The 57671-nt window shown below is 47.8% G+C and carries 48 protein-coding genes and 1 riboswitch (2 of these 49 running past the window's edge); of the genes, 29 read left to right on the plus strand and 19 right to left on the minus strand.

What is annotated here, in order from left to right:
• Positions 1-343, minus strand: the 5' portion of a protein-coding gene (locus tag AC5YB1_RS16625) for a copper chaperone PCu(A)C (protein ID WP_494520070.1). 128 nt of this gene lie to the left of the window's left edge; only the first 343 of its 471 coding nucleotides appear in the window; its start codon is at positions 341-343; the stop codon falls past the left edge of the window.
• A gap of 50 nt (positions 344-393) precedes the next feature.
• Between AC5YB1_RS16625 and AC5YB1_RS16630 the strand changes: the two genes are divergently transcribed.
• Entirely contained in the window at positions 394-1131 is a 738-nt protein-coding gene (locus AC5YB1_RS16630) for an enoyl-CoA hydratase (protein WP_494520071.1), read from the plus strand.
• Between the two features lie 373 nt (positions 1132-1504).
• Here the strand turns inward: AC5YB1_RS16630 and AC5YB1_RS16635 are convergent, their stop codons facing one another.
• From AC5YB1_RS16635 to dusA, 3 genes are all read right to left on the minus strand, one after another.
• Positions 1505-1711 carry a PspC domain-containing protein gene (locus tag AC5YB1_RS16635; protein WP_494520072.1) on the minus strand — a complete coding sequence of 69 codons (207 nt, stop codon included), beginning with the start codon at positions 1709-1711 and terminating at the stop codon, positions 1505-1507.
• Between the two features lie 151 nt (positions 1712-1862).
• On the minus strand, positions 1863-2153 hold the full coding sequence (locus tag AC5YB1_RS16640) for a hypothetical protein (protein WP_494520073.1): 291 nt from the start codon (positions 2151-2153) through the stop codon (positions 1863-1865).
• Between the two features lie 324 nt (positions 2154-2477).
• Positions 2478-3467, minus strand: a complete 990-nt coding sequence (gene dusA, locus AC5YB1_RS16645) for a tRNA dihydrouridine(20/20a) synthase DusA (RefSeq protein WP_494520074.1) — start codon at positions 3465-3467, stop codon at positions 2478-2480.
• Positions 3468-3872: 405 nt separating this feature from the next.
• Between dusA and AC5YB1_RS16650 the strand changes: the two genes are divergently transcribed.
• Entirely contained in the window at positions 3873-4337 is a 465-nt protein-coding gene (locus tag AC5YB1_RS16650; RefSeq protein ID WP_494520075.1) for a chemotaxis protein CheX, read from the plus strand.
• A gap of 73 nt (positions 4338-4410) precedes the next feature.
• Here the strand turns inward: AC5YB1_RS16650 and alr are convergent, their stop codons facing one another.
• Positions 4411-5487, minus strand: coding sequence for an alanine racemase (gene alr / locus AC5YB1_RS16655; RefSeq protein WP_494520076.1), 1077 nt, complete (start codon positions 5485-5487; stop codon positions 4411-4413).
• A 101-nt stretch (positions 5488-5588) separates the two neighbouring features.
• A complete protein-coding gene (gene dnaB, locus AC5YB1_RS16660) occupies positions 5589-6995 on the minus strand; it encodes a replicative DNA helicase (protein WP_110457153.1) in 1407 nt (468 codons plus the stop codon).
• Between the two features lie 123 nt (positions 6996-7118).
• On the opposite strand from dnaB, the gene AC5YB1_RS16665 reads away from it, so the two are divergent.
• A complete protein-coding gene (locus AC5YB1_RS16665) occupies positions 7119-9323 on the plus strand; it encodes a S46 family peptidase (RefSeq protein WP_494520077.1) in 2205 nt (734 codons plus the stop codon).
• A gap of 149 nt (positions 9324-9472) precedes the next feature.
• On the opposite strand, the gene rplI is transcribed toward AC5YB1_RS16665, so the two are convergent.
• From rplI to rpsF, 4 genes are read right to left on the minus strand one after another with little or no spacing between them, the layout of a single operon-like run.
• On the minus strand, positions 9473-9925 hold the full coding sequence (rplI, locus tag AC5YB1_RS16670; protein WP_475515829.1) for a 50S ribosomal protein L9: 453 nt from the start codon (positions 9923-9925) through the stop codon (positions 9473-9475).
• 27 nt (positions 9926-9952) lie between these two features.
• Complete coding sequence (rpsR, locus tag AC5YB1_RS16675) at positions 9953-10180, minus strand: 30S ribosomal protein S18 (protein WP_011867078.1); 228 nt, start codon at positions 10178-10180, stop codon at positions 9953-9955.
• An 11-nt stretch (positions 10181-10191) separates the two neighbouring features.
• On the minus strand, positions 10192-10497 hold the full coding sequence (gene priB, locus AC5YB1_RS16680; RefSeq protein WP_110457148.1) for a primosomal replication protein N: 306 nt from the start codon (positions 10495-10497) through the stop codon (positions 10192-10194).
• An 8-nt stretch (positions 10498-10505) separates the two neighbouring features.
• Positions 10506-10916 (minus strand): 30S ribosomal protein S6, encoded by a 411-nt coding sequence (gene rpsF, locus AC5YB1_RS16685; protein WP_110457147.1) that lies wholly within the window; start codon positions 10914-10916, stop codon positions 10506-10508.
• Between the two features lie 240 nt (positions 10917-11156).
• On the opposite strand from rpsF, the gene AC5YB1_RS16690 reads away from it, so the two are divergent.
• Complete coding sequence (locus tag AC5YB1_RS16690; protein WP_494520078.1) at positions 11157-11900, plus strand: DUF481 domain-containing protein; 744 nt, start codon at positions 11157-11159, stop codon at positions 11898-11900.
• Positions 11901-12076: 176 nt separating this feature from the next.
• On the opposite strand, the gene AC5YB1_RS16695 is transcribed toward AC5YB1_RS16690, so the two are convergent.
• Positions 12077-13399, minus strand: coding sequence for an ammonia-forming cytochrome c nitrite reductase subunit c552 (locus AC5YB1_RS16695; RefSeq protein WP_494521668.1), 1323 nt, complete (start codon positions 13397-13399; stop codon positions 12077-12079).
• A 141-nt stretch (positions 13400-13540) separates the two neighbouring features.
• The gene (locus tag AC5YB1_RS16700) at positions 13541-14752 is read right to left on the minus strand and encodes an NnrS family protein (RefSeq protein ID WP_475515827.1); all 1212 of its coding nucleotides are present in this window, start codon (positions 14750-14752) and stop codon (positions 13541-13543) included.
• A gap of 338 nt (positions 14753-15090) precedes the next feature.
• Between AC5YB1_RS16700 and AC5YB1_RS16705 the strand changes: the two genes are divergently transcribed.
• Positions 15091-15426: a thioredoxin family protein gene (locus tag AC5YB1_RS16705; protein WP_475515826.1), complete on the plus strand. Its 336-nt coding sequence runs from the start codon at positions 15091-15093 to the stop codon at positions 15424-15426.
• Here the strand turns inward: AC5YB1_RS16705 and AC5YB1_RS16710 are convergent.
• Entirely contained in the window at positions 15423-15917 is a 495-nt protein-coding gene (locus AC5YB1_RS16710; protein WP_494520079.1) for a peptidylprolyl isomerase, read from the minus strand. The genes AC5YB1_RS16705 and AC5YB1_RS16710 overlap by 4 nt on opposite strands.
• A 172-nt stretch (positions 15918-16089) precedes the next feature.
• On the opposite strand from AC5YB1_RS16710, the gene AC5YB1_RS16715 reads away from it, so the two are divergent.
• Positions 16090-16722, plus strand: a complete 633-nt coding sequence (locus tag AC5YB1_RS16715; RefSeq protein WP_475515824.1) for a flavin reductase family protein — start codon at positions 16090-16092, stop codon at positions 16720-16722.
• A 78-nt stretch (positions 16723-16800) separates the two neighbouring features.
• Here AC5YB1_RS16715 and AC5YB1_RS16720 read toward each other — a convergent pair whose 3' ends face one another.
• Positions 16801-18267, minus strand: coding sequence for a carbon starvation CstA family protein (locus tag AC5YB1_RS16720; protein ID WP_475515823.1), 1467 nt, complete (start codon positions 18265-18267; stop codon positions 16801-16803).
• 331 nt (positions 18268-18598) lie between these two features.
• On the minus strand, positions 18599-20287 hold the full coding sequence (gene dauA, locus AC5YB1_RS16725; protein ID WP_494520080.1) for a C4-dicarboxylic acid transporter DauA: 1689 nt from the start codon (positions 20285-20287) through the stop codon (positions 18599-18601).
• Between the two features lie 585 nt (positions 20288-20872).
• Positions 20873-21006, plus strand: a riboswitch (glycine riboswitch).
• Between the two features lie 154 nt (positions 21007-21160).
• Here dauA and AC5YB1_RS16730 point away from each other — a divergent pair.
• Entirely contained in the window at positions 21161-22531 is a 1371-nt protein-coding gene (locus tag AC5YB1_RS16730) for an alanine/glycine:cation symporter family protein (RefSeq protein WP_494520081.1), read from the plus strand.
• A 96-nt stretch (positions 22532-22627) separates the two neighbouring features.
• On the opposite strand, the gene fliB is transcribed toward AC5YB1_RS16730, so the two are convergent.
• Positions 22628-23806: a flagellin lysine-N-methylase gene (fliB, locus tag AC5YB1_RS16735; protein WP_494520082.1), complete on the minus strand. Its 1179-nt coding sequence runs from the start codon at positions 23804-23806 to the stop codon at positions 22628-22630.
• A 399-nt stretch (positions 23807-24205) separates the two neighbouring features.
• Between fliB and AC5YB1_RS16740 the strand changes: the two genes are divergently transcribed.
• From AC5YB1_RS16740 to AC5YB1_RS16795, 12 genes are all read left to right on the plus strand, one after another.
• Positions 24206-24874 carry an ABC transporter ATP-binding protein gene (locus tag AC5YB1_RS16740; RefSeq protein WP_475515819.1) on the plus strand — a complete coding sequence of 223 codons (669 nt, stop codon included), beginning with the start codon at positions 24206-24208 and terminating at the stop codon, positions 24872-24874.
• Entirely contained in the window at positions 24867-27389 is a 2523-nt protein-coding gene (locus tag AC5YB1_RS16745) for an ABC transporter permease (RefSeq protein WP_494520083.1), read from the plus strand. The genes AC5YB1_RS16740 and AC5YB1_RS16745 overlap by 8 nt, the downstream gene beginning before the upstream one ends.
• Positions 27386-28495 carry a lipocalin-like domain-containing protein gene (locus AC5YB1_RS16750; RefSeq protein ID WP_494520084.1) on the plus strand — a complete coding sequence of 370 codons (1110 nt, stop codon included), beginning with the start codon at positions 27386-27388 and terminating at the stop codon, positions 28493-28495. The genes AC5YB1_RS16745 and AC5YB1_RS16750 overlap by 4 nt, the downstream gene beginning before the upstream one ends.
• Positions 28496-28797: 302 nt before the next feature.
• Positions 28798-29833, plus strand: a protein-coding gene (locus AC5YB1_RS16755; RefSeq protein ID WP_494518896.1) for an IS630 family transposase whose coding sequence is annotated in 2 segments (ribosomal slippage) — positions 28798-29256 and positions 29258-29833 — 1035 coding nt in all. Because the reading frame shifts where the segments join, the coding sequence is not laid out codon by codon here.
• A 137-nt stretch (positions 29834-29970) separates the two neighbouring features.
• Positions 29971-30240, plus strand: coding sequence for a chaperone NapD (locus tag AC5YB1_RS16760; RefSeq protein ID WP_494520085.1), 270 nt, complete (start codon positions 29971-29973; stop codon positions 30238-30240).
• A complete protein-coding gene (gene napA / locus AC5YB1_RS16765) occupies positions 30237-32720 on the plus strand; it encodes a nitrate reductase catalytic subunit NapA (protein ID WP_494520086.1) in 2484 nt (827 codons plus the stop codon). Before AC5YB1_RS16760 ends, napA begins: the two co-directional genes overlap by 4 nt.
• A 55-nt stretch (positions 32721-32775) precedes the next feature.
• Positions 32776-33513: a ferredoxin-type protein NapG gene (gene napG, locus AC5YB1_RS16770; RefSeq protein ID WP_494520087.1), complete on the plus strand. Its 738-nt coding sequence runs from the start codon at positions 32776-32778 to the stop codon at positions 33511-33513.
• Positions 33503-34396: a quinol dehydrogenase ferredoxin subunit NapH gene (gene napH, locus AC5YB1_RS16775; protein WP_494520088.1), complete on the plus strand. Its 894-nt coding sequence runs from the start codon at positions 33503-33505 to the stop codon at positions 34394-34396. Before napG ends, napH begins: the two co-directional genes overlap by 11 nt.
• Positions 34393-34815, plus strand: coding sequence for a nitrate reductase cytochrome c-type subunit (locus AC5YB1_RS16780; protein WP_494520089.1), 423 nt, complete (start codon positions 34393-34395; stop codon positions 34813-34815). The genes napH and AC5YB1_RS16780 overlap by 4 nt, the downstream gene beginning before the upstream one ends.
• A 1097-nt stretch (positions 34816-35912) precedes the next feature.
• Positions 35913-36854, plus strand: a complete 942-nt coding sequence (locus AC5YB1_RS16785) for a DUF2971 domain-containing protein (RefSeq protein ID WP_494520090.1) — start codon at positions 35913-35915, stop codon at positions 36852-36854.
• Between the two features lie 417 nt (positions 36855-37271).
• Positions 37272-38198, plus strand: coding sequence for a hypothetical protein (locus tag AC5YB1_RS16790; RefSeq protein ID WP_494520091.1), 927 nt, complete (start codon positions 37272-37274; stop codon positions 38196-38198).
• Between the two features lie 170 nt (positions 38199-38368).
• On the plus strand, positions 38369-39571 hold the full coding sequence (locus AC5YB1_RS16795; protein ID WP_494520027.1) for an IS4 family transposase: 1203 nt from the start codon (positions 38369-38371) through the stop codon (positions 39569-39571).
• A 604-nt stretch (positions 39572-40175) separates the two neighbouring features.
• Here the strand turns inward: AC5YB1_RS16795 and AC5YB1_RS16800 are convergent.
• Positions 40176-40577: a VOC family protein gene (locus AC5YB1_RS16800; RefSeq protein ID WP_494520092.1), complete on the minus strand. Its 402-nt coding sequence runs from the start codon at positions 40575-40577 to the stop codon at positions 40176-40178.
• A 176-nt stretch (positions 40578-40753) separates the two neighbouring features.
• Here AC5YB1_RS16800 and AC5YB1_RS16805 point away from each other — a divergent pair, with 176 nt between their 5' ends.
• Both AC5YB1_RS16805 and AC5YB1_RS16810 read left to right on the plus strand, forming a co-directional pair.
• Positions 40754-41014, plus strand: a complete 261-nt coding sequence (locus AC5YB1_RS16805; protein WP_110455847.1) for a DUF5062 family protein — start codon at positions 40754-40756, stop codon at positions 41012-41014.
• Between the two features lie 233 nt (positions 41015-41247).
• Positions 41248-43818, plus strand: coding sequence for a cation-translocating P-type ATPase (locus AC5YB1_RS16810; RefSeq protein ID WP_494520093.1), 2571 nt, complete (start codon positions 41248-41250; stop codon positions 43816-43818).
• 3 nt (positions 43819-43821) lie between these two features.
• Here AC5YB1_RS16810 and AC5YB1_RS16815 read toward each other — a convergent pair whose 3' ends face one another.
• The gene (locus AC5YB1_RS16815; protein WP_494520094.1) at positions 43822-44700 is read right to left on the minus strand and encodes a universal stress protein; all 879 of its coding nucleotides are present in this window, start codon (positions 44698-44700) and stop codon (positions 43822-43824) included.
• A 122-nt stretch (positions 44701-44822) separates the two neighbouring features.
• Here AC5YB1_RS16815 and AC5YB1_RS16820 point away from each other — a divergent pair, with 122 nt between their 5' ends.
• Positions 44823-46040 carry a cation:proton antiporter gene (locus tag AC5YB1_RS16820; protein WP_494520095.1) on the plus strand — a complete coding sequence of 406 codons (1218 nt, stop codon included), beginning with the start codon at positions 44823-44825 and terminating at the stop codon, positions 46038-46040.
• Between the two features lie 88 nt (positions 46041-46128).
• Here the strand turns inward: AC5YB1_RS16820 and AC5YB1_RS16825 are convergent, their stop codons facing one another.
• Positions 46129-50682, minus strand: a complete 4554-nt coding sequence (locus AC5YB1_RS16825) for an ATP-binding protein (RefSeq protein WP_494520096.1) — start codon at positions 50680-50682, stop codon at positions 46129-46131.
• 121 nt (positions 50683-50803) lie between these two features.
• On the opposite strand from AC5YB1_RS16825, the gene AC5YB1_RS16830 reads away from it, so the two are divergent.
• The 7 genes from AC5YB1_RS16830 to AC5YB1_RS16860 all read left to right on the plus strand — a co-directional run.
• Complete coding sequence (locus tag AC5YB1_RS16830) at positions 50804-51715, plus strand: LysR family transcriptional regulator (RefSeq protein ID WP_494520097.1); 912 nt, start codon at positions 50804-50806, stop codon at positions 51713-51715.
• A gap of 387 nt (positions 51716-52102) precedes the next feature.
• Positions 52103-53263, plus strand: a complete 1161-nt coding sequence (locus AC5YB1_RS16835) for a PA0049 C-terminal domain-containing protein (RefSeq protein ID WP_494520098.1) — start codon at positions 52103-52105, stop codon at positions 53261-53263.
• A gap of 57 nt (positions 53264-53320) precedes the next feature.
• A complete protein-coding gene (locus AC5YB1_RS16840) occupies positions 53321-53896 on the plus strand; it encodes a SprT family zinc-dependent metalloprotease (protein ID WP_494520099.1) in 576 nt (191 codons plus the stop codon).
• Positions 53897-54116: 220 nt separating this feature from the next.
• Positions 54117-54845 carry an endonuclease gene (locus tag AC5YB1_RS16845; RefSeq protein WP_494521669.1) on the plus strand — a complete coding sequence of 243 codons (729 nt, stop codon included), beginning with the start codon at positions 54117-54119 and terminating at the stop codon, positions 54843-54845.
• Positions 54846-54848: 3 nt separating this feature from the next.
• Positions 54849-55580, plus strand: a complete 732-nt coding sequence (gene rsmE / locus AC5YB1_RS16850) for a 16S rRNA (uracil(1498)-N(3))-methyltransferase (protein ID WP_494520100.1) — start codon at positions 54849-54851, stop codon at positions 55578-55580.
• Between the two features lie 46 nt (positions 55581-55626).
• A complete protein-coding gene (gene gshB / locus AC5YB1_RS16855) occupies positions 55627-56574 on the plus strand; it encodes a glutathione synthase (protein ID WP_494520101.1) in 948 nt (315 codons plus the stop codon).
• Between the two features lie 12 nt (positions 56575-56586).
• Positions 56587-57671, plus strand: partial view of an alkaline phosphatase gene (locus tag AC5YB1_RS16860; protein WP_494521670.1) — the 5' portion only. The gene runs 349 nt beyond the window's last position; the window shows 1085 of its 1434 coding nt (coding positions 1-1085); its start codon is at positions 56587-56589; its stop codon lies beyond the right edge, outside the window.

Consider the following 57671-nt stretch of genomic DNA (forward strand, 5'->3'; position numbering starts at 1 on the left):
GCAATGGCTGTTTTAAGCCTAACAGCATCACATGGTCACCCGATGGCGCCAAGGCCAAATTGCCATGGGTGGCAATGGTAAAATGGGCTTGTTGGCGCATTTTGATCACGCCTCCCTCTTCGACCAGAGTGTGTAATTGTGCCTGCTCGGCAACATCGGTTTCTACAGCCACTAAGTTGATCTCAGGGCCATGATTCATCAGGGTAAAATAGGCTGCCGTATTAGGGACTGTGGTAGGCATGGCTCGCACATAACCATCGACTAGCATCACATTTGCCAAAGCGGAGAATGAAGTGCATGATAGCAACACAAAGTTAAACGCGTGTTTGAAAATCTGTTTCAATGTCTTAAACTCCTTCTTAATCCCATTTGCCACAATAAGGATCTTGACCAATGAGTACCATTCAAATTCTGGATGAGCAGGGCGTTCGCATTATCACCTTAAATCGCCCAGAAAAACGCAATGCGCTTAATCTCGATATGTACAATCAGCTCACAGAATACCTTATCCAAGGGGAATCAGACAACGGAATTAATGCCTTTCTGATTAAAGGGCAAACAGATTGTTTCACCTCAGGTAATGATATCGCTGACTTTTTAAAAAATAGTAACTTAGGTCCAGAGCATCCTGCGTTTAAGTTTCTTTTTACCCTGCTTGATCTCAATAAGCCCATTGTTGCTGCCGTGACGGGAGCTGCCGTCGGGATCGGTACCACACTGCTACTGCATTGCGACTTAGTTTACGCCGACAACAGTGCTAAATTTCAACTCCCCTTTGTCAATTTAGCCTTGGTTCCCGAAGCCGGTGCCAGCCTGTTATTGCCACGTTTAGTGGGACCGCAAAAAGCCGCCGAATTGCTGCTATTAGGTGAAAGCTTTAATGCCGAGTCGGCATTGTCGATGAATATCGTCAATCAGGTGTTACCCAGTGAGCTGCTATTTGACCATGCGCTCAACCAAGCGATTAAGTTAGCGCAGAAACCGCCTCAAGCCTTGCAGGCGAGTCGCCGCTTAATGCGATACGATATCGAGGTGGTGCGCTCGCAAATGCAACAAGAGTTAGCAGCGTTCGCGCAGCGACTGCAAAGTGATGAAGCTAAGGCGCAATTTACCGCTTTCTTGAATAAGTAACACCATAAACGAGTGATAATACAGCGTCGGTTTAGCCAACCTAAGCCGGCGACATCATTATTTACAACCTAAATCCAACCTATATGATGCTGTCATCTCCTCTTGGTACAAAAGTCACCTCACACTTAGCTATTATCGTGAAGCGAGAATCAGTTCTAACTCATTGAATCTATTTATCGTAACCATTACAGCTAAAGTACTAAGGTAAAAATCAGCAAGCTAATTACAACAACCACGCCTAACTCTACGGCAATAGCGGCTGGGCTCTGTGTACTGGTTAATCTAAGTTTCATCATAGTATCCTCTCAATAAATATCACTATCATCTGGTTTAACACTTGCTATGACCTATCAATCAAAGCCTATGTAGCTAACTAATAAGGTGCTCTTCGCTTCGGTAATACCAGTGCTAGCACAAAATAAATCAGTAACCACATAGCCGGATTTATTACCACCGCGAGTGCCCACACCACGCGAGTCCACAGACACGACCAAGCAAACTTATCAGCCATCGTCGCCGCAACCCCACAAATCAAACTATCAGATCGCTTTAGAGCATCAGTTAAATCATCAATCTTCATTGGTGACTCCTATTAAATTATTGCTTTAGCAATACAAGTTTACAGTTAACTGCCAGTCAGACTTCTTACTGTGCACACCAGTGCCGCGCAAATCACAAAACCTAAGACAGGTAACAATAAAATCAATGCCAGCTCCACAAAATACATCTGCCTAGTCCTTTTGGCTCACACTGGCAATCACAGGATGTTGCTCTGGCATTACCGTATCGAGCACCGGGTTAGATGACTCAAAGCCACTATCAAACAGCGACTCCGACAACTGCGCCTGCAGTGACAATGTTAATTCTTGTTGAGCAATAGCGATCGCCTCTTGCATTTGCGCCGCTAACTGACGCTCCAAAGTGGCGCTGATGTCATTGGGTATAAAATCCTCTGCCGTTGCAGAAAAACTAACCCCGATAAATGTGGCAGCGATTAATGACATCTTAGTTAACTTGTTCATGGTCTTACCCTTTGTTGTTGAATGGTGATAAATAAGACAATACAAGCGGTGTGCCAACTCGACAAAAACAAACTAAGCAACTGAATTAAAATAGAAAACACAAGATGGGCATTATCCCAAATAACGAACAAGCATTAACCAAGTCAGTAGGTGTTAGCGAGTTTCGCTAGGCAGTGGTCATTTTTACTACCCTTTACGCCGAACGTCCAGATCAGCGCCGAGCGCAACAAAAAAGCCTTCACCAAAGGTGAAGGCTTACGCTGACATAATAAGGTAAAAATGAATTAAACCCTGATGCTATCCAATAACATGCCTAGTACTTATTTACACACTCTCCATGCTGGCTCTGGCCTGATGGATCACTTCGATGCCCGCGCCAGGTTTGTGGGCATTTTCGCTCACATAACGACGCCACGCCCGAGAGCCCACTTCACCTTGGTACAGCCCAGTAATATGGCGAGTGATATGATTTAAACGCCCGCCCGCTTGTAAGTGTTTTTCGATGTAGGGGATCATCTTTTCTAGCACGGCATCTCGGCTCAACACTGGCTTTTCGCTACCACATAAACGCTGGTCAACTTCAGCCAATATATAAGGATTTTGATAGGCTTCACGCCCCACCATTACACCGTCTAAATGTTTAAGATGCTCAGCACATTCATCTAAGGTTTTTACGCCACCGTTAATAGAAATACTCAGCGCCGCATAATCGCGCTTTAAACGGTAAACGCGCTGATAATCCAGCTCAGGGATCTCACGATTTTCTTTTGGGCTCAAGCCTTGCAACCAAGCTTTTCGGGCATGGATAATAAAAGTGTCACAGCCTGCTGTGCTAACTGTGTCGATAAATTCAGTCAAAAACTCATAACTGTCTAACTCATCGATACCAATACGGGTTTTGACCGTAACGGGGATATCCACCACACTGCGCATTGCATCGACACATTCGGCCACCAACTTAGGTTCGGCCATAAGGCAGGCACCAAAGCGTCCATTTTGCACTCTATCTGACGGGCAACCGACATTAAGATTAATCTCATCATAACCACGTTGCTCAGCCAATTTGGCACAGGTGGCTAAGTCAACCGCATTCGACCCACCAAGTTGCAGTGCAAGCGGGTGCTCCTCTTCGTTATACGCTAAATAATCCCCCTTACCATGGATAATCGCTCCCGTTGTCACCATCTCGGTATACAGCAAAGCTTGAGCAGACATGATGCGAGCAAAGTAGCGATAATGCCTATCCGTCCAATCCAGCATGGGCGCAATACTGAAAGTACGATTGATGACTGATGGCATGATATTTAACGACATAAAAAACGGTATCCCCTAGTTTAGCAAGCCACAGTAAAGGGCGTGACCGCGCATTTTACCTCGACCACTAGAGAATGCACAGGTCTGCGTTCAATTGAGACGTAAAAAGAACGGGCAAACTTACCTGTAATATCCTCTATACATGTCATGCCCCTTCCCCTTGCTACTTGCCCCACTATCAGCGCCTTACTTGACATGTTTACCCAGCAAATAAAATACACAGTAATGACAAGTTTCAAATGCCGCCTATAAAAACGTCAAACGATCACGTAAGCCTAATAAAGCCCTTGCTCGAGATCGGTACGCCTATGCTAAGGTGGTCAAACCACAATGTGTTATAACGCTAAATACACCTAAGCTTATAGCCTTGAATTAATCCCTACTTGAGATAAGGCCTCATCCGTCATGAATGTTAACTTTATTAACCCCTTTTTAGCCTCGCTACTCAATGTGCTGGAGACCATGGCGAACATGCAACTGACGCCGGGTAAGCCAAATTTAAAGCAAGATAATATCGCTAAGGGAGATGTATCAGGACTTATTGGCCTAGTTGGGCCGCAGACAAAGGGATCGCTATCGATCACCTTTGAAGCGCCATTGATACTTGAGATCATGCATAAGATGCTGGGAGAAAAGCCGCAACAGATCAACGAGGAGATCACCGATCTGGTCGGCGAATTAACCAACATGGTGACAGGCGGAGCAAAAAAACTATTAGGGGAAAAGGGCTACGACTTTGAGATGGCGACCCCAGTAGTGGTATCGGGTAAGGCACACACCATAGCCCATAAATCAGATGGGCAAAAAATCGTTATGCCTTTTAGTAGCGAATTCGGTAACGCTTATATCGAAATCTGTTTCGAACGCTAACACAGACCTTAACGACTTGGGTCGTTAAGGTAGTTAATCGTTATAAAAATCAGCGCTAATGGGGTATTTGTCGTTAGTCCATGCAAACGGCTACGCGCGGGGTCAATTTGGTCACTAACTCGTAGGCGATAGTGCCAATATGCTCGGCAACATCCTCAACGGGTAACGCCTTGCCCCACAACATGACAGCATCCCCAACCTTATCAGTGGCGTCTATGCCTAAGTCCACCGTAAGCATATCCATTGATACTCTGCCAACAATAGGTACTAAGCGGCCATTGACCCACACTGGGGTACCCTCTGGGGCATTACGCGGATAACCGTCACCGTAACCAATCGCCACCACCCCTAATTGGGTATCTTGCTTAGCATGCCAATAACTGCCATAGCCCACAGGATCGCCGGCCTTGTGGTCGCGAACAGCAATGAGCTGCGACACCAACTCCATGGCTGGCACTAAACCATGATTACTGCCAAAGTCATTGGCAACGGGTGAGACACCATAAAGGGCAATACCTGGGCGGATCCAATCGGCCTGTGTTTGCTGCCAGTACAATGCTGCAGCCGAGTTAGCTAAGGTGCGAAATCCCGGCAGACCTTGGGTCATCTCATTAAAACGTTCGGCTTGTTTCGCCGTCGCTGGATTATCAGGCTCATCGGCGCAGGCAAAGTGGGTCATCAAATGGATAGGTTTGGCCACTTGCGGGCACGCCATTAAACGGGCATAAATGGCGTTGAACTGGGCCAGATTAAAGCCAAGCCTATGCATACCCGAATCAATTTTTAGCCATACGGTCACAGGCTTAGTCAGAGTTTGCTGCTCGAGCATCTCGATTTGAAACTCGTGGTGCACCACGGTATCTATGTCATGGGTGACGAGCAGTTCCAGATCGCTTTGACGAAAAAAACCTTCTAACAGCAGCAGTTTAGCAGTAACGCCACCAGTCCTGAGTTCGAGCGCCTCTTCTAATCTTGCCAAGCCAAAACCGTCGGCGGTCGATAGACAGTTAGCAACATTCAGTAAACCATGACCATAGCCATTAGCCTTAACCACGGCCATGACCTTACTGTGGGGGGCGAGCTCGCGTAATCGGCGTAAATTCGATTTCAGCGCCGCGGCACTGATCTCTGCACGGGGAAAGGGTTTCAAACAATAACCTTATTTTAGAAGCAAGTAACCTATAACAACATAGCGCAAATTAACGGCTCGCGGGGCAAGATAAATCATCTTTCATCCTGCCCCACTGGCGATTAATCTTCTTCGAATTGAGGACCCGCGTAGTTATCAAAGCGTGAATATTGGCCTTGGAACACCAAACGCACCCGGCCGATAGGGCCGTTACGTTGCTTACCAATAATGATCTCTGCGGTGCCTTTATCTTGTGAGTCGTCGTTATACACCTCATCACGATAAATAAACATGATCAAATCCGCATCTTGCTCAATAGAACCCGATTCACGCAAATCCGAGTTTACAGGGCGTTTATCGGCGCGTTGCTCCAACGAGCGGTTAAGCTGTGACAGTGCGATCACTGGGATCTCTAACTCTTTTGCCAAGGCTTTAAGCGAGCGCGAGATCTCGGCGATCTCCAGCGTTCGGTTGTCTGACAAAGCAGGTACCTGCATCAATTGCAGGTAATCGATCATGATCATCGACAAACCGCCATGCTCTCTGGCAATCCGCCGTGCGCGGCTACGCACCTCGGTTGGCGTTAAACCCGAGCCATCATCGATATACATCTTGCCCTGCTCGAGCATAATGCCCATGGTCGACGATACCCGAGCCCAATCGTCATCGTCGAGCTGACCGGTACGGATCTTGGTTTGGTCGACGCGTCCAAGCGACGCCAGCATACGCATCATGATCTGTTCTGAAGGCATCTCGAGACTAAAAATCAATACCGGTTTGCCTTCATTCAATGCCGCTTGCTCACACAGGTTCATCGCAAACGTGGTCTTACCCATAGAGGGACGCGCCGCCACGATGATCAAGTCACCCGATTGGAAACCGGCGGTCATCTTATCTAAGTCGCCAAAGCCACTCGATACCCCGGTAACACCGTTATGCGGGTTGTTATATAGGGCTTCAATTTTATCGACCGTTTTTTCCAAAATGGTCTTAATGCCTTCTGGTCCCTCATTGGCATTGGTGCGCTGCTCGGCGATTTTAAAGACTTTACTCTCGGCTAAATCCAGTAGCTCGCCCGAGTTTCGTCCTTCAGGATTAAAGCCGGCATCGGCAATCTCGTTGGCGACTTTAATCATTTCGCGTACCACCGCACGCTCACGCACGATAGAGGCGTAGGATAAAATATTACCTGCACTTGGGGTATTTTTAGCAATTTCACCTAAGTAGGCAAAACCACCGGCATCTTCAAGACTATCTTCAAGTTCGAGCTGCTCTGATACGGTGATCAAATCTATCGGTTGGCCGGCAGCCACCAAAGACTCCATCGCCATAAAGATCATCCGGTGAGAACGGGAATAGAAATCTTCTTTTACCACGGCCTCAGCCACTTTATCCCACGCGTCAGAGTCCAACATCAAACCACCCAGCACAGATTGCTCGGCCTCAATCGAATGTGGCGGCATCTTTAATGCATCGAGTTGTAAATCTCTGGGCTTTTTCTTAGCCTGAAAACTACCTTGCTGTGCCATTTACTCTCCAAATTTCCAACAATTAGGCAAAATATGATATAAAACTGGGGTCAAGCAGAGCCATAACTGGCAGCCTACGCCAGTTAATCCAACAAACACACCTATAATAATTAAGGAATAAACATGCGCAAAGCATTGGTTGCAGCCTTAATGCTGTCATCAGGCATCGCCATAGCCGATGAAGGGCAGTGGCAACCTTATCAGATGCCGTCAATCGCCGATAAACTTAGCGAACGCGGTATTCACATTGCAGCAGAGCAACTCGCCGATCTGACCCAATACCCAATGAATGCCGTTGTTGGCCTCGGGTATTGTACCGCCAGTTTCGTATCCCCCCAAGGGTTAGTTGTGACTAATCACCACTGTGCTTATCAGGCTATCCAATACAACAGTAAAAAAGCACATAACTACATCGAAACCGGCTTCTTAGCCAAAAAAATGAGCGATGAACCCTCGGCGGGCCCTAATGAGCGCCTGTATATTACCGAGGCGGTCACCGATGTGAGTGACCAAGTCAAACACCAATTAAGCGACGATCCACTGCAACGGTTTGAGCAAATCCAAACCCATCGCAAAGCCTTAATCAAACAGTGTGAGAGCGATGAAAACTACCGCTGCTCGGTACGCAGTTTTCATAACGGCTTAGAATACTACCTTATCAAGCAGTTAATCATTCGTGATGTGCGTCTGGTCTATGCCCCACCAGAGAGCGTGGGCGCCTTTGGTGGTGATATCGATAACTACGAATATCCGCGCCATTCGGGCGACTTTACCTTCTTGCGCGCTTATGTAGGCAAAGATGGTAAGCCTGCGGCATATTCAGCTGACAACGTGCCCTTTACCCCTAAAAGCTACCTCAAGATTAACCGCGATGGCGTCAAAGCCGGTGACGGCGTATTTGCCGCAGGCTATCCGGGTTCGACCAGCCGTTACCGCCTCACCAGTGAACTTAAGTTTGCCAGCGACTGGCTCTACCCTACCCTCGCTACGCGCTATCAACTGCGTATCGATACCCTCGAAGCCATGGGAGAACATGATACGGATGTAGCCATCAAATATGCAGGCACGCTACTGTCGATGGCTAATCGCATGAAAAAGTACAATGGTCTACTCGATGGTTTTAAGGCTACCGATATTGCGAGCATCAAACAGTCACGCGAAGATAGCTTTAGCCACTGGCTAGCAAACGATAGTGAGTATCAGCACTACCAAGCCAAATTTGACCAACTCGAAGCCTTATTGATTGAGCAACGTGCAGCGCAGCAACGGCGCTACTTCTTCGACAACGCTCAGTCTAGCGCCTTGTTGTCTGCGGCCAATCAGCTTTACCGCTTAGCCAAAGAGCAAACCAAGCCCGATGCTGAGCGTGAAGAGGGTTATCAAACCCGTGACATGAAGATGTTTAAAGCGCGTCTTAAACGTATCGATTCACGTTTTGCCATTTCCGTTGATAAGACGTTATGGCTGCAGGATCTTAACGCGTATCTGGCGCAAGAACATCGAGTGGCTGAGCTCGACGAGATGCTCAACACCGAAGGGAGTAACATCACGCTGTCAGATAAATTAGACGGCCTCTACTCATTAACTTCACTTACAGATCAAGCTAAACGTTTAGCCTGGATGGATGCCGATGTTAATGCCTTTGAAAGCAGTAGCGATCCCTTTATTCGCTTAGCGGTTGCCCTATACGACACCAATATGGCACAAGAGCAAGCGCAAAAGACCTTAGCCGGTAAACTGTCTAAAGCCCGCCCAGATTATATGCAAGCGGTTATCGCCTACTACAAGGCAAACGATTGGCCAGTGTATCCCGATGCTAACGGTACTTTGCGCATCACTTACGGTATGGTCGATGGTTATCAATCAAAAGATGCCCTCTATAAACAGCCCTTTACCCGCTTAGAAGGACTTGCGGCTAAACATACTGGCGTCACGCCATTTAATGCGCCGCAAAAGGTATTAGATGCCATTACCGCTAAGCGTTACGGCAGTCACCAAGTGGAGTCGGTTTATCAAGATCCCGCCTCATGGTTGTGCCGTCTGTTTTCTTGTATAGATAAACCTGAACGCTTCGACTCGGTGCCGGTTAACTTTCTATCCAGTGTCGATACCACGGGAGGTAACTCAGGCTCACCGGTGTTTAACGGCAAAGGTGAACTGGTGGGGCTGAATTTTGACTCGACCTATGAGGCGATCACTAAAGATTGGTTCTTTAACCCAACCATTACACGTGCTGTGCACGTCGACTTTAGGTATATCCTGTGGATGATGGATGAGGTGGATCATGCCGATAATCTGCTTGATGAGCTAACACTCGTCAGTAATTAACCGCCTAGGCTATATCAAAACCACCTGCGGGTGGTTTTTTATTGCCGGTTTAAAATTACCAACTTGCTAGTCGCTTATTTTAGGCATAAAAAAACACCGCTCTAATCACGTTAGTGCGGTGCTCTCTTTAAAGCGATTAAGCTAAGTTATTAAGCTTCTGCAACAACAGAAACTTTAACTACAGCTTTAACTTCAGTGTGAACTTGAACATCAATTTCGTATTCACCAGTAGTGCGGATAGCACCTAGTGGAAGACGAACTTCGCTCTTAGCAAGTTCAACACCAGCAGCAGTAACTGCATCAGCGATATCACGGTTACCAATTGAACCGAATAGCTTGCCTTCGTCACCCGCTTTAGAAGCGATAACAACTGGCTCAAGTGCGTTAATCTTTTCAGCGCGCTCGTTTGCAGCAGCTAGATCAGCAGCTAACTTAGCTTCTAGTTCAGCACGACGTGCTTCAAAAACTTCAGTGTTAGCAGTGTTAGCAACAACAGCTTTACCTTGTGGTAAAAGGTAGTTACGTGCGTAACCCGCTTTTACAGAAACTTGGTCACCCAAGTTGCCTAGGTTAGCGATTTTATCAAGTAAAATAACGTTCATTTTATATTCCTCTAAATTGATGCAGTATTACTGATGTAAATCAGTGTACGGCAGTAGAGAAAGATAACGAGCACGCTTAATGGCGCGAGCTAGTTGACGTTGATATTTAGCGTTTGTACCAGTGATACGGCTAGGAACAATTTTACCACTTTCAGTGATGTAGTTCTTTAGAGTAGCGATATCTTTGTAATCGATCTCTGTAACGCCTTCTGCAGTGAAACGGCAGAACTTGCGACGACGGAAATAACGTGCCATGTGACAGTCTCCTAAGTTTTCAATTCGACATTTTCAGCGTGTAATACCAAACGGTTTTGGCCATTTCGCCCTTGTTGCAGAGCAATAAAACCTTGAACCTCGATATCCACCCCGGATTTCAGTTTGTCTGTAACGCTTTCAAAGCGTTCGCCGCTCAATATGACTTGTATCTGACAGTATACGTTTCTGAGCATTTCAGCTTCATAACACTGTGATTTGTGTTCCAACATAATCACGCAATGCGCGATACCAGCAGGGCTTTTAAAGCTTCTAGAACGGGTTATGGTTCCAGACAACACCAAGTTATTGGTGGACACAGAAAAACTTACTCTGCTGTGTTTTCAGCGGCTTCTTCAGATTCATCAGCTGCATCAGCAACTGGACGATCTTCGCTAGAACGACGTGAATCACGCTCGTCTTTTGCTTTAGCCATTGGAGAAGCTTCAGTGATGGCACCTTTAGTGCGCATAACCATGCTACGAAGAACAGCGTCGTTGAAACGGAAAGCTGTTTCTAGCTCTTCAACCGATTCTGCAGTTGCTTCTACGTTCATAAGAACATAGTGAGCTTTATGCAATTCGATGATTGGGTAAGCCAGTTGACGACGGCCCCAATCTTCTAAACGATGGATTTGACCGCCAGCTTGGGTAAGAATACCCGTGTAACGTTCGATCATACCTGGCACTTGTTCACTCTGATCAGGGTGAACTAAAAATACGATTTCATAATGACGCATTTTTTGCTCCTTACGGTTATCTAGCCTCGTTGTTGGCTCAGTCAGACCAAATAGAGGCAAGGAACTAATTAAAGTGACTGAATTAAGCCGCGGAATATTACCTGCACAAGCAACAAAATTCAAGCGATATCTTAAGCCGTTGCACTTTACCGACAGGGCATGAAAACGCTATCATATTGGGCTGTCGTATTGACGAGCGCCGAAATCTGGGCTCGCTTAAGCAAATTAAGAATAATAATAATGGTAAGAGCTACTCTTTTATTCGTCACACTCTGTTTTTCTTACAGCGCCTGGGCACTTGTTCCGCCCGACTACCAAGAGCCCCCCAGTGATTTTTCTGCCGAAATCGAAGCGGGTTTACAGATCAACACCGGTAACACCGACTCCAGTAGCTTTAACGGCCGAACAAAATTGGTTTACGATACGGCGGTGTACCGTCAAGAAGGGGTGATAAAAGCCTATTACGCCGCCGATGCGGAAAAAACCACCTCGGAAAAGTACGATCTACAGCTACAGTCCAGTTATAAATTTTACAGCGGCTATGTGTTTGCTCGCGGCGACTTTATTGAAGACCGCTTCGGTAGTTATACCCGCAGCTCTACCGTTTCAACTGGCTATGGTTTCGATGTGATCAGCGACAATAACACCCGCCTCAGTTTAGAGGTAGGTCCTGGTTATCGTTATAATTTACCAGCGGTAACCGATGACATTCCCGCCCCCGCCGCCGATCGCGATATCATTTTACGTACCGCAGCCAAATTGGAGCAACGTATCCATGAATACACTAGCTTTAACGCCGATCTGACCGCAGAAGCTGGCGAAGAAAACAACACCTTAACCCTAGATTTAAGTTACAAGAATACCCTGTTCCAAGATTGGGCCTTTAAAATCGGCATGAACGTTAAGTACACCGAAGTGGTGCCCGAAGGCTCGAAACAAACCGATACCGTAACCACTTTCAACCTACTCTATACCTTTCAATAATCGTCATATTAAACAACCGCCTCAACTGCAGCATACATTACGGCCTTACCCTATAAGCCCGATGCAATAAAAAGGCGCAATCATGATGACGATTGCGCCTATCACAGGCGACTCTCTTGGCGAAGCTCACCCATCTTTGATCCCTTGTTATAATTAACAGCCGTTAATCCATCAAGTTAATAACCATGACGACTCACTGCAGACCAATGCTTATCAACCTCTTGTTTAATAAAAGCTCGCTTCTGTGCATTTAACTTGTCTAAATCAATACCAACCGCCTGCTGAGCCGCCTGTTTCGTCGATATATCGGGGTAGCTGACTTGGATGACAGCTAACTCTTTCAGCACACCAGCCAAATGGCCGCGCGCCTCATTAGCCTGATTAATCGCCTTGTCGAGTAACGCATTGCCCTCTTGAGGATTATGAGCGTACAAACCATGTGACGACATGGCAAAATCCCAGCGCCACTGTGCATGCCGAATAGCCATGATGGCATCATTCATCATCGGCCAATTCGCGCCCGCATCCCAGGCGGCGCCCGCTTCATAATGTGCCTTTACCAACAAATCTTCTATCTCACGAGCCTTAGCGTCAATTTGCATCTTGGCCCGTTGCAACCGGCCAACCAAATCGGTCTTATTAGCATGACAGTCTTGGCACACTTGCTCATAATTCGATAACGCGTCACTCACTTGATGATTAGTGAACTCTTTCCCCGTAGCATCTTTTGCCGGTGGCATATGACAACTAATACAGGTGACGCCTGCTTCAGCATGTTGGCTGCGACTCCAGTGTTCAAATTCAGGGTGGCGCGCTTTTAAAATAGGGGTTTTCGAGATGGGATGGATCCACTCGTAAAAACGACGCGCATCATAATATTTCTCGATAAGGTCGGCGGTGCTGCCAAATATCCACGGAATGTTAACCTTATTACTGCGCTCAGGCTGAAAATAATAGGTCACATGACATTGGCCACACACCTGGGCTCCCTGCATATTACTGTCTTGTTTATCAAACGGCAGGTGCACCTTAGCCATGGCATCTTGAGCGTGCGGGCGCGGTAAGTTTAATTCGGCAGAGCCACTGACATGGCAATCAGTACAATACACCACGCTGTTCATTTCGCTGCCGAGATCGGTAAAGTTTTGCGCCGAAAATCCTTCTACACCCAGCTTATCGATTAATCTCGGCACATCCGGTGATTTGCAGGTCCAGCAACTCGCCGATAGGCCTTGCTCCCCAGCAGCTGGCGCCACGCCCGTACGTAAAGTATGACTGACATCGGCCACCGCAAAATGATGACCGCGAGGGCTGTGATATTCTTTGGCGTATGCAGAGCCAGCCCATAAAACAATAGCAGCTGGGTAGCTGGCCAGCATATCGGTCCGCTCCTCCTGCTCTGATGTCGCCGCCCAGCTCGTATATTGATTAGGAAACTTAGCCTGCATCGTTTCAGGACTGGCTGACTCTGCCAGGGCGTAGCCATAATTTATCCACATAGCGCTACCCAATAGCGTTAATAGCAAGCCTTTGTTTCGCCCTAGGGCAGAGCCGAATAACCCTTTATTAAACAACATTATAAATCATCCCTCTTTAACAACGTTTAACACAATATTCATACCGATATCGAGCAGCACCTGCTAGCCAGGGCGTCCGTCTATTCTGGGCTGAGTGAGGATCGGCAGATAAAACCACACAAACAACCCAAAGGAGACGGTCCAACACCCCGCCGCTAACCATAGCCAGGTCTGAGCATATTGCGGCCACAGCAGTGGTAAAACCGCACGCAGTAAGGCCGCGAGGATCAATCCGATAAAGGCGATAGCCATATTGGGCCCCTGATAAATATTGCGACTGGTGTGACCCAGCGATACCCTCGAGATCATCGACAAACAGATCCCGGCGAGCGTGCCGATGGCAAATAGGTGCAGTAGTTGACGGTAAGCATTCTCATCATCAATATTCCACGCCAGTGCAGCCAAGGTAATGGGCAAAAATAAGTAAGCACTGTGCAGCGACCACAACAAAGGTTCACCCAAGGTTTTATGAGGATACCAACGAGACCAGCGCACGAAATGCAGCAGGGCGGCAACGACCAGCAAGCCTTGCTCGATATTAGCTGGTATGACCTTCACCATTGCCTGCAGCACAAGCGTCAGCATTAACAGGATGAGGCAACGGTCTAAGATGACGATGGGATTGGGCTTAGACTGCTTAATGCGCATAGCCGTAAAGAAGGGGATAACGCGCCCACCCACTATGGTGATCAACAGTCCCAGCCACCATAACATCGCCTGCCAAATCTGCTGACTAAGGGTGAAATTACGCTCACTGAGCGCGTAGTAACTGAGTAAATTAATCACTAAGGCAAGCAGTAACATGATGGGAAAACCAATGTTATTCCACTGCTTAACTTTATAAATACAGCGCCATAAGGTTATAGCCGTGATGGCTAAAAACAGTGAATCGAATAACGACGGTAACCATAGCGGCAGCGCCATAGGCAATAACAACAATAACCTAGCCATCAACCAACAACCGAACGTCAATGCCAATCGATACCCTTTTAAGCTAGGTTGATTGGTCCACGTTTGCACCGATGTCAGTAAGAAACCGCAGACAATCGCCAAGGCAAAACCAAATAGCATCTCATGGGGATGCCACCATAATGGCACCACCTTAAGCCAGAATTGATTGGAAAACAGGCTAAATTGCGGCAAAAACCAAGTCACCAACCACAAAGGGATATACAAAGTGGCCAGTATGGCTCCCCCGAGGAAAAATGGCCGAAAGCCTAAACGCCATATGGCTGGTGTTTGTTCTGTTGCGCGTGGATCATCGATATTCAACATGACTATTCCAATATAACATTCAACATAATTAGCTGATTAAAAATCACTTAACCTCATTGAATGGCCATTCTTGACGTATTCAGTCAGGCATGTCCATTAATACTGTGGCTCAGCGCCCAAATAAACACACATTATAAATGCAACTTATAATTTAAGTGTATCCACAGCTGCCATCAGCGACAACCGATAAACTTTCCTATATTGAGAAGTGTGATCTGCCTAGACAAATTACGCTATCATATGTCGCAAAAATACCGCTTTAGAGGTAGTTAAAAGTCAGGTCGTAGCCTCGATGATGTCGACTTATATCGCCTCGCAAACCCACAAGGTTAATCATCATGACCACGCTAATTGAGATCCACTGCGCCACTGAACTTAGCCAGTTGCTGCAACAAAATAATGCTGTGCTGTTATTGTTTGGTGCCACTCATTGCGGGGTTTGTCAGAGCATTAAACCGCGAATAGGTGACATGCTGAGGGATGAGTTTAGTCAGATGAAGTGGGCTTATATCGACTGCCATGCACACCCCGCCATTGCAGCGGCGCACCATGTATTTAGCCTGCCTGTAGTAGAACTCTATTTCCAGGGGCAAGCTTTTGGTCGTTTCTCTAAGGTGTTTTCGATAAGGGAGCTCAAAGAGGCGATTGCTCGCCCCTATTACATGTTGGACTAATTAACAATGGTGACCTTTTCAATCACTATCGCCTTAACAGGAACATCATCATGCTTGCCTTGCGACTGAGTCTTTTGCAAGGCAATTTGATTGACCACATCCATACCCGCTTGCACCCGACCGAACACCGCATATCCCCAGCCGGCATTAGTCGTGGCCACATGATCCAAAAAGGTGTTATCGGCCAGATTAATAAAAAACTCAGCGGTGGCCGAATGAGGCGCATCGGTACGCGCCATGGCAATGGTGCCTTTTACATTGCTAAGGCCACGATTGGCTTCATTAACGATAGCCGCTCGCGTTGGCTTCTCCTGCATATCGACGCTAAAACCGCCACCTTGGATCATAAAACCTTTAATCACTCGATGAAAAATGGTCCCCTCAAAAAATCCCTCTTGGCAATATTTGAGAAAGTTTTTACTGCTGATCGGCGCCCGTTGCATATCGAGCTCAATCTCTATATCACCTAAATTGGTGGTCAAAATAATCATTAAACAGGTGTCCTGTGACATAAGATGCCTGCGAGTATAGCGCAGCCCTCAGATGACGAGAACACTCCTGGCAACATCGCGCAGCCCACTGGAATAAACAGCCCTGCGCTGTTTGTATTTAGTCGCAATTGGCGCTTAAATGGCTCTTACAGGCAATCACTTTAGGTGCAATATGAGTACAGATAAGCGTTACTTTTATGAACCCCGCAACGGCCACGGCCTAGCCCATGACCCCTTAAATGCCATTATTGGCCCGCGCCCTATTGGCTGGATCGCCTCACGCAATGCGCAAGGTGATCGCAATCTGGCACCTTATAGCTTTTTTAACTGCTTTAACTATCATCCGCCCATCATCGGCTTTGCCAGCGTCGGCTATAAAGACAGCGTGGCCAATATTGTCGATACGGGTCAATTTGTCTGGAATTTAGCAACGCGCCCCTTAGCCGAGCAGATGAACCAAACTTCGGCGGCCTTACCCCATGGGCGAGATGAATTTGAGTTTGCCGGGCTCACTCCTGCCCCAGGCGTTCTCGTGGCGGCCGATAGGGTGGCACAAAGCCCAGTGAATTTTGAATGTAAGCTATCGCAATGCATTCAACTGCAGGCGGCTAACGGGGACAAAATTGATACTTGGTTAGTACTTGGCGAAGTGGTTGCGGTGCATATTGCACCGCATCTGCTTGACGCTCAAGGTGTTTATCAAACGGCGCTGGCCGAGCCTGTGCTGCGAGCCGGCGGCCCATCGGCTTATTACGGTATTTCAGAAGCGCAGCGTTTCGACTTAACTCGTCCTACTGCATTTTAATCTGACTACAATGACTACCCATAAAAAAACCGCCCCATGCAACATGGAGCGGTTGTTAACAAGAGTCACTCAGACCGCTTATGCGACTGCGACTTTACGTCTTCTGTCTGCGATGATGATACCAACTAAGGAGATCACCCCAGCCGCGATACCGATGGGCTGACTCAATGATTGCTCAAGCCCTAAACCTATCCCTGCCGTGGCGATATAAGAGACGGTCACACTGGTACCTACGGTCGCCGGTAGACTGACGATCCAGTGGATGGTGCCACGATCGAACAAGTACTTCGTCGCTAACCACAACACACTGGTCGATAACAACATGTTAGAGAAGGCGAAATAACGCCATACCAAAGAGAAGTCAATTTTGGTCATAAAGTAGGCGATCACCAAGATAGGGACAGCAACAAAGAGACGATTACGAATGCTCTGTGGGATCTTAAAGGCATCGATAATGGTTAATCGCAATGAGCGAAACGCAGTATCACCCGAGGTGATAGGAAACACGGCCACGGCAATAATCGCCATAATACCGCCAGCAACGCCTAGGTAAGTGGTCGCTACCTGATTTACCACTAGGCCAGGGCCGCCTGCATCGAGAATACTTTTTAGCTCAACATAACCGCCCGGGAACGCCGCAATACCTGCCATAGCCCACACACACGCCACAATACCTTCTGACATCATTGCGCCGTAGTACACTGGACGCACATATTTTTCATTGGTTAAGCAACGCGCCATGATAGGAGCCTGTGTCGAGTGGAAACCACTGATCGCACCACAAGTAATAGTCACAAACAGCAGGGGCCAAACTGGTAATCCATCAGGGTTGGGCGCCAACAGGTCGTTGTTGTAATGGCTGTGATCGAAATAAGCAAAGATATCGCCCATCTCTGGCAGTTGCGGCGCACTGAACAACAAAGCTACGGCAATCGATACTGTCATAACAATCATCAGTAATCCAAAAAATGGATAGAGTTTAGTGATGATTTTATCGATTGGTAGCAAGGTTGCTAAAAAGTAATAGCCCAAGATAACCAATACCCAAAAGGTATTTTCAGCAAAGATGGTGTCTTTGAAAAAATCCAAATTACTCAGCAATCCTGCTGGGCTCATGATAAAGACCACGCCCACAAAAAACAGCAGCATGGCGGTAAAGATCAACATGATGGCTTTAAAATAGATATTAAAATAATGACCGGCAATTTCAGGCAGACTCTTACCGTCCTCTTTGATGCTTAATACACCAGAGAAGTAGTCATGCACCGCACCACCAATAATGTTACCCAGTACAATCCAGACGAGCGCTACTGGACCGTATAACGCCCCCAAGATAGGACCGAAAATCGGCCCTACACCCGCCACGTTCAAAAATTGAATTAAGAACGCCTTAACCGGATGCACTTCGACATAATCGACGCCATCATTGAAACGAGATTGAGGAGTTTTTGCGTTAGGGTCAATACCCGCCTGACGTTCTACAAAAGGACTGTAAAATTTATAAGCCAGTAGGAGTAACCCAATACAAATAAAGAATATTAGCATTGTTATCACCATCCGTATTTATGAGTAGGTTTTAATTTTTATATTTTCAGTAACTTATACTAAGCGGTCTACTGGTGAAAGGTTGAATAGCTCATGCCCCCTTCAACAGGATAGCACTCAGTTTTACACCGTCGTCACTTGTAAGCATCCTGCAAACGGCTTGTAACGAGGTTGCTGAATCCTACTACAGCGGCGCAAGAAATAACATTAACAATAACAGTTACCAAGGTTAAATTTTTAATTCTCTATAGCAGGGTTTCATCGAGAAGTAAGCTAAACAGGGATAAACATAACCGCTTAGGTAACAGTAACCTAAGCGGTCTACTATCCTTTATAATAAGGTTTTGGCGAGCGTTAAACTGTCCTCAAGGTGGCGCGCATAGGCCACCTTACCCTGGCGCTTTCTTATGCCTGCGCGGCGTAATTTAAGGATCATTCTCGGCTGCAGATTGTTAATGATCAGCGCCACATTTTTGCTCTGCAGTTGCTGAGCTATCGATTCCATCGCGACAATGGCACTCATATCGAGCAAGGTGACATGGGACATATCTAAAATCACCACCCGCACGTCGGGGCGCACCGCCGTAATGGTTTGCAGCGCCTTTTGCGCCGAGCCAAAAAACAGCGGTCCATCGATATCGTAAATAACCACTTGCTCAGGAATCGCATAATGCTCATGGTCGAGCTTCATCGCTTTGGGACCACTCAAACTAATGCTGCGGCGGATAAACAAGATTGCCGCCATCCCCATACCGACTGCAACGGCAATGGTCATATCAAATAACACTGTCAGTAAAAAACAGGCGAGTAAAATCACCACATCGTCTCTAGGCGCGATCTTAAGCGTGCGCATAAAATGGCGCGCCTCACTCATATTCCAGGCAACCACTAACAGTAATGCCGCCATCGACGCCATCGGAATGTAAGCCAATAACGGTGCCAACATTAAGATGCTTAATAAGATAAACCCGCTATGCACCACCGCCGACAGTGGCAAGCTCCCCCCCGCTTTCACATTCGCCGCCGTGCGGGCAATGGCTGCCGTGGCGGGGATCCCCCCAAACAGGGGCGCCACCATATTGCCTATCCCCTGACCAATCAGCTCATCATTAGAGTGATGCCGTTTGCCCGACATCCCATCGGCTACTACCGCACATAACAAAGACTCTAATGCGCCTAATATGGCGATGGTGATTGCTGAAGGTAACAGCTGCCTAATCAGCTCAAAACTCAATCCTATGGGAGCGCCACTGGCATCGGGAAGCTCCCATGGCCAAGTAAAGCTGGGCAATAACGGCGGGATCCCTTGCCCTGCCACCCCACCAATTTCATAATGAAAACGGCTACCTATGGTCGCCACACTAAAATCCGTTAGCCCTTGGGTTAATAACCACGCCACGACGGCGCCAACGGTCAGTGCCACTAAGTGTGCCGGTATTTTTGAGCGCAACTTTGGCCACAGCAATAACACCATTAAAGTGATTGCACCAATCAAGGTTTCCTGCCAAGTGATACTAGAAAACGCCGAGCCTATGGCCGACACCTGTTGTAAATAGTGACCTTCTACAGGCGCCACACTCAAACCAAAAAAGTCTTTAATTTGTAATGTGGCGATCACCACCCCGATACCAGCGGTAAAGCCTATCGTGACAGGATAGGGAACTATCTCAATCAGCCTACCCAGCCGCGCCATGCCCATCAGCACTAAAATCATGCCCGCCATAAAACCGCTCAGCAGCAAACCGCCTAAGCCAAACTGCTGTACTATCGGCAGCAAAATCACCACAAAGGCTGCTGTTGGCCCCGAAATATTGACTTTAGAGCCCCCGGTAATGGCGATAATTGCCCCAGCGACCATAGCGGTATACAGGCCATGTTGCGGCGGCACACCGCTAGCAATAGCCAGTGCCATAGATAAGGGCAGCGCGATGACGCCAACGGTTAAGCCCGCCAACACATTGGCTTGCAACTCGACGCCAGAAAGCGGTTTACTCAATGATTTTTTCAGTGCTGATAACATCTTAATCCCGATAATGTAGCGCTAACGCTTGCAACACACTAACGGGCTATCGAGTGTAATGAGTCCAGATCACGGCTTGTTTGCGCTAGGGCAAGTTTGGGCAAGTCAATGAGGTGACGATACACCTTAGAGTCTCTGTGTGCGAAAAAGCAAAAGCGCTTAGCAACATAAGAGTTTTATAACCACAGCGTGATTATGGTTTTTTATTGTAAACCTACAGCACGCATGGATGTAAGGGGCTGGGCATAAATAATTTACCACTGAGGCTTTAAGCCTAGATAAAGCCAAGATTCACTAAGGTCATTAACCGCTACTGACACCCGCTCAAAAAATCAGCGAGCGGCCGAGATAATACACAAATGTGAAGTTACACCCTTGAGCCACAACCGCAATTAGCGCATGATATCAGCCCCTTTACAGACTCAAGTGGTATCACTTTATCTGTAAAAGGGATCCGTTCGGATGAAGGTAGCAGGAGAGCGGGGATTAACCCCACACCGACGAGGCAACTCTGCATGCATAAGCTCAGCGCTTAACGTACAGAGCACTCTTTCAGGTACCACTTAGGTGGTGAGGACTGTTACTGGACGAGCCTCTGGAGAGACTGTGCACAGATAGGTGAGCGTTTACCTAAATATGACACAGCGCCGAAGGCGAAAGTGGCGATGGTATCAATCCATCACCGCGAAACGCTCAGGCAAAAGGACAGAGGAGAGGATGACTGTATGCGTCGTCATTTGCCGCTGCCCATTTTTTGCCATCGCTTGGCCGAAACAGCACATCTGCACTTTACGATACCGAAATTCAGCCATTTCTTTTCCTCCTCCGATTATTAAGACGAATCGTCAAGCAGTTTAATACTCGAGGAACAACATGAACTTTCACGCTTTACTCACAGATATCAATGCCATTGTATGGGGCCCCATTACCCTATGTTTATTGGTTGGTACAGGTCTATACCTCACCCTGCGACTGCGGCTATTACAGGTGTTTAAATTACCCTTGGCGTTAAGCCTGTTATTTAAACCCGCCAGCGGTAAAGGGGATCTGTCATCTTTTGCAGCGCTGTGCACCGCCCTATCGGCCACCATAGGTACAGGTAATATTGTTGGCGTCGCTACCGCCATAAAAATTGGTGGACCTGGCGCCCTCTTTTGGATGTGGCTGGCCGCTTTTTTTGGCATGGCGACCAAATACGCCGAATGCATGCTGGCGGTGAAATACCGCACGGTCGATGAACGTGGCAATATTGCCGGTGGCCCCATGTACTATATTGAACGTGGCTTGGGGCTACCTTGGCTGGCAAAACTCTTTGCCCTATTTGGTATTGGCGTGGCTTTCTTTGGGATCGGCACCTTCGCCCAAGTCAATGCGATTAGCGATGCCTTAACCATTGCCTTCGACGTCCCCACTTGGGGGACCGCCGTGGTCTTAACCCTGCTGGTCGCCGCCGTCACCTTGGGCGGGGTTAAACGTATCGCCAATGTCGCACAAAAGTTAGTACCCACTATGGCAATAGGCTATGTATTAGCTTGCATTTGGATTTTATTTAGCTTTTCAGAGCAAATAATTCCAGCCTTTGAATTGGTATTGCACTCAGCCTTCACCCCGATCTCGGCCGCCGGTGGATTCCTTGGCGCCACTGTGGCCCAAGCACTGCAAATTGGTATTGCTCGCGGAGTATTTTCCAATGAGTCTGGTCTAGGGAGTGCGCCCATTGCCGCCGCCGCGGCGAAAACCAACGAGCCGGTTGAGCAAGGGCTGGTGAGCATGACGGGCACGTTTTTCGACACCATCTTAATTTGTACCATGACAGGCTTAGTGTTGATCATCACTGGCGTCTGGAATGGCGACACAGCTGGCGCCGCCATGACCAGCGCCGCATTTGCCTCTGGTGGCTCGGTCATCGTCGGTCAATATGTGGTGACTATCGCGCTGGTCTGTTTTGCCTTTACCACTATCTTAGGCTGGCACTATTATGGCGAACGCTGCTGGCACTACCTCACGGGTAACCGCCTCGGCCAGCACGGCATTAAAATCTATCAATGGTTATTTTTAGGCTTAATCGCCGCCGGCGCCTTTATCCAACTGGACTTAATTTGGATGCTGGCCGATACCGTCAATGGCCTAATGGCGATCCCTAACCTCATTGCGATCATCGGCTTAAGAGATGTGATTTTGGCTGAAACCCGCCACTACTTTAGTAAGCGCAAACAGCTTGTGGCTGAGCAGGTAACTGCGTAAGTTCATTAGTTCATTGAATTATCTCGGCTACACCCAATAAAAATGGGGCATAATTGCCCCATTATTATTGCTCTTTAATCCTTAGTCTCTTGATGACTACTGCGTTTTTAATAAGCTCATCACCGCAGGCACCGACTCAATTTCACACTCTTTCATCACCTCTTCAATAGTTTGTGCCATAACTGGACGATGTTGCCTGACCACCTGATAGAGCTGAAAACACAAGATGATGTCACTCTCAGTAAGCTGCTTATGTTGGTGCGCCATCGCCGAGAGATAACCGCGCATGATAAAGCAATCGAGCACCAACAGCCTAAAGGCTTTCAGCGGCGCCTCTTCGCCAAGCAGAGGAAAGTGATGATGAAAAATCGCGTAGAGAATATAACGCTCAAACAGATCGCTATGCTCACCTAATGCGGGGAGCGCAATAGCATTCCATGCCTGATTCATGGCCGCGACACTAAATTCATTGTCTTCATTGCAGATGGCCGACACCGCCTCGTTTAAGCGAGTAAATCGCGCCCTTGTGGCCCGAGAATGAATTTGACAAAAAGTGGAGTGAACCCCAAAAAAGGCGTGCGACTGTGGGATAGGGGTATATGGCAATTTAGCGTATTGCTCAACCAATAATCCCGCCTCGGCAAATTGCTTCAGCTGCAAAAAACGCTCATCGAGGGCGCTGTCGGGTAACAGGCCCGCTCGCACCTCTTCACTGGTTTTCATTAATAAACCAATGGCCAGCAGCGCCGGCTCCCAATCGAGTCCTAAACCCACTAACAACTCTAGGCTGTACTCATAACTCTTTTCAAGCCAAATCGGAGAGGGCTTAACTACCGCCTTATTTCCACTATTTTGCACATCAAATTGAAATGCATCGGGATGAAACAACACGATACGCGCGACTTCTGGGCAAGACATACTCAGCGAGCGGTACTTGTTACCGCCAAGATGACGGTCGAGTTTAGGATAGGTCTTACAAGTGTCGCTTAAGGCGGCTTCACCAGCATGTTTATGAATATTGCACAGCTTTTGCTCATCGAGAAACGGACAGCCCCCCTGTTCATCAAGCTTTACCGTGGCCCAATTAGCCGCATTTTTTTTCACTTCGGTAAAGGCTATTTTGGCAAGCGAGGCAAACTTAGGATGGCTAACGGTTTTTTTATAGCTTTTTTTGTCAAACGTAATGGTCCAATCGTTACAGCAACTGTCTTCACACTCGGGGCCAACACAGTTAAATAGACTGACATAATTGGGTTTGATCACAAGATTGTTCATGGGGCCACTTACTTACGCTTAAATTTTAAGTAAGGTAACAAGAAAGCTGGCGCATCGACAAGCTGAATTCATTGACACAGCACTCACCAGCAAATGTTAAACCCTTTTGCCCTGTCGATGCCGCCGTAATTGGCCCTGGCACTATTAAGCCTATTAATAAAAGCAATAGCTTAAGCAGGCTCCATCCATGATGCTAATGACCCTATCGATAACACTAAGCCGATCCTTTATGGATTATCCCCCGTATAACCCCACGGTCTGAATCAACCACTTATTTGATGCAATCGACAATCAATGCAATTAGAAGATGAATGTTAAATTGCAATGTGTTACCAATATCTTACTCGCGCATTATTTGACCAAGGCTTGTCCCTAAGGTGATGCACTACAGGAGTTGTCATGAGTACAAGCGTTATTACGCTAGATAAGATCTGCAAAGGATTTACCGACGGCGATAAGTTTCATCAGGTACTCGATCATGTCGATTTACACCTGCAGCGAGGCGACACCGTTGCCTTAACCGGCCCCAGTGGCTGCGGTAAAAGCACCTTACTCAATATTATTGCTGGCTTTGAGCGGCCGACCTCGGGCACCTTATCCCTTTTGGGAACGCCAACCACCCAGTGGAATGATGCGTGCTGGAGTGAGTTTCGCCACCAGCAACTAGGGGTTGTTTTTCAGCAATTTAATCTACTCACCCCGCTTAATGTTGAAGACAATATCGCTTTCCCCTTGCACCTCAATAACGAGCGCTGGAACCCTTGGTGCGATCACCTCGTCGACACCTTGGGGCTTAGCGCCCTGCGTAAACGCCATGTGGAAACCCTGTCCGGTGGACAACAGCAACGCGTGGCCATTGCAAGGGCGCTGGCACATAAACCTGCGCTGTTACTCGCCGATGAACCCACAGGCAATTTAGATCAACAGGCCAGCCTTGAGGTGATGCGCCTGATTTGCGCTCTCGCGGCTGAGCACCACACCAGTATTTTAATGGTCACCCATAGCCAAGAGTGCGCCGAGTTTATGCAGCGCCGCTGGCACCTGGATTTGGGTAAGGTTCATGAATAACCCACCCAGTAGCCGTCACATCGGTAATCCTCAAGCCCTAAAAGGTTGGCAACTCACCCTGCGGGTGTTCTTGGCTCATTATCGACAATCACCGCTGCAAGCGGGCGCGATTATTATCGGTATTATCCTCGCGGTCACCCTGCTTACAGGCGTGCGCGCGACCAATGAAAATGCGATCAACAGCTATAGTAACGCCACCGAACTGTTAAGCCAGCAAGCCAAGTGGTTTATCACCCCACTGCCTAATACCCCCTTAAATGAACAGCTCTATTTTACCTTGCGCCAACAGGGGATCACCCACAGCTTGGCGGTGGTGCAAGGCATGCTGGTGGACGAACAGGCACGGAACTGGCAAGTTCAAGGCAGTGATATTATCGCCGCCATGAGCGCAGCCCGCGGCCATAGCTCAAATGACGAGAACACCGCAAGTCGGCATCGCTTTAACGGTAACGCGCTGCCACTGGCAAAACTTATCGCTGGTGAGCCTATCGTATTAATGAGTCAATCAAACGTCGAGCAGCTCAATCAACCTACGCTGACTGTCGAAGGGCAAACGCTCAGTGTTATCGCCGTGGATGACCAACTTAATTTAGGCAACCGCCTACTGATGGATATCTCACTGGCGCAGCAACTGCTCAATAAACCGCAGCAACTGAGTTATATCGCCATTTTTAACGATGTTAGCGCACAAAAAAACCAAATAGAGCAGTGGCTTGAGGATAAGGCTCATCTCAGCCCAAGTGACAATGGCGACAGCATGAAGGCGCTCACAAACAGCTTTCACCTGAACCTCACCGCCATGAGTTTACTGGCCTTTATTGTCGGCCTGTTTATCGCCTATAACGGCGTGCGTTACAGCCTGCTTAAACGTAAACGACTGATCACTCAGTTGCAGCAGCAAGGCATCATGAAACTGTCAATCATGTCGGCATTAGCCAGCGAGCTGCTGGTGTTGGTTGTGGTAGGTTCGCTCATCGGCTTTATTGGCGGCTTGCAGCTCAGTTACTGGTTACAACCTATGGTCTCAGTGACCCTAGAACAGCTCTATGGGGCCACCATTTTACCGGGAATATGGCAATGGCAATGGCTCGCTCAGGCGACCTTATTAACCTTTATCGCCGCCTTACTGGCCTGTAGCTCGCTGTTTATTGAGCTGCTGCGCCAACCGCTGGCCCAGAGCGCTGGGCAATTTCATCAACAAGCCAGTGCCCATCGCGCCCATAAGCGGCAACTATGGGTGTCGCTATGCTTAGCAACCGTCGCCTTAACCGGCATGGCATTAACCGACAATTATCGGATCACCATGGCGTTATTAGGCTTAGTGGTGCTCAGTATCCCGCTGGCCCTGCCTTGGTTATTGCAGCAATTAATTCAAGTTATTGAGCGAGTGGCACCCAAAGGGTTAATTGGTTATCAAATTGCCGAGACCAAGGAGCTGATCCCGCCGCTCTCTCTTGCCATGATGGCCATTCTGCTGGCACTCACGGCCAATATTTCGATGAATAGCCTAGTGAGCAGTTTCGAGCTCACGCTCAAACAGTGGCTCAATGCGCGTTTGCATGCCGACCTTTATATCCGCCCACCTGCTAGCCAGATGCAGCAAATTGCAGATTATTTAGCCGCCGATAAACAGGTCACTGGCATTTATGAGCAGTGGTCGATTAAGAGCCGCGCTGAGCAGCAGCCTATCTATTTAGTGGCCCGCGATGACTACTCAGTTGAGCACACCACAGTGCTTAAAACTGCGGTCGATAACTTATGGCAACGCTTTTTAATCGCTGATGTGGTGATGATAAGTGAACCTTTTGCCATCAAACACCAGTTGCGGTTAAACGACACCATAAAGGTCGATGTGCTTGGCGATATCCCCCTCAGAGTAGGGGCGATTTACTACGACTATGGCAATCCCTATGGGGAGGTGATCGTCTCGACTGTCACCTGGCACCAAGCCATGCTGTCCACCTTACCCATTAGCCTAGCGGTCACCTATCAGGGCGACTTAGCGCAATTAAGCCAGCGCTTGATGCAAAGGTTTTCACTGTCAGATGCACAGATATACAGCCAAGCCCGTATTAAGGCGCAAGCGATAGAGATGTTTAAACGCACCTTTTCTATTACTAAGGTGCTTAATAGCTTAACCTTATTGGTGGCCGCCATAGGATTGTTTAGCGCCTGTTATATGTTGACCCAAGCCCGTATGGCGCCGATTGCACGCCTGTACACCTTAGGGGTTAATCGCCGTCAACTCTCCCTAATGGTCACCAGCCAGATGCTACTAATGGTCATACTCACCAGTATTGTTGCCCTGCCGACTGGTGCGCTACTAGGCTACTTGCTGATCAATAAAGTGACCCTACAAGCCTTTGGTTGGAGCATTGCCATGATATGGGATTGGCAAGCCTACTTCGACGTGACTCTGCTCGCCCTCGTCGCTAGCGGCTTTGCCGTAGCCCTGCCCTTGTATCAGCAAACTCGCCGCCCTCTCATCAGTAGCCTACAGAGTGATGTGTTATGACACTATTATCCTCGCCCCGCGCGGGCCTGTTTATCCTATTACTCTTACTGCTTGGCTGCGATGCACCAGACACCAACCCTCAAAGCGCAATGGGCTCACTGATGGGCGATAATCTACAGGGCTATACTCAGGTCACCCCAGGGCAAACCCTGCGCTTTCCTGAAGATCACCAAGCCCATAACGATTTTCGCCAAGAATGGTGGTATTTGACCGCCAATCTCACCACGGCATCGGGCCAACCTCTGGGGCTGCAATGGACACAATTTAGGATAGCCCTATCGCCCAAGGCGAGTGAGTCCTCATCAGACTGGGCCACTAACCAGCTGTATATGGCCCACAGCGCGGTGACCACCGCACAGCAACATGTGGCAAAAGAGCGCTGGTCACGTGCCCAACCTCAATTAGCCGGCAGCGATGCCGCGCCACTGACGATTAAACTCGACAACTGGCAGTGGCAGAGCCAAAGCCAAGACCTGTTTCCGGCAACCTTAACCGTCAGCGATGAGCAGCTCAGTTATCGATTGTCACTTACAACTAGCGCCCCTTATCAATTACAGGGCGATAAGGGCTACAGCATTAAAAGCGGTGATGGCAGCGTCGCCTCTTATTACTATAGCCAGCCTTTCATCCAAGTCACTGGCGAAGTCACCCTAGAGGGGAAGTCAGTTAATGTCTCAGGCGATGCTTGGCTCGACAGAGAGTGGAGCTCACAGTTTCTCAATAAACATCAACAGGGCTGGGATTGGTTTGCGCTGCGTTTAGACGATGGCTCGGCGCTGATGCTGTTTCAGTTGCGCAGCGGCGATAATCAGGTGAGTCATTTCTACAGCGCCAGACGCATGTATGCCGATGGCAGCGGCCGTAATATCGACTCCACCAGCGCCCCGGCAGACATTGAGATGACACCCACCGACTGGCAACAAACGCCGTCGGGTCGATACCCAGTGGCTTGGCGTATCGCCATTGCAAGTGAACAACTGCAACTGACGATTAAGCCATTAAATCGTGACAGCCATATGCCATTGAGCGTGAGTTATTGGGAAGGGCCCATTAGCATATCGGGGAGTCACCAAGGCACTGGCTATATGGAACTGACAGGCTATTGACGGATAAGGAGTGGCCCAGCCATAGATAGGCGTGCTCACTCCCTCCCTTACTCGCAGGGCGCGACAAACTGCCCGCTTAAGCGTCCTCACCGGCATATCTATCTTGTTAATCATTGAAGTGGCGAAGTCCCCATCGACTTACTAAGCTGATTAATTACAACGAAAGCGCAGCCCCATAAATAACGAACTGAGCGTTAGATCACGCTTAAAAACTTGATCTTGATCGACAAACCGCTCAGTTATACCAATCTAAGTAAAAATATGATCTAATTGTATTTATCATATTCTCTTCATTTGTTGTTATGGATAACTTTAAGAATACCGACTTTAATTCACTAGCTCGTAAGCAAACATCTATTCAAATGAAGATGCGGCTACTTGCACTTGCTCATTTTCAAGATGGAAAGTCCCGAACACAAATTGCACGTTTTTTGAAAGTGAGTAGAACGAGTGTTAATAAGTGGGTACATGTCTTTTTAGAGGAAGGCTTAGCTGGGTTGCAAGAGAAGCCACGTACAGGTAGGCCACCATTTCTTAGCAAGAAACAACAAGCCCAACTCGCTGACTATATAGAAAAAAGAGCAAATAGCGATCAAGGTGGTAGATTGACGGGGGCACATATTCATAGCTACATTTTATCTGAGTTTGGTAAAAGCTATCATCCTGACTCAATCTATTATTTGTTGAATCATATGGGGTTTTCGTGGATAACCTCACGCTCTAAGCACCCAAAACAATCAATTGAAGCCCAGGAGGAGTTTAAAAAAATTCCAAATTAAAACGATCCTTAAGATCCCCGGGCACCTTTCTTTAGATCGCATTGATATTTGGTTTCAAGATGAAGCAAGATTTGGCCAACAAAATACGACAACGAAGATTTGGGCCAGAACGGGTACCAGACCACGGGTTGTACGGCAGCAGCAATTCGAATATGCATACCTATTTGGTTCTGTATGTCCTAATAGGGGCATAGGTCAGGCAATAGTCGTTCCATGGACGAGCAAGGAAGCGATGCACCTCCACTTAAAACAGATCTCGGACGTCACTGATATAGATCGACATGCTGTCGTGATAATGGATGGAGCCGGTTGGCATACCGAAGGTATCGCAGATGAATTCAAAAATGTCAGCATCATCAAATTACCGCCTTATTCACCAGAGCTAAATTCAATCGAACAAGTATGGAGCTGGATGCGCCAGCATTGTCTCGCCAATAGAGTTTTTAGAAATTATGAAGACATTGTCGATAGCGTTTGTGATGCCTGGAATACCTTTACCGATAGTTCAGAACGAGTGACACAAATGTGTTCTAGGGACTGGGCAAATATGACCAGTTAGTTTTCCAGTTTGGTATTACCTCTCTGGAGGTATGCCCACAAAAAAAACACGGTTTAAACTCAATTTAATCCTAAGGCGGTCACCATAACTAACCAACTGAGTTGGCTACTGTTACTGCGAATAACAAGGTAAACCCCATGCGTCAGGAATATCACGTTACAAGCTTAGTGGTACATGCCGCGCCGAGCGCGGTGACACAAGTGACAGCTGGTATCGAGGCCCTAACTGGCGCCGATATCCACGCTATCAGCGACCAAGCAAAATTTGTGGTCACCCTAGAGGGTGAGTCACAAGCATCTATACTCAAAAACATCGAAGCCATTAACGCCCTCAACGGGGTGCTATCGAGCAGCCTTGTCTACCATCAAGTTGAACCTATAGCAGAAAAGAGTGAGGAAACACCATGAGCATTAGCCGCCGCGAGTTTCTCAAAGCCAACGCCGCAGTTGCCGCTGCGACCGCTGTTGGGGTCACTCTGCCAGTGAAGATCGTTGAAGCCGCTGAGCAGAAGGACACCATCAAGTGGGATAAAGCCCCCTGCCGTTTTTGTGGCGTGGGCTGTAGCGTATTAGTGGGCACCAATAACGGCAAAGTGGTCGCCACTAAGGGCGATCCAGAAAGCCCGGTTAACAAAGGCCTTAACTGTATTAAGGGCTACTTTCTATCAAAAATCATGTATGGCAAAGACAGACTCACTACGCCACTGCTGCGCATGAAGGATGGCCAATATCATAAAGAGGGCGAATTTACCCCTGTCAGCTGGGATGTCGCTTTAGATACCATGGCTGAAAAATGGAAACACACCCTCAAGACCAAAGGGCCGACCGCGGTAGGTATGTTTGGCTCAGGCCAATGGACCATTTGGGAAGGTTATGCCGCCTCGAAACTGCACAAAGCGGGTTTTCTCACCAACAACATCGACCCCAACGCGCGTCACTGTATGGCATCTGCCGTGGGTGGCTTTATGCGTACCTTTGGTATCGATGAGCCCATGGGTTGTTATGATGATTTAGAAGCGGCCGACCACTTTGTGTTGTGGGGCGCCAACATGGCCGAGATGCATCCCATTTTGTGGGCACGTTTGTCAGATCGCCGCCTCAGTAATGCCGATTGTCGGGTACATGTATTATCCACCTTCGAAAACCGCAGCTTCGACCTCGCCGATAATGCCATGGTGTTTAAGCCGCAATCCGATCTGGTGATTTTGAACTACATAGCCAACTACATCATCCAAAACGATGCGGTTAACAAGGACTTTGTTAACAAGCACACCAAGTTTGCCTTAGGCATCACAGATATAGGTTACGGCTTACGTCCAGAGCATCCGTTAGAGCAACAAGCCAAAAACCCAGGTAATGGCAAGTCGACGCCAATCAGCTTCGATGAGTACGCTAAGTTTGTTAGCACCTACACCTTGGAATACGCCGCCAAGATGAGTGGCGTTGAACCTGAAAAGCTCGACATCATGGCCAAAGCCTACGCCGATCCCAATGTGAAAATCATGAGTCTGTGGACCATGGGGATCAACCAGCACGTCCGTGGTGTTTGGGCCAATAACATGCTCTACAACATTCATCTACTCACAGGTAAAATTGCCACACCGGGTAACAGCCCGTTCTCACTCACAGGCCAACCTTCGGCCTGTGGTACCGCTCGTGAAGTGGGTACTTTTGCTCACCGCCTACCTGCTGACATGGTGGTCGCCAATCCAGAGCATCGCGCCATCACAGAGCAACGTTGGCAGTTGCCCGAAGGTACTATTCCGCCCAAGCCGGGTTATCACGCGGTATTACAAAGCCGTATGCTCAAAGATGGCAAGCTTAACTGTTACTGGACCATGTGCACCAACAACATGCAGGCAGGCCCCAATATTAACGATGAAATTTACCCCGGTTTCCGTAACCCAGACAATTTCATCGTGGTCTCTGACCCTTACCCAACCGTCACTGCCATGGCAGCAGATTTGATTCTGCCAACGGCCATGTGGGTTGAAAAAGAGGGCGCCTATGGTAATGCCGAGCGTCGTACCCATATGTGGCATCAGCAAGTTCAAGCGCCAGAAGGGGCTAAGTCTGACTTATGGCAATTAATTGAGTTTTCGAAGCGCTTTAAAGTGTCAGAAGTATGGCCAGCTGAGCTAATAGCCAAGAAGCCTGAGTACGCCGATAAAACCCTGTATGAGGTGTTATTTGCTAACGGTGTGGTCAACAAGTACCCGCTGTCAGACTGCAAAGGCGAGCTTAACGATGAGTCTGCGGCCGTGGGTTATTACCTGCAAAAAGGCCTGTTCGAGGAGTATGCCCAGTTTGGTCGCGGTCATGGCCACGACTTGGCGGACTTTGATGCCTACCATGCCTCTCGCGGTCTGCGCTGGCCTGTCGTTAAGGGCAAAGAAACCCTGCGCCGCTTTGTCGAAGGCAGCGATCCTTACGTTAAGGCTGGCGAAGGCTTTCGCTTCTACGGTAAGCCTGATGGCAAAGCGGTGATTTTCGCCCTGCCTTATGAACCCGCTGCCGAAGAGCCAAACGCAGAATATGACTTATGGATGTCAACTGGTCGCGTACTAGAGCACTGGCATACCGGCTCCATGACCGCTCGCGTGCCAGAGCTTTACCGCGCCTATCCCGATGCACAAATTTTTATGCATCCAGAAGACGCCAAAGCCCGAGGCCTACAGCGCGGCGATGAGGTGATCGTTGCCTCACCTCGCGGTGAAGTCAAAACCCGCGTCGAAACCAAAGGCCGTAACAAGCCGCCAAGAGGCGTGGTGTTTATGCCGTTTTTCGATGCTCGCCAACTGGTGAATAAGCTGATGCTCGACGCGACCGATCCGTTATCGAAAGAGACCGATTACAAGAAGTGTCCGGTAAAAGTGATGAAGGCCTAAGGCATGTTATTTAACCATGAGTTTGCACCACTAAAAGAGGTTTAAGCAGTACGCTATGAGTAAGGTCAATCGACACACCCAAGCCAAAGGCGTTAATCGCCGCCAGTTTTTAGCCACCTCGGCTAAGGCTGGCTGTGCGATGGGATTATTGGGATTAGGGATCACCGGCGTGGCGAAGCAATCATCGCACCTTGACCCGTTAGCAATAAGGCCCCCAGGCGCATTAGCAGAAGATGACTTCTTATCTGCCTGCGTGCGCTGTGGTCTGTGTGTTGAGGCTTGCCCGTACGACACCCTGAAACTGGCCCGCTGGTTTGAGGGTGCGCCGACGGGGACACCTTACTTTACGGCGCGCAAGATCCCCTGCGAAATGTGTGAAGATATCCCCTGTGTTAAAGCCTGCCCCTCGGGCTCGCTGGATCACAACTTGACGGATATCACCCAAGCAAAAATGGGGGTTGCGGTGCTTATCGACCAAGAAAATTGCCTCAACTTTAAGGGGCTTCGCTGCGATGTGTGTTATCGCGTTTGCCCATTGATTGATGAAGCAATCACCCTTAAGCGCCAGCACAATCAACGTAGCAACCATCACGCCCTGTTTATCCCCACGGTCAACAGCGACAGCTGCACCGGCTGTGGGAAGTGTGAGCATGCTTGCGTGTTGCAAGAAGCGGCGATCAAAGTGCTACCGCCCCATATTGCCAAGGGCAAAACCGCCACCCACGATACCTATATCAATACCGAAGAGACCACGCTTGAGATGTTAAACAAGGGGTCACGCCATGACGCATAACAGCATGGGTCATACCACAAACAAAGGTGCCAAGACGCGCTTTGACCAAGCCGCGATTGACCAATTCGGCTGGTGGCGCGCCCACAAGTTTCTATTGCTGCGCCGCGCTTGCCAGCTAGGTGTGCTGTTTGCCTTTGCGATTGGCCCTTGGTTTGGCTTCTGGCTGCTTAAGGGGAATCTGTCTAGCAGTGAGTTATTAGGTGCCGTCCACTTGGCCGACCCGCTAGCGACACTGCAAGTGCTGATGAGCGGCCACTGGCCAGAGCTCAGTTTGCTACTTGGCGCCGCGGTTATCGCCATCTTCTATTGGCTAGCAGGTGGGCGGGTATTTTGCAGCTGGGTATGCCCAGTCAACCTAGTGACTGATGCCGCCAGCTGGCTAAGGCGTAAGTTACATTTACCACGCACAAGCGAAATGCCACGGCATTTACGCTATTACCTATTAGCCGTGGTACTCATACTGCCGCTGCTCACCGGTATTGCGGTGTGGGAATGGGTGAACCCGGTGCCCATACTCTATCGCGCCCTCTTGTTTGGCGCAGGGAGTGGCTTGTGGATATTAGCCGCCATCTTTTTGCTCGATCTCTTCATTTGCGAGCGAGCCTGGTGTGGTCACCTCTGCCCAACCGGGGCGATGTTTGCCCTACTGGGTAAAACCAGCCCAATCAAAATCAGCGCAGTTAACGCCAGCAGCTGCGATAACTGCATGGCCTGTTTTGAGGTCTGCCCCGAGCGCCAAGTATTAAAACCTGCACTAAAAGGGAAAAATCCCATGATAACCGACAGTGACTGCACTCTATGTGGTCGCTGCATCGATGTCTGTGCTCCACGCGTATTTCAGTATCAAAATCGAATTGCCCTAAAGGCGGAGAACAACCAATGAAAAAAGCACTCACTTTAGTCGCGCTCATGGCGCTCAATGCCAGCGCTACTGAACTCGCACCAACCAAAACAGAGCCCGTTAATGTGAGCTCGCTCAGCCACGCGGCGATCACTGAGGTACGCGCTGCCGATGCGATGCCCACTTACCCTAAAAAGGGAGAGCCGATAGCCCGCAGCTTTGTCCACCAGCCCCCGCTAATTCCCCATAAGGCTGATTATAAAATTACCATTAAGAAAAACGGCTGCATGACTTGCCACAGCCCAGAAAAAGCCGTGCGCATGAAAGCAACCCCAATTCATGACTCGCATATGCAGGCCGATAGCCAACTCAACAATGAGTATTTCAACTGTACTACGTGCCACGTACCGCAAGCGGAGAACAAGCAGAAGTTGGTTGAGAATAACTTTTCTAACCAATAAGGTGCGAGATTCGAGCAGGCTTGAAAACTAGCCTATTGTTACAAGCAAAGGCCACCTAGCAATAGGTGGTTTTTTATTGTGTTTGCAATAATGGCAAAGTGTTTGAAGGTTTCACCTTCATGGTGAGTTGTCTGCTAGCACGACGGTATTCTGCCTGTGAATGCTGATAGCAGTTGTTGTAGCATCTAGCTCAAGTATTACTTGGCGGCCTATTTGAAGGTCGCACCTTCAATAGGTGTTAATTGCTTGCAGCAGGCTTTATGTGTAAGCACTCTTTTGGCTCGGTGAGTGAAGCATAGCTTCGTGCTTATGAACGAGAGACAGGGATTGTCGAACTGGCTTTTAGATAGGGATATCGTTGTGCGCCGTCCCTATACGCTCCACGGCGGTATCTGACCTCCATGGATGGAGGGAATGCCAAAAAATGTAAGGAACATTTTTGGCCATGCCGCCAAGGGCCAAAACCGCGCTTACACCTATATCTAACGCCTCTTCGATTTAGCCGCATTTGATGTGGGTTGCTAGTTAAAGGCTAACGTGCTTTTGCCCCAAAGTGTGCTGGTCTTGGAATGAAGAACGATGACATTTGTTTGAGTAGCGGCTGGCTGTATTTTCATTTATTGAAAGTGTTTGAAGGTCGAACCTTCACTGTTGTTAATCGCCTGTCCGGCGGGGAATGTGCAAGCGCTCTTTTGGCTCGGTGAGTGAAGCATAGCTTCGTGCTTACGAACGAGAGGCATGGATGCCGAACTGGCTTTTAGGCATGGACGTTGTTCAAGCACGTCCGTGTGGGCTCTGCGAAATCATCCATGATTTCGAAGGCCAAAACCGCGCTTACACCTCTACCTAACGCCTCTTCGATTGGACTTCATTTGATACGACTAGTGAGTTAAAGGCTAAGAAGCTTTTGCCCCTTTCCTCGTTAGAGTTATTACTCTCGTCGTTCTTAATCATCGATGTTTAACCAAATTTCCCTAATAATTAGCTATGCGTTGGATTGATTGTTTTTTGGCTTGCATCTACTGATTTGATGACTATTCAGAACTATTAAAAACCTTTAATATGAGCATCTTGCTTTTAAATAACGGAATGATTTGATGAGCAAAGAATGGATCGATGAACTTAAAAAACTGTTTTTCTCCCCAAACCTTGACGGTGTAGATGTTCCGAGAGCTGTAGACTTGAAACTAAAGCATATACCCCAAAGGTTATTTAAGTATCGTACTTTTGGGAAGTACTCGCTAGATAACCTTAAAAACAACACTCTATGGTGCTGTAAAGCTAGTCAGTTCAATGATCCGTATGATAGCTCGTTTTTCTTCCAATACCATCCTGATACATTGGCAAATAATCACTTGAAGAATGCTCATGGCCTTTACACAAAAGATGAGATAGCAATAATAAAAGGCTCTTCAGACCCATTAATGACTATCGCAGAAATAATCTCGGCTAAATCTCATAACTGCCCAGCCCCAGAGAAAGTACATGACATTCTTTTAGGTAAAAATTTTAACATCGAACAAGTTAAGCAGATTAATCAGTATCTAAAAAATGGTCCTAACATTTGCTCGTTGAGTGAACGAGTTGATTCAACCTTGATGTGGTCACATTATACAAATGAGCACAAGGGTTTTGTTATGGAATATGATTTTTCGGAGTTAGATCGAGAATCAGGTTTGGGAAGGTTAGTCTGGCCCGTTATCTATGAAGACCGCTTATTTGACGCATCGAACTATTTTGAAGTGGGTTTAAACGGAGGAGCAGCAAGCAATATGATGGGTATTGTATCCTCAATGCATAAAGCAAAGGATTGGGAATACGAGCATGAATGGCGCTTAATTTTGATGAATGGGTTCTCTGAACCAGCGGGTAATAAGCCATCACCATCTGTAAAAGCAATTTATTTGGGCGCAAAGATGCTGCCAAAAAACAGAACGAGACTAATCAATATCGCTATAGAGAAAAAAATTCCAGTATATGAGATGAAGCTTTCAGACTACGAGTTCAAGATGGAGCCAAAACCAGTATTTGAACCTTGAGCATATCTATGTTTCGCCAAGGAATAATGAATATCACTTATTCTCTCGCTTCCATTTGTATAGGTACGTGACAGTAAAATGCAGCAGACTCGTTTATGCCCCAAAGTGTGTTTCGCAGTTAAAATGGAAAATGGTTCAAGTAGGGTTTTGCCTATAGAAAAGTTGATGTGAAAGGGTCTAGTTCAACCAAGAAGTTATGCATGTCCCATTTTTTGGTTTAATGAGTTAGTTCATTTTTATGTCTCAGTTTTAGCCCTTTAATATTTGGTTGTGCTAATTTAAGAAATTTTAGGTCGTACAAGTTGTAGACAAACTGAAAGTGCGTTATGTTGTTGATTTAAATTAGATGGTCAGAATTTTTCTAATGGTTTCTGTCAGGTAATTTATGTGATGAAATAATGTTGAGTAAGGGTTTTTATGAAAGTTTTTGGATTTAATTGGAGCTTTATTGCACCAATTATACTATTGATAATAGTAGTGGTTTGGATTGGTTTTTATGTGGTTGGTAAAAACCTACTAGCTAAAGATATGGTTTTTGCATACACAGCTTTAGCCGCAGCTGTTATTATGTTTATATTGAATGTCATATTTTCAATGAAGAGCGATAATGTTACTAAAGTAGTTAGACCCCATTTATATCATTATGGTAATTCTATTGATATACACTCTATTTCAAGCAGTGATAATGTTAAACCATCATTCACTGTTTTTAAACGTGATGTGATTTCCAGATTTTTGGAGATTCCTGATTCTCGAGATGCATTTAAATATGATTTAGATAGTAGGAAAGCATTAGGTATAAAACTATCGGAGTACTTAAGAATTAATATTGTCGGTATGCTGCTTGAACTATTCCCTGACTGGTCGTCTACTTCTATAGTTTTCAGAAATGAATCGAGGACTAGTTTTAATAATGATAGGGTTTATGCAGGTAAAAACACCTTCTTTTCTATTCAAGATTTGATTGATAATCTGAAACTACCTATAACACCAGAGATATTAGATTTTGGTATAGTTAATGGATTAACCCTTCCGCCGAACACTAAAATTTCAGGCACTGATGAAAGCATTGTTATTGACACCCCATTTATTAATATTTATATTTCTATTAGCTTAAATTATAACTTCGATGCTGGGAATGTTCAGTATAAACCCGATGGAAGCACTTATCTGTATTTAGATGGTAAAGATCTTGATAAATTACATCATTATGCCAACATAAAAATGACATCTCAAACTAAAAAGGAGAGGTCAGGAAACCCAAAACTAGAAAACTATATTAGTTGGTCTAATAAGTTATTTGAACATATAGATCGAAGTTTTAAACCAACACAGCATGGTTAGTGATTATATAAATCAAAAGTGGACATCCACTCTTAATGGCATAACAATAAACCTCCGACTATGCTTTGGTCTAGGGAATCCCCAGATAATTTCTTTTACAATCAATTAGTAGACACGCATGGTGCTGTTTGATCTAATCAATTTCGCCAAAAACAAACTAGAACAACACCATGCGTGACATTACAATACTACATGACTCTCTTAGCAATCAATGCTCTTCCATCCACAAAAAACGTCTTAATTCTCTTATGGTTGCCACTAAATCATTACTAGATGGTGATCAACTCTCTTTGACCCAGCTAGGCCGTAATATCTCTGGTAATGTGGCGCCTAAGCACAGTATCAAACGCATTGACCGCTTGCTCGGTAATCGCCACATCAATAACGACCGATTGACGATATATCGCTGGCATGCAATGCATCTTTGCGGTGCTAACCCAATGCCTATCGTGCTTGTCGATTGGGCCGATGTAAGAGAACAACTCCGCTTGATGACATTGCGCGCCTCCATCAGTGTTCAAGGGCGCAGCGTGACCCTTTATGAGCGTACTTTTGAATTCAAAGATTACAACGCACCTCGCAGCCACAATGTTTTTCTGACTGAGTTGGCAAAGGTGCTTCCGAATGGCTGCTGTCCGCTAATCGTCACCGATGCTGGCTATCGCAATACTTGGTTCGCTCAAGTAGCAAGTCACGGCTGGTTTTGGTTAGGGCGTGTTCGTGGTGACGTCAGTTATCAGCATGTTGGAACACATCAATGGCACTCCAATAAGTCGCTTTACCCAACAGCAACGAACAAAGCCAAATACATCGGCCGTGTTAACCTTGCCCGAAAAAGCCCATTGCCCTGTCATTTACACCTGTACAAAGCGAAAGAAAAAGGTCGTAAAGACCGCCGTTCCTCAAATGCAGGAAGAAACCATACCGCCCAAGCAAGCTACGGAAGAAGCAGCAAAGAGCCGTGGCTATTGGCAACCAACTTACCACCTAATCACTTTAACTCGGTCCAAGTGACAAAGCTCTACGCTAAGCGAATGCAGATTGAAGAGACCTTTCGAGACTTGAAGAGTCCACAATACGGCATGGGGCTGAGGCACTGCAAAAGTCGTTGTCCGAAGCGGCTAGATGTGTTGCTGCTCATCGCTATGCTGGCAGAAATTGCCTTATGGCTAATTGGTATCGTTGCCTTACATCTAGGCTGGCAAAAACACTTTCAGGCCAACACCATTCGGCACCGGCCTGTGCTGTCGATTGTCAGATTGGGGAAAGAGGTTCGGCGGAGGGAAAACTATCAAATAACAGCGCAGCATTTACGCTGGGCAATGCATGAATACATAAAGTTGGTTCACACTGCTGGGAGACCTGAATTATGAGGGGATCCCCCAGTGCTTTGGTTAAGCATTAAAGAAGGAGACTTATATATCGCGAACTCGCAGAATTCAAGACACTCCCTATTACCATTGCTGTAGCCGCGTTGTACGGCGTGCAAGTCGTGCAGCACTGCATCGATCCACTCAACAGCTTGTAAGGTGCCGAACTTTACCTTAATCCATAGAAATATTAATCTGAAACTCATTTATTAGAGCAAAAGTCCTGACTCGGAAATGTCCAAAAATAATTTAGCTTTTAACGGTTCTGTGGATACCAATTACGGCTAAATCGAAGAGAGTGATAAGTCGGTGTAGGTGCGGCTGAGGCCTTCGATTTCAGGGATGAAATCGCAGAGCGCCCAAGGATGGGTTTACAGCGGTGCCGAAGAAGCACCTGCACGAAAGGCCTGCGGCAAGCAATTCAACATGATGAAGGTTAACGCTACCATCAATCAATAAAAACAAACTCGACTAAATGCTACCAACCAAAAATGCCAACACCTTCATTCGAAGGCAATTGATAAACCATGAAGCTATGGTTCACAAAACAATCACCAACACCCACTTAGCCGAAGGCAAAATGCTGTAAGCTGCCCTTTCGACAGCACTAATTCGAAAACTTGAGTTCGATGACATTACCCTCTGGGTCGTTGATATAAACCGAGCGTCCGAAACCTTGGGCGCCATAACGCTTGGCAAATCCCTCGGTGGTGATACCAAATTTTGCGAGATAATCCAGTAATGCCTGCTCATCCATTGAGGTGATGAGCAGGCATACATGGTCGACATTACGGCCATCTTGCTGCGGTGCTTTACCACCGAGGCGGCCGAGTTCACTATCGCAGGTGACAATATCAATGAGGGCGGTGCCTGCGCGCAGCTGAGTTAAGCCCTCTTCTGCCAGCTGCCGCTCCAGATGGCAGCCAAGTACCTGGGTATAAAAATGCAGCATAGCCTCAAGCTTGGTGGTACGAAAAACCACATGATCCACTCCGTTAACCTCTATCATGCGCGTTAACCTCCTATGTTTTGGTGCCGTTATTCATTGCTGGTTGCTGAAAGAGTAACCAGTTGATTGCCCAGTTAAACACAAATAGCCCCTATGATTCAAAAATGGGGCTTAGCTATTTTGTTATTGATGTGATTTAGGGTAGCTTGTGATTATCAGCTTTGATGGAGCCTTTTATGAAACAAGGTAAGCACGACGCCCAACTGTTAAAACTCGCCATGGATATTGGTGTAGGTTACGCAAAAAAACGTGGCTTTGCCGATTTTGGCAAAGGCATCTCCCCTAAAGATAAAGTCGAATGTATCTACCGACTGTTAGTGCAAGATAAACTGATCCAGCCCTTGGCCACAGACAAAGAAGATGGCCCTAATATGAAGCACAAATTGATCTTATGGATCAGTCGTCAACTACCTGAAGATCATCCGCTGCTTAACTAAGCCCGATCCTAGGCATTGTCTGGATAACTAAGCTGATGCCTATTCTCTCGAACCTCCACTTGCCCCATCTCTCGTTCCACCAACTGACTGGGTCACAGCTGACCGCCGCCAAGCTTGGTGGGCGGCATATTGACCATTTGATCTCCATCAACAAGCAAAGTAATTCCCTGCAAAGTGGATAAAGATCAGCTATAGATCAAGCATATCCCCCGCTCTTAACTTAAGGATCTGCAGTGGCACTGCGCGGACTCACCAGTCAGCAAGCACAGACACTCTTACAACAATACGGTGAAAACTGCCTGCCTAAACCGCCCAAATTAAGCTTCTTACAACTGTTTGTGACCCAGTTTAAGAGCGCCTTTATCTATGTGCTATTGGCGGCTTTTTTAGTCTGTTTACTATTAGGCCAATTCATTAATGCCATCTTTATTTTTGCCGTGCTGCTGCTCAACGCCATCATAGGGACGCTGCAAGAATACTCAGCCCAGCAAGCGGCCGATGCCCTAGGCAATATGGTGCCGCAGCAAAGCCGTGTCTACCGCGACGGCCACCCAGTGACCATCAACAGCAGCACCTTAGTCCCCGGAGACTATGTGATGCTTGGCAATGGCGATCGCATTGGCGCCGATATTCGCATTGAAAAACAAGACCAATTTAAGGTGGATGAGTCGGCGTTAACTGGCGAGTCGGTAGCGGTTAGCAAGAACGATTTAGCCTTTGCTGGCACCTTAGTCACCCATGGGCGCGCTGAAGGCGAGGTCATTGCCACTGGACAGCAAACTCAAATTGGTCAAATTGCCGATATGGTTCACAGCGGCGGTCACACCAAACCGCCACTGATGCAGCGTATTGAGCGCTTTACTTTGATAATCGCCGTCGCCACCTTGGTGATTATTGCGCTGATCTTTGGTCTCACCCTGCTGCGTGGCGCCGATCTGTCGCAGGTATTCCTGCTTGGGGTGGCACTGGCAGTTTCGGCGATCCCCGAAGGCCTGCCTGCGGCGATCACCGTGGCTTTAGCCATAGGCATGAAACGCATGTCGAAAGCCAATGTCATTGTGCGCAAATTAGTCGCGGTCGAATCATTAGGTTCGTGCACTTATATCGCCTCAGACAAGACAGGCACATTGACGGTTAACGAGATGACCATTAACCAAGTGTGGCTACTCAATGGCGATAAATATCACGTAGCGGGCGCGGGCTTATCTCCCAGCGGCTTGATCCATAAGGGGGATGACACAGATCCCATCAATCTTGATAACGCACCAGCACTGTGCCAACTTGGATTGAGCGGCATATTAGCCAACGAAGCCCACCTTGAGTTTGACCATAACACCATCCACGCCGATGGCGATGGGGTCGATCTGGCATTTCTCGCCTTGGGTTATAAGCTCAATTTACCTATGGCGCCTTCGCTGCAGCCACAGCAAGAGCAGCTGTTTCCCTATGAGTCTGAAAACCAATTTAGTGCCAGCATTAATCTAATAGAAAGCGAACTGGTGGTATCGGTAAAGGGGGCGGTGGAGAAACTGCTCCCCATGTGCAGCCTGACCGAAGCGCAGCTTGCCCAGATCCATCAGCAAACTCACTATATGGCTCAGCATGGCTATCGGGTATTGGCGGTGGCGTCGGCTAAACTGAAACATCCCGGTCACCCTTTTACTGAGCTGTCATTTTTGGGACTGGTCGCCATGAGCGATCCGCTGAGGGATGATGCGATAGCGGCAGTTGATCTTTGCCAGCGGGCCCACATCAAGGTGGCGATGATCACTGGCGATCATCCCGTGACCGCCCTTGCCCTATCCCATCAACTTAAATTGGTATCAGGCAAGAATGATGACGTTGTCACGGGTGAGCAACTCAGCCAGGCACAACAAGCTGGCATAGCTCAGTTTGATGCCTTGGTAGCGCGCCACCGCGTGTTTGCACGGGTGCAGCCTAAGCAGAAGATGGAGATCACTGAATCACTGATTCGCCAAGGAGAATTCGTCGCCATGACAGGCGATGGCGTCAACGATGCTCCAGCGCTTAAACATGCCCATGTGGGCATTGCCATGGGACGTAAAGGCACCGATGTGGCGCGCGAGAGTGCCGACTTAGTGTTAACCGATGATAAATTTAGCTCCATTGTTAAAGGCATTATTGAGGGGCGCATCGTTTACAACAATATCCGCAAGGTGATCTATCTGCTGATCAGTACTGGCGCCGCAGAGCTACTGCTGTTTATTTTGAGTGTCCTGTTTGCCCTGCCCATCCCGCTGTTTCCTCTGCAAATTTTATGGCTCAACCTAGTTACCAACGGCGTGCAAGATGTGGCGCTGGCGTTTGAACCCGCCGAAGGCCATGAGATAGAACAACCGCCACGAAAACCTACTGAGCCGATATTCGATCGTCTTATGCTAGAGCGTGTGTTAGTGAGTGCTTTATGGATGGGGATAATCGCTTTTGGCTTGTTTGCCTTAAACTTAAAAATGGGCGCTAGCGAAGAAGCCGCGCGTAACCTCACCTTAATGTTGATGGTCTTATTTGAAAATGTGCATGCCCTTAACAGTCGCTCGGAGCATAACTCACTATTTGCTATGCCTTGGCTCAGTAATCCACTGCTGTTACTGGGGATTGTGCTTGCTCAGAGCATTCATATTAGCGCCGGCTATTTACCCGGTATTAGCCAAGCACTTGGAATCAGCCCTATCAGTGTATCGCAGTGGCTAATACTCTTAACCACTGCACTTACACTATTACTGATAGATGAATGGCATAAACGCCATTGGCGCCGTCAACGTCAACTACTGCCCATCACATAGGCGTTAAGCTGGCGAGGACAGTAACTGGTCATCCGCGGGGATCACCAATACATTACTGCGGATACGGCTCAACATGGCTTCAGCAGTATTACCGATAACATAACCCAGTAGGCCGCGACGCTGGCGCGCCCCAAGCACCACATAACGAGCCCGTAAACGGCAGGCAAGCTCATATAAACAGAGATCGGGCTCGCCCGCTAAGATATGAATATTATCTTGCGGCAAGCCAAGCTCATCGAGCTGCGACTGATAACGCTGATAAGCCTCTTTAATCAGAGTGCGAGTATTGATGAGATCCATATCTCTGAGGATCTTCGGCACCCGTACCACATAAGCCAGATGCAAGGCGCAACCTGTAGCCTTAGCCAGTTGGCGGGCATGTGTAATTACACTATGGTTAAGCTGCTGTTTTATGGCTTTATCGCTCCCTAAATCGACGGCCATTAGCACACTGTTGGCGCGGTTAACCGGATTATCGGTCAGTAACATCAGCGGAATTTTAACATGGCGGATCAGGTGCCAATCCACAGGTAAATAGTGCTCGGCATCATGAACCGCTTTAACCATTAAATCAAAGCCATGGCGAATAGAGTGATGACAAGCATGTTCGAACAGATCTTTAGTCCACACCGTATTGACGGGGATATCATCGGCTTTAAGCGATTGCAGCTGCGCTTCAATGTCGCTGTTACGTTGCTTCATAATATGCTGCTTCGCCACGGCAGCAAGCCGAGGGTTATAGTGCTCTTTGCCACTAAAAGACTCATAACTATAGGCAAACACCTCGGCCGTTTTGTCCAAGGCCCTCGCAAGCTCCACTCCTGTGGCGATTGCATCGGCTTGTTGCTGCTCTTTTTGCGAAATGATAAACACCTTATCCATGGTTCTCTCCTACCGCTAAACCTTAAGTTGAGCTTAGTCACGGTTTGTGACTTGTGCCTTGATCTTGGTCATAAAATTGACCAAGCTCACTATCATATACACCATTGCGGCAGGAGGCCAATATGGCCATAGATAGCTTTGTGCTGTCACTCTTTTTAATCTTGCTCTGTGGTCGCCTACTGGGTGAACTGTTTAAGCGCTGGCAATTGCCTGCTGTGGTGGGCGAAATGCTGGCAGGCATTCTAATTGGTCCAACCTTGCTTAACTGGATCTCTCCCAATGACACCTTGGCGATTATGGCTGAGCTGGGGGTGATACTACTGCTGTTTTCTATCGGCTGCGAAACCTCAATAAAGCACCTTTATCAAGCCGGCGGCAGCGCCATTGGCGTCGCCTTCATCGGTATCATCCTGCCCGCCGTCGTTGTAGGGATCTGCGCCGTACTCTGGCTTAATCAACCCAGTTTTACCGCCATTTACTTAGGCTGCGCCCTCACGGCGACCAGTATTGGTATCTCGGTGCGCGTACTGGCGCAGGCTAAACAGGCCCAAACCCGCGAGGGTCATATTATTTTGGGGGCGGCGGTGATCGATGATATTGCTGGGGTGATTTTACTCAGCATACTGTTTAAATTCGCCACCTCTGGCGAACTTAGTCTCGCGGCGACCTTGCTGCTTATTATCAAAGTGGTCGATTTTTTACTGTTAGCCCCCCCACTAGCGCGCGGACTCTTGTACCTGTTCAGAGCCATCAGACCCACCGACCATCACAGCGGCTATGAGGCGATAATTACCTTAAGCCTTATCTGTCTATTTGCTTGGATAGCCCATGCGTTTGGCGCACCAGCGCTGCTCGGCGGGTTCGCCGTTGGCTTGGCATTAAGCCGTCAATTTGTGTCGCCGCTGCAGCGTTATTTAAAAAATCCCTTCCCGTTTACCCATAAGATGGAAGAGGCATCGAAACCCTTGGTCGATGTATTTGCGCCTATCTTCTTTGTCTATGTGGGGATCAGTCTCGACTTAAGCCAAGTCGATAGCAGTGTCAGTGGTATGTTAATTCTAATCACACTGTCACTTTTAGCCATTGTCGCAAAAGTCGCAGCCGGCGCCTTTATCAATGGCCCTATGCGGTCTAAATTGATTGTTGGTAGTGCTATGGTGCCAAGGGGAGAAGTGGGGCTGGTGTTTGCCGAGATGGGGCTTCAGATGAACATCATCAGCGCAAAGCTTTTTACCGAACTGGTATTAGTGATCGCCATTACCACCATTGTTGGCCCCTTGTTACTCAAATGGGCGCTGCAATCTTCCCCTCAGGCGACGTCCAAAGGCTCCTCTAACTGATACCTTGTAGCACGTGACTAAACAACAGCTAAAAAAATACCCATCAAACGATGGGTATTTTAATTAGCTTAGCTGGCGCTCAATGGCATCAGTTAACGGGTGATACTACAAACAGGAGTTCGCCTTGTGAGACCTGCTGCCCATTGCTGTTAAGAATACGCTCAATGCGATATTGCTTATCTTCTGGGTACAACACTGCTCCTTGGCGATTAAAGCCTGCCAGCGTCACCTGAGAGAACATCTTCATCGCTTCGGTTAACGCAAGCGTTTGATCGACCGTGACAATGTCACCCTCTTTAACGAAGTCAGCTTCACCCGGTGCTGGCGAGGTATAGAAGATACCCGCGCCTTGTGCTAATACTTTTAGCTCATTGCTCTCACCAACTCGTAGCGATTCGGTATCGACACCCACGGTTTCCGCTGCAGCTTCCATTTCGGCAATCAGCTCAGGAATATCCAGCTCAGCCATGAAGCGTGGTAGATAGTTAGTGTCATACACGCCTTCGTTGAAGGTGCCATCTTTTAAGATACGTGTAAGCAACGGAATATTGGTCGCAATACCTTTAATGACCACTTCGTTGGCAAGATAGTCATGCAGCTTGTTGATCACATCTTCGCGCGACTCACCACGGCAGATGATCTGGGCGATCAAGCTGTCATAGTATGGTGATACCTCTTTGCCTTCGCCGGCAATTGAGATGATCTCGATATCATCGCGCTCAGGCATCGCATATTCGGTGATCACCCCTGGGTGCGGTAATAACTGCAATATGCCATTGCTGTCTAATGCCGCTTTCTCGGCGGTGACACGCACTTCGATAGCATAACCAATCTCTTGTGGCTCAAGGTGCTCAATAGAGCGACCTGCGGCAATGTCGAAACCGGCGCTGACAATATCAATGCCTGAGGTGGCTTCGGTGACAGGATGCTCAACCTGCAGACGAGTATTCATCTCCATGAAGTACACTTCATTGGTATCGAGGTTGTAGATAAATTCTACCGTACCTGCGCCCATGTAATCGGTAGCATCGCCTAATGCACGGGTGTATTCCATCACCTTTTGCTTAAGCTCATCTGGCAACATCGTTGAGCCAGACTCTTCAATCACTTTCTGGTTGTTACGTTGTACCGAACAATCTCGTAAGCCCAGTACCTTAGTATTACCAAACTGATCTCGCAGTAACTGCACTTCAATATGACGCAAAGAGGTAACGTATTTCTCTAGGTAAAGGTCTCCATTACCAAATGCCGCAGCCGCTTCGGTAGAGGTCTTTTGGAATAGAGAGATCATATCTTCTGGGCGTTCAACAACTTGAATACCCTTACCGCCACCACCTTGTACCGCTTTGAGCAGCACTGGGTAACCAATTTCACTGGCCACGTTGACCGCTTGCTCTGCGTTGGTCAAGATACCGTGACTACCAGGGACCACGGGGACATTTTGCGATTGCGAGGTTTTAATCGCATTCGACTTGTTACCCATGGTGGTCATGCTGTGTACGCTAGGACCGATGAAGTTAACGCCGTTGTTGACACACAATGCGGCAAACTGTGGGCTTTCAGACAGGAAGCCAATACCAGGGTGCAGCGCATCAACGTTCTCATATTCAGCCACTTTCAGCACTGAATAGGCGTTAAGGTAACTTTCATCTGAAGTATTACCACCGATACAGACCAGCTTATCATTTTCATTAAGCATGTCGGCCGGCACCGAGGTCATATCAGGATCTGATGCCACCAAGACTACATTGATGTTGTTGTCGTGGGCCTTACGGATAAGTTTAACCGCGGTACAACCACGCGCATGCACCAGTACCTTTTCAATCGGCTTCATCAACTGACGAGGATCGTCTTGAACAATCTCTTCCACCGCCACTTGCATTTCAGGCACTAAGGTCGAAATAGCATTGCCGATCACATCTTCAATTTTAGCCGTCGGTTTAGGCATTAGTGGATCGATACCGCTGAGTTGGTCATCTATGGTGTCACTAAATGGATTAGTGACCAAGGCGTTCATTGCGCCCGGAACCTTAGATAGGTAGTTCGACAGTGTCGAGGTCGATGGCAAGTAGGCGGGTACCACCATCTGACCTGCAAATGGCATGTTAGTGCCAGACAGGTAATATGTTTGCACCAAAGGATGGGTCACAAAACTGGCTTGAGCCCCACCGGTACAGTCACCGAAACCAAACATCAACACTGGCAGTTCATTATCACGAATGAAACGGGTAATACGATCGTTTACCACGGCCATAGAGAACAGCGCTGCCGCCCCTTCTTTAGTCTGCATACCACCAGAACTGATGAAACAGATAACCGGCAGTCTGCGTTTAGCACATTCGATCAACAGCGCGCTGAATTTCTCGGCGCTAGCCATATCGAACGCACCCGCTTGGAATGCGGTATTGGATACCGCCACACCTGCGCGAATGGTTTGTCCCTTGTACTCAACGTTAGCGGTACCGGTGATCAAGCCACACGGACGAATGCCTTTATCGAGTGCATCTTCAATTGATAAACGGAAACCTGGGAAATTGAGTAGGTTAGCCGACATTTTGTCGCCATTTAGCTCATCAAAATCACTGAAGAATTTAGCAATGACATTTTCCCAAGTCATCTTACCCTTGCGCTTCTCATCGCGAAGCACTTTCTGGATAAGCAGATCTTGATAACCCATGGTCAAACGGTTCCAGAAGTCTTTACGACGACCAATACGCACAGGGTTGATGGCACCAGTGTAATCGCTGCTCTTCTCTTCGCTGGCAAAATACTCAGGCAGTAGACGCTCGAAGAAATAGGTCAAGATAACGAATAGACTGTCGTTAAGTTGCGGGAAACCAACGCTCTTCCACTGTTCAGTTTTGGTCAGTAGATCGGCACGGTTTGACTGCGACATAAAATACTTCAGCCACTTATAGAACTTGTTCTTATCGTTAGCGGTATCTTGCTTAGAGATAGCGCGATCGATTGAGTCATGCAGCAGCTTGTCGACAGAGGCGCGCGATAAACTCTTCGTCATCATGGCTTCTTTCGCGATTGAGGCGAGGTTGCCCACCACGTTGTCATACAGCGCATTGAAAATTAAGATGTTATAACATTGCCAAATAAAATCTTCGCGTAGCTCGTCATGGACGATCACATCCAGAACTGTCAGTTGATTAAGCTCTGGCCAGTCAGCTTGCGTCACTTCATCAGGCAAGCTTTCTAGATAGTGGATCAAGCCTTTGAAATTGTTTTCGGCGTTGCCTTTCCAGCGATGGTATAACGACCAACCGATATTGAATAACAGTGCCTTACGCGCCTTTTTATAATTCTCTTTAGGCTCACCTAAAATAAACCGCGTCAGCATGTTACGTTCGGTAGACACATCATCGCGCTTGGCGGTAAAGTTGCTCCATAACTTATTGAGATCTTCGTCGTAAACCAGTTTATCTGGGCTAGATAACCAAGACTGGAATACCTTATCTTGCTCTTGCTGGATACGCGCCAGCAGATCGCCTTCAGGCACGCTCACCTTAGATAAACGGCCATATTGCTCTTGAGAAATAGAATGAATACGGCTACGTAAGGTTAAGTAACGTAGGTAACGGTATGAACTACCGAATAAATTAAGGTGCATCGTTGGATTATCAGCAACCGATAACCCCGCCTGCTCTTCTAGAGCAGAAAGGTTCTTTGACGGGTGCAAGAAACGATTTAAGCTGCGGTCATAATGTTCACGTAAATCTTTCGACTCGCGCACAAACTGCACTGCGGCATTCTCAACCGCTTCAATACTACTAATGATCGCACGGCGAAGATTATGCTGACGCTCATCTTTATCTGACGGAGAAAAATCGATAATGCCATCAATACAACCCGAGGTGTAAAGCTCTTCTGGCGATACACCTACCGACTTAGCACACTCTTGCCATGATAAGTTGTACTTACGCGCAATGCTTTGCAGCCCTTGAGGCTGAATGGTGTTAAAAATACCATCACGCAGTGACAACAAAATGTTAGCCGCAGCTAAGGGGATGGCACCACCAGAGTAGCCAGCGCCAATCACGATACCCACCGTAGGGACATCGACGTTGGCACTTTCGGCAATGGCTTTAGAAATTGTGTGCGCTTGGTTTTGACTGTTAGCCACTTCACCCGCATCGGCACCTGGGGTGTCGATAAGGTAAACGATAGGCATAGCTAATTCAGCAAAATGGCGAATAGCAGCACAAGCGGCTAGATGATGCTCAGGCATCCATGCACCATTACTGGTGGTACGCTCTTGGGCAATAAAACCGATACGGCGAGTGCGAGTACCAAAATTGAGTTCAACCTCAGCACTGTAAAATGGGCCTAAGTGTTTATCGGTGATCAGCTTGCCTTTGAGATCGGCAATAACGCGCTTGGCACCAAGACGGTTTTTATCTAAGGTGGGTTGAATCACTTTAGCGACATAACCATCTACGTCTAATTGTTCCAATTCCTTAAGATTAGACTGAATAGTCTCTTCACTTAATAAACCGTTAATCTGCTCTGACAGACTCTGCTTACTGTGTTTTGGAAACAAAGAAAAATCTTGTGCCAAATGCTCCGCTTGAAGAAAAAGCGGATCGGCAGTTTGAACCTGAGTCGTGTTTGTGGGCTGATTGGTGCTGGTCATCAATTGATCCTCTGCTTTAGCCTCTAAAATTTTTAGCCAATAAATATAACTTTGTTATAGGGTCAAATGCTATTAAACTGGCTTAGACGCTATGTTCCATTTTTGAGACAGTGATAAAATAATGCCAGATTTGAACGGTATGATGCTATTCGCAGCGGTAGTGAGAGCTAAGAGTTTCTCTCAAGCGGCTCGCGATATCGGCATGCCAAAGTCGACCATCAGTCGTAAAGTCGCCCAACTCGAAGAGCAGTTAGGCGTGCGTTTATTGCAGCGTGATACGCGTAATTTAAGCCTTACTCAAGTGGGTGCATTATTTTATCAACACTGCAGTAGTATTAACGATGAAGTCGAAGCTGCCAAGGCAACCATTGAAAATACTCATAATGATGTATCTGGTTCACTGCGTATCGCTATTCCGGTTTCGTTTAGCCAAGAGCTCATCGCCAACCTATGCAGTAGCTTTATGCGCTTATATCCCAACGTGGCACTCGACGTCCAATTTACCGACAATGATGTCGGCTTAGTGGGTGAAGGCTACGACATCGCCATCAAATACGGCCCACTGCAATCCTCTGACTTGGTAGCGCGCTTACTGTTAGAGCGCCAACCTATATTAGTAGCCAGTCCAGCATATTTAAAAGCCAAAGGCACCCCAGCAACACCACAGGAACTGAGCGACCATCATGGTATTTTGCTTGGCACCTCGCGCTCAGCCCCTATTTGGCCGCTAGGTAAAGGTCAACGTAAGACCATGGTTAACTTTAAACGTAAAGTCAGAGTCAACAGTGCCGTAATGGTCAAACAATTAGTATTGGATGATTTTGGTATTGCCATGCTGTCTAATTCTGTGTGTAAAACGGAATTAGCTAGCGGCAGCCTAGTGCCACTTTTACAAGACTGGCCCATCGAACCCTTTAAAGTATACGGGGTCTATTCGAGCAGACGGCAATTGGCGACGAACATTAGCGTATTTTTAGATTTTTTTACCAAACGCTTTAGTAGCCATGAATCATTACAATCGTTAATGATGTAGCATCGCCGACGATTAACTTATAACCTAGGCAATCCCCCCATCTCAAGTGCCACGGTTGCAGTAACGACATGGAGTGATAACGCTCTGTCTCCAGTTCAGTTGGGAAAGCTCCACTTTTGGAAACAGTGTAAGTGCCTAAAAAACTAGAGGGGCTTACCAAGCCACCTGCTATATAATAGCCACCTACTTGAAAAAGCTAACTAAAACGAGTGATTGTTATTTACTTTATCCATTATCAGCCTCAAGTTTAGGCAACTTTCCATCACCACTATTCTGGTGCATACTGAAGCCCAAAAATACGCCCCATAAAATACGCCCCATGTTGGTGCTTAGTCACCTGATATTGCGTATGTTTACCGTACAGTTAACAATTGAAAGGATATGGCAATGACTCACTTGCGCTCGGCACTGTTATGTACTCTGCTTGCAACCCACATTATCGCTTTGCCCGTAGCTGCTAAAACGGATATTGAAGAGGCGCGATTACCCAAAGCGAGTGCTGCCATGCCGAATGTGGTCAACCGATATCAGGCGATGGTAGAGGATTTACAACAAAAATTTCGGCGTCAATCAGATGAGTTGGTGATGACCCAAATGGTCGCTCGTCAAGGCGAGCGCTTATGGCAGCAAGCAGTCAGAGACGTACAATCTGGCGGTCAAGATGATAGGCCACTCTACTGGAGTCGCCTAGCAATGAAAATTCAGTTAAAACAACATCAGCCTGCATTTAACATTGCCCCTTGGCAGCGCACCATATTACTCAATGCTGTTGAGAAATCCTCACGTGGTTTTAGCGATATCAACTTCAATAAGCAAAGCCAAATCCGCATATTATTAACTGGCTTCGACCCCTTCTTTCTCGATCGCAATATTGACCAAAGTAACCCTTCGGGCTTAGCCGCTTTAGCTCTCGATGGCTACAGTTTCACGGTTAATGGCAAGCAAGCTCAAATTGAGACCGTCATGATACCAGTTAGATTTGCCGACTTTGACCAAGGGATCATTGAATCACTGCTCACACCGATTTATCGCGATAATAGCGTCGATGCCATTGTTACCGTCAGCATGGGTCGAGAGAACTTCGATTTAGAACGCTTTCCAGGCCGTAACCGCAGTGCCGACGCTCCCGACAACCTCAACGTCCTGACCGGAGCCACACCAACCGCACCTAAAGCACCATTACTAGAGGGCAACACCTTAAACGGCCCAGAATTTGTTGAATTTTCACTGCCTGTGGGTGCGATGCAAAACATCGAAGGACAATGGCCTATTAATGACAATCGCACTGTGACCACCTTGGCAAGAGGGACTTTTAGCGCCGATTCATTGCTGGAGCTGCAAAACGCTACTTCGGTTGAGGGTTCCGGCGGCGGTTATCTCTCCAATGAGATCTCCTACCGTGCAGTGCTCTTAGGGCTGCAATTTAATAGTGGCATTAAGGTTGGCCATATACACACCCCGCGCGTCAGCCGCTACGACGCCGCCACCGAGATGGCTATTGTCAACCAGATAACCACTATGGTCGAAGCCGCAGCAACTCGGTTATAATCAGCACACTCAACAGCGCCCCGACAATCAAATAGGGGCGCAAATATAAGATGTTAGATGTATCAACGTATTAAAAGACTGATTAATAAAGCTATGATGCTCAAGGCTCCCTTATCACCTGCTGTAACACCATTGCCACAGACAGACAACCAAGCACGAATACTGGCCCAAGTTGACCTTTGTTATCAACAGGCTGAGCATCAATTACAGCGCCGATTCCCTCGCCCACAAGTTAACTTTAAACTCAGGGGTAAAAGCGCTGGCACAGCGCATTTACAACTCAATAAATTGAGATTTAATGCCGTTTTACTCGAAGAAAATCCAGAGGCGTTTTTAACTCAAGTCGTCCCCCATGAGGTATGTCACCTGCTCGCCCACCAGCTTTATGGTCGAGTCAAACCCCATGGCATTGAGTGGCAAACCCTGATGATAACCCTGTTTAAGCTGACTCCGAGTACAACTCACAGCTTAGATACCCGCTCAGTACAAGGAAAAACCTTCGCTTATCAATGTGCTTGTGGTCCGATAGCTTTGAGTGTTCGCCGCCATAATAAAGTCATGCGAGAGCAAACTCACTATCGCTGCCGACGCTGCAAACAGACCCTCACCTTAGCATCGTCAGCCACGAGGTAGCATACCTACTCGACAGTTCGACTAAGAGGCAACCAACACCTGTTCATCTCGCCCCTTGCTTAAGCTGCGTCCCATCCCGTAAAATCGGCACCAAACGGCCAAAGTGCTGTTAGTAAGCTTGCTCAGACCGCTTTCGTGTTAATCGCCACTGTGTCTACGCAAGCTTTGTTATCTTTTTTAGGGATTAAATGTGTTAAAGAATATCTATACTCGGCGCCTTATGGCGCTGAGGGTAATGGCGTTGCTGGCATTATCGCTGGCGTCGGCCAATACGCTTGCCTCGCACCCCACGAGTTTTAACCAAGCCAAAAACATTGCGCGCACGATTTACAGCCAAGACCTTAACACCACTAGCTTTTATTGCGGCTGCGACATCACCATCAATGGCAAGTTGTGGCAACCGGACTTTAATCGCTGCGGTTATCAGGTGCGCAAGCAACAAAAGCGCGCCAGCAGAATTGAATGGGAGCACATAGTGCCCGCTTGGGAGTTTGATCATCAACGCCAATGCTGGCAACAAGGTGGCCGTAAACATTGCGGCAAGAGCGATAACCTGTTCAAAAAAATGGAAAGTGACCTGCATAATTTGGTGCCTGCTATCGGCGAGGTCAATGGCGATCGCAGCAACTACCGCTTTAGCCAGTGGAATGCTACGCCTGAGCAGTATGGTCAATGTGCCATGGTCGTCGATTTTAAGTCTCGCAAAGTGGAGCCACCACCCCATACCCGTGGGCAGATAGCGCGCACTTACCTTTATATGCAGCAAACTTACGGCTTACAAATTGCCAAAAGTCAGCTAAAGCTATTTAAAGCATGGGATAAAACCTATCCAGTTGATACTATTGAGTGCCGACGCGATAACGCCATCGCTACACGTCAGGGCAACCATAACCCATTTGTGCAAAGCCAGTGTCAGCAACAGGCTAAGATACAGCAAACTGCGGAGTAGCAGATGAGAATACCCAGAATTTATCAAGCAGGTGCATTAGAGTTAACCGCAAGCGTCATGCTCGATGCTGAAGCGGCTGGGCATGTAGGCCGCGTACTACGAATGGGCCCAGGTGAGCAGCTTGAACTGTTCAATGGTGATGGACACAATTATGTCGCCGAGATCGTCAGTGCCAGTAAGAAAAATGTCGAAGTGAAGGTCTTAACTAAAACGGTTAACGACAATGAATCACCACTGCACCTGCATCTTGGGCAAGTGATCTCCCGCGGCGATAGAATGGACTTTACCATACAAAAGTCAGTTGAACTGGGCGTGAATACCATTACACCGCTATTTTCAGAACGTTGCGGCGTTAAATTAGCGGGTGAACGCTTAGAGAAAAAGATTCAACAATGGCAGAAAATTGTGATCAGTGCTTGCGAGCAGTCAGGCCGCAGCGTGGTCCCCATCGTACGCCCCGCCATGGCATTAGCAGACTGGAGCCATGAAAGCAGCACCGCTATTAAGCTCAATTTACATCCAAGAGCCTCGCACGGTATCAAAGGCTTAGCACTGAATACCACGCGTGTACGCCTGCTGATTGGTCCCGAAGGCGGACTGTCGGAGCAGGAGATCGCGATGACGGAACAAGATAATTTTACTGATGTACTGCTAGGCCCACGAGTACTGCGCACCGAAACCGCAGCCTTAACCGCCATTAGTGCACTACAACTTAATTTCGGCGACTTGGGCTAACCCACTCGCCATAACGAATGCGTCACAATTGAATAAGGAAAGAGAGATGATTAAGCTTGGCATCGTGATGGACCCCATCAGCGACATCAACATCAAGAAAGACTCTAGTTTCGCCATGCTGATGGCGGCCCAATCTCGGGGTTATCAGCTGTTCTATATGGAGATGCATGATCTTGCCATGGTCAATGGCGACGCCATGGCGACTATGCGCCCATTAACAGTGCAGCAAGATGAGCAAAACTGGTACCAGTTAGGTGACGCCGTCGACACCCCAATGGCGGAGCTCGATGTTATCTTAATGCGCAAAGATCCGCCGTTTGATACTGAATTCATCTACGCCACTTATATGCTGGAGCGCGCCGAAGAGCAAGGCGTGCTAATCGTCAACAAACCGCAAAGCTTGCGTGATGCCAATGAGAAACTGTTTACCGCTTGGTTTAGCGAATTTACTCCCGAAACCATAGTCACGCGCGATGCTGCGCGTATTCGTGCTTTTTATCAACAAAAAGGCGATATCATCTTAAAGCCATTGGATGGTATGGGTGGGAGCTCGATTTTCCGCGTGAAGCAAAACGATCCTAACCTTGGGGTGATCATCGAAACCTTAACTAACCATGGTCAGCAATATGCCATGGCACAAGCCTTTATCCCAGATATCACCTCGGGTGACAAACGGATCTTAATAGTCGATGGCCAACCTGTGCCTTATAGCTTGGCGCGGATCCCACAAAATGGGGAAACCCGTGGCAACTTAGCGGCTGGCGGTAGAGGCGTGGCGCAGCCTTTGTCTGCAAGCGATTGGGCCATTGCCAATGCGATTGGCCCTGAGTTGAAAAAACGTGGACTGATCTTCGTCGGTTTAGATGTGATTGGCGACAAACTAACCGAAATTAATGTCACTAGCCCAACCTGTATTAAAGAGATCCAGGCAGCCTATGACGTCGATATTACCGGCATGTTGATGGACGCTATCGAAGCCCGTATAAAGTCATAATCTGGAGCCATGATGAAGTTATCAACGCTTATAGCCACCTGCTCACTTGCTACGGTGCTGCTGCACAGCAGCGTGATAAGTGCTAATCCATTATCGCCAGAGGCGGCCCCTAGCCGTCCCAAAAATATCGTGATCATGGTGGGTGATGGTATGGGGCCCGCTTATACCAGCGCCTACCGTTATTATCAGGATAACCCTAGCACTCAAGAGGTTGAGCAGACGGTGTTCGATCGTCTCGCCATCGGCAATGCCAGTACTTATCCGGCAGCGGTTAGCGGCGTAGTAACCGATTCCGCCGCAGCCGCCACCGCACTGGCGACTGGGGTCAAAAGTTATAATGGCGCCGTGTCGGTCGATACCGATAATCAACCGATAGCGACCATCATGGAGCTAGCTAAAAAACGCCATATGAGTACTGGCGTAGCGGTCACCTCGCAAATCAATCACGCCACTCCCGCCGCCTTTTTAAGCCATAATGAGAGTCGCCGTAACTACGAAGCATTAGCCAAAAGCTACCTCAATACCGATGCCGATGTCATGCTCGGTGGTGGGCAAAAGTATTTCCCCGCCGCGCTGATTAAAGAGTTTGAGGCCAAGGGTTATCATTATCTTGCCGATTTCAGCCAGCTATCACAGGTGACGCAACCTAAGGTTATCGGGCTCTTTGCCGAGGTGCAATTGCCTTGGGCGATTGATGAGCCAGATGCCAACCGCCTTAGTGAGATGACCAGTAAAGCCCTTGAATTACTCTCAACTAACCAGCAAGGTTTTGTCTTATTAGTCGAAGGTAGCCTTATCGACTGGGCCGGCCATAACAAGGATATTGCAAGCGCAATGGCGGAGATGCATGAATTTGCCAAAGCCATCGAGGTGGTTGAGCAGTACATTCGTCACCACAACGACACCTTGTTAGTGGTGACGGCTGATCACAACACGGGCGGATTATCGATAGGTGCCAATGGCGACTATCGCTGGGACAGCCAAGTATTGCGTAACATCAGTGCCAACCCTGCGACGATTGCCACCGAAGCGATAGCCGCCGATGACTGGCGCACCGTGGTTGAAAGTCGCTTAGGTTTATCACTGAATGAGCCTGA

This window comes from Shewanella sp. 433, from assembly GCF_059338565.1.

Coding starts and splice junctions, on each gene's coding strand:
- AC5YB1_RS16795 (WP_494520027.1), top strand. CDS start 38,369: ATGCGTGACATTACAATACTACATGACTCTCTTAGCAATCAATGCTCT.
- AC5YB1_RS16745 (WP_494520083.1), top strand. CDS start 24,867: ATGAATAACCCACCCAGTAGCCGTCACATCGGTAATCCTCAAGCCCTA.
- AC5YB1_RS16695 (WP_494521668.1), bottom strand. CDS start 13,399: ATGTGGATAAATTATGGCTACGCCCTGGCAGAGTCAGCCAGTCCTGAA.
- dusA (WP_494520074.1), bottom strand. CDS start 3,467: ATGTCGTTAAATATCATGCCATCAGTCATCAATCGTACTTTCAGTATT.
- AC5YB1_RS16830 (WP_494520097.1), top strand. CDS start 50,804: ATGCCAGATTTGAACGGTATGATGCTATTCGCAGCGGTAGTGAGAGCT.
- dnaB (WP_110457153.1), bottom strand. CDS start 6,995: ATGGCACAGCAAGGTAGTTTTCAGGCTAAGAAAAAGCCCAGAGATTTA.
- AC5YB1_RS16825 (WP_494520096.1), bottom strand. CDS start 50,682: ATGACCAGCACCAATCAGCCCACAAACACGACTCAGGTTCAAACTGCC.
- fliB (WP_494520082.1), bottom strand. CDS start 23,806: ATGAACAATCTTGTGATCAAACCCAATTATGTCAGTCTATTTAACTGT.
- AC5YB1_RS16640 (WP_494520073.1), bottom strand. CDS start 2,153: ATGAACAAGTTAACTAAGATGTCATTAATCGCTGCCACATTTATCGGG.
- AC5YB1_RS16800 (WP_494520092.1), bottom strand. CDS start 40,577: ATGATAGAGGTTAACGGAGTGGATCATGTGGTTTTTCGTACCACCAAG.
- AC5YB1_RS16835 (WP_494520098.1), top strand. CDS start 52,103: ATGACTCACTTGCGCTCGGCACTGTTATGTACTCTGCTTGCAACCCAC.
- gshB (WP_494520101.1), top strand. CDS start 55,627: ATGATTAAGCTTGGCATCGTGATGGACCCCATCAGCGACATCAACATC.
- AC5YB1_RS16780 (WP_494520089.1), top strand. CDS start 34,393: ATGAAAAAAGCACTCACTTTAGTCGCGCTCATGGCGCTCAATGCCAGC.
- AC5YB1_RS16740 (WP_475515819.1), top strand. CDS start 24,206: ATGAGTACAAGCGTTATTACGCTAGATAAGATCTGCAAAGGATTTACC.
- rplI (WP_475515829.1), bottom strand. CDS start 9,925: ATGAACGTTATTTTACTTGATAAAATCGCTAACCTAGGCAACTTGGGT.
- napG (WP_494520087.1), top strand. CDS start 32,776: ATGAGTAAGGTCAATCGACACACCCAAGCCAAAGGCGTTAATCGCCGC.
- napA (WP_494520086.1), top strand. CDS start 30,237: ATGAGCATTAGCCGCCGCGAGTTTCTCAAAGCCAACGCCGCAGTTGCC.
- AC5YB1_RS16805 (WP_110455847.1), top strand. CDS start 40,754: ATGAAACAAGGTAAGCACGACGCCCAACTGTTAAAACTCGCCATGGAT.
- AC5YB1_RS16790 (WP_494520091.1), top strand. CDS start 37,272: ATGAAAGTTTTTGGATTTAATTGGAGCTTTATTGCACCAATTATACTA.
- AC5YB1_RS16815 (WP_494520094.1), bottom strand. CDS start 44,700: ATGGATAAGGTGTTTATCATTTCGCAAAAAGAGCAGCAACAAGCCGAT.
- rpsF (WP_110457147.1), bottom strand. CDS start 10,916: ATGCGTCATTATGAAATCGTATTTTTAGTTCACCCTGATCAGAGTGAA.
- AC5YB1_RS16730 (WP_494520081.1), top strand. CDS start 21,161: ATGAACTTTCACGCTTTACTCACAGATATCAATGCCATTGTATGGGGC.
- AC5YB1_RS16750 (WP_494520084.1), top strand. CDS start 27,386: ATGACACTATTATCCTCGCCCCGCGCGGGCCTGTTTATCCTATTACTC.
- AC5YB1_RS16715 (WP_475515824.1), top strand. CDS start 16,090: ATGAGTACAGATAAGCGTTACTTTTATGAACCCCGCAACGGCCACGGC.
- AC5YB1_RS16630 (WP_494520071.1), top strand. CDS start 394: ATGAGTACCATTCAAATTCTGGATGAGCAGGGCGTTCGCATTATCACC.
- AC5YB1_RS16760 (WP_494520085.1), top strand. CDS start 29,971: ATGCGTCAGGAATATCACGTTACAAGCTTAGTGGTACATGCCGCGCCG.
- dauA (WP_494520080.1), bottom strand. CDS start 20,287: ATGTTATCAGCACTGAAAAAATCATTGAGTAAACCGCTTTCTGGCGTC.
- AC5YB1_RS16720 (WP_475515823.1), bottom strand. CDS start 18,267: ATGCTAATATTCTTTATTTGTATTGGGTTACTCCTACTGGCTTATAAA.
- AC5YB1_RS16785 (WP_494520090.1), top strand. CDS start 35,913: ATGAGCAAAGAATGGATCGATGAACTTAAAAAACTGTTTTTCTCCCCA.
- AC5YB1_RS16650 (WP_494520075.1), top strand. CDS start 3,873: ATGAATGTTAACTTTATTAACCCCTTTTTAGCCTCGCTACTCAATGTG.
- AC5YB1_RS16705 (WP_475515826.1), top strand. CDS start 15,091: ATGACCACGCTAATTGAGATCCACTGCGCCACTGAACTTAGCCAGTTG.
- AC5YB1_RS16700 (WP_475515827.1), bottom strand. CDS start 14,752: ATGTTGAATATCGATGATCCACGCGCAACAGAACAAACACCAGCCATA.
- rpsR (WP_011867078.1), bottom strand. CDS start 10,180: ATGGCACGTTATTTCCGTCGTCGCAAGTTCTGCCGTTTCACTGCAGAA.
- AC5YB1_RS16635 (WP_494520072.1), bottom strand. CDS start 1,711: ATGAAGATTGATGATTTAACTGATGCTCTAAAGCGATCTGATAGTTTG.
- AC5YB1_RS16845 (WP_494521669.1), top strand. CDS start 54,117: ATGGCGCTGAGGGTAATGGCGTTGCTGGCATTATCGCTGGCGTCGGCC.
- AC5YB1_RS16820 (WP_494520095.1), top strand. CDS start 44,823: ATGGCCATAGATAGCTTTGTGCTGTCACTCTTTTTAATCTTGCTCTGT.
- AC5YB1_RS16665 (WP_494520077.1), top strand. CDS start 7,119: ATGCGCAAAGCATTGGTTGCAGCCTTAATGCTGTCATCAGGCATCGCC.
- rsmE (WP_494520100.1), top strand. CDS start 54,849: ATGAGAATACCCAGAATTTATCAAGCAGGTGCATTAGAGTTAACCGCA.
- AC5YB1_RS16840 (WP_494520099.1), top strand. CDS start 53,321: ATGTATCAACGTATTAAAAGACTGATTAATAAAGCTATGATGCTCAAG.
- AC5YB1_RS16710 (WP_494520079.1), bottom strand. CDS start 15,917: ATGATTATTTTGACCACCAATTTAGGTGATATAGAGATTGAGCTCGAT.
- napH (WP_494520088.1), top strand. CDS start 33,503: ATGACGCATAACAGCATGGGTCATACCACAAACAAAGGTGCCAAGACG.
- AC5YB1_RS16690 (WP_494520078.1), top strand. CDS start 11,157: ATGGTAAGAGCTACTCTTTTATTCGTCACACTCTGTTTTTCTTACAGC.